This window comes from Ensifer adhaerens (assembly GCF_002940685.1).
Lineage (GTDB): Bacteria > Pseudomonadota > Alphaproteobacteria > Rhizobiales > Rhizobiaceae > Ensifer > Ensifer adhaerens_E.
Genome location: NZ_PNFP01000011.1, coordinates 114,564 through 171,830 on the forward strand (window position 1 = coordinate 114,564; position 57,267 = coordinate 171,830).

48 protein-coding genes (1 of these 48 cut by a window edge) are annotated in these 57,267 nt (G+C 62.5%); 23 read left to right on the top strand and 25 right to left on the bottom strand.

All coding sequences use genetic code 11. The annotated features are described in order from the left end of the window. The 7 genes from C1A35_RS21430 to C1A35_RS21460 form a co-directional block, all read right to left on the bottom strand. On the bottom strand, window positions 1–196 hold the beginning of the coding sequence (locus tag C1A35_RS21430) for a hypothetical protein (protein WP_104666280.1). It extends 536 nt beyond the left edge of the window; only the first 196 of its 732 coding nucleotides appear in the window; it begins with the start codon at window positions 194–196; the stop codon falls past the left edge of the window. An 11-nt stretch (window positions 197–207) separates the two neighbouring features. Continuing rightward, window positions 208–1,470 (bottom strand): glycosyltransferase family 4 protein, encoded by a 1,263-nt coding sequence (locus C1A35_RS21435; RefSeq protein ID WP_104666281.1) that lies wholly within the window; start codon window positions 1,468–1,470, stop codon window positions 208–210. Next, a complete protein-coding gene (locus tag C1A35_RS21440; RefSeq protein ID WP_104666282.1) occupies window positions 1,467–2,312 on the bottom strand; it encodes a class I SAM-dependent methyltransferase in 846 nt (281 codons plus the stop codon). The genes C1A35_RS21435 and C1A35_RS21440 overlap by 4 nt, the downstream gene beginning before the upstream one ends. Next, complete coding sequence (locus C1A35_RS21445; protein WP_104666283.1) at window positions 2,309–4,564, bottom strand: glycosyltransferase family 2 protein; 2,256 nt, start codon at window positions 4,562–4,564, stop codon at window positions 2,309–2,311. The genes C1A35_RS21440 and C1A35_RS21445 overlap by 4 nt, the downstream gene beginning before the upstream one ends. A 65-nt stretch (window positions 4,565–4,629) precedes the next feature. Continuing rightward, window positions 4,630–5,289 (bottom strand): calcium-binding protein, encoded by a 660-nt coding sequence (locus C1A35_RS21450; RefSeq protein WP_104666284.1) that lies wholly within the window; start codon window positions 5,287–5,289, stop codon window positions 4,630–4,632. 313 nt (window positions 5,290–5,602) lie between these two features. Next, window positions 5,603–7,021 (bottom strand): HlyD family type I secretion periplasmic adaptor subunit, encoded by a 1,419-nt coding sequence (locus C1A35_RS21455; protein ID WP_104666285.1) that lies wholly within the window; start codon window positions 7,019–7,021, stop codon window positions 5,603–5,605. Beyond that, window positions 7,018–8,763 carry a type I secretion system permease/ATPase gene (locus tag C1A35_RS21460; protein WP_104666286.1) on the bottom strand — a complete coding sequence of 582 codons (1,746 nt, stop codon included), beginning with the start codon at window positions 8,761–8,763 and terminating at the stop codon, window positions 7,018–7,020. Before C1A35_RS21460 ends, C1A35_RS21455 begins: the two co-directional genes overlap by 4 nt. A gap of 232 nt (window positions 8,764–8,995) precedes the next feature. On the opposite strand from C1A35_RS21460, the gene C1A35_RS21465 reads away from it, so the two are divergent. The 7 genes from C1A35_RS21465 (at window position 8,996) to C1A35_RS21495 (ending at window position 18,833) form a co-directional block, all read left to right on the top strand. Beyond that, complete coding sequence (locus tag C1A35_RS21465; protein ID WP_060521069.1) at window positions 8,996–9,568, top strand: MarR family transcriptional regulator; 573 nt, start codon at window positions 8,996–8,998, stop codon at window positions 9,566–9,568. 46 nt (window positions 9,569–9,614) lie between these two features. Further along, the gene (locus C1A35_RS21470) at window positions 9,615–10,868 is read left to right on the top strand and encodes a glycosyltransferase family 4 protein (protein ID WP_104666287.1); all 1,254 of its coding nucleotides are present in this window, start codon (window positions 9,615–9,617) and stop codon (window positions 10,866–10,868) included. A 174-nt stretch (window positions 10,869–11,042) separates the two neighbouring features. Beyond that, window positions 11,043–12,515: a DUF6212 domain-containing protein gene (locus C1A35_RS21475; protein ID WP_199772991.1), complete on the top strand. Its 1,473-nt coding sequence runs from the start codon at window positions 11,043–11,045 to the stop codon at window positions 12,513–12,515. Next, complete coding sequence (locus tag C1A35_RS21480) at window positions 12,502–15,183, top strand: glycosyltransferase (RefSeq protein WP_104666289.1); 2,682 nt, start codon at window positions 12,502–12,504, stop codon at window positions 15,181–15,183. Before C1A35_RS21475 ends, C1A35_RS21480 begins: the two co-directional genes overlap by 14 nt. A 38-nt stretch (window positions 15,184–15,221) precedes the next feature. Then, window positions 15,222–16,400, top strand: coding sequence for a polysaccharide pyruvyl transferase family protein (locus C1A35_RS21485; RefSeq protein ID WP_104666290.1), 1,179 nt, complete (start codon window positions 15,222–15,224; stop codon window positions 16,398–16,400). A gap of 140 nt (window positions 16,401–16,540) precedes the next feature. After that, window positions 16,541–17,713: a polysaccharide pyruvyl transferase family protein gene (locus C1A35_RS21490; RefSeq protein WP_104666291.1), complete on the top strand. Its 1,173-nt coding sequence runs from the start codon at window positions 16,541–16,543 to the stop codon at window positions 17,711–17,713. Between the two features lie 31 nt (window positions 17,714–17,744). After that, window positions 17,745–18,833: a glycoside hydrolase gene (locus C1A35_RS21495; protein ID WP_104666443.1), complete on the top strand. Its 1,089-nt coding sequence runs from the start codon at window positions 17,745–17,747 to the stop codon at window positions 18,831–18,833. 46 nt (window positions 18,834–18,879) lie between these two features. Here C1A35_RS21495 and C1A35_RS21500 read toward each other — a convergent pair whose 3' ends face one another. After that, window positions 18,880–19,122 carry a hypothetical protein gene (locus tag C1A35_RS21500; protein ID WP_104666292.1) on the bottom strand — a complete coding sequence of 81 codons (243 nt, stop codon included), beginning with the start codon at window positions 19,120–19,122 and terminating at the stop codon, window positions 18,880–18,882. Between the two features lie 352 nt (window positions 19,123–19,474). Here C1A35_RS21500 and C1A35_RS21505 point away from each other — a divergent pair, with 352 nt between their 5' ends. Beyond that, window positions 19,475–20,929: a TrkH family potassium uptake protein gene (locus C1A35_RS21505; protein WP_104666293.1), complete on the top strand. Its 1,455-nt coding sequence runs from the start codon at window positions 19,475–19,477 to the stop codon at window positions 20,927–20,929. Between the two features lie 29 nt (window positions 20,930–20,958). Here C1A35_RS21505 and C1A35_RS21510 read toward each other — a convergent pair whose 3' ends face one another. The 9 genes from C1A35_RS21510 to C1A35_RS21550 all read right to left on the bottom strand — a co-directional run bounded on the left by C1A35_RS21510 (window position 20,959) and on the right by C1A35_RS21550 (window position 32,329). Next, the gene (locus tag C1A35_RS21510) at window positions 20,959–23,319 is read right to left on the bottom strand and encodes a polysaccharide biosynthesis tyrosine autokinase (RefSeq protein WP_104666294.1); all 2,361 of its coding nucleotides are present in this window, start codon (window positions 23,317–23,319) and stop codon (window positions 20,959–20,961) included. A gap of 72 nt (window positions 23,320–23,391) precedes the next feature. Continuing rightward, window positions 23,392–24,297 (bottom strand): UTP--glucose-1-phosphate uridylyltransferase, encoded by a 906-nt coding sequence (locus C1A35_RS21515; RefSeq protein WP_104666295.1) that lies wholly within the window; start codon window positions 24,295–24,297, stop codon window positions 23,392–23,394. A 4-nt stretch (window positions 24,298–24,301) separates the two neighbouring features. Next, on the bottom strand, window positions 24,302–25,315 hold the full coding sequence (locus tag C1A35_RS21520) for a glycosyltransferase family 2 protein (RefSeq protein WP_104666296.1): 1,014 nt from the start codon (window positions 25,313–25,315) through the stop codon (window positions 24,302–24,304). Further along, window positions 25,315–26,241, bottom strand: coding sequence for a glycosyltransferase (locus C1A35_RS21525; protein ID WP_104666297.1), 927 nt, complete (start codon window positions 26,239–26,241; stop codon window positions 25,315–25,317). The genes C1A35_RS21520 and C1A35_RS21525 overlap by 1 nt, the downstream gene beginning before the upstream one ends. Next, window positions 26,238–27,218, bottom strand: a complete 981-nt coding sequence (locus C1A35_RS21530; protein WP_104666298.1) for a glycosyltransferase family 2 protein — start codon at window positions 27,216–27,218, stop codon at window positions 26,238–26,240. The genes C1A35_RS21525 and C1A35_RS21530 overlap by 4 nt, the downstream gene beginning before the upstream one ends. Beyond that, complete coding sequence (locus C1A35_RS21535; protein WP_104666444.1) at window positions 27,215–28,438, bottom strand: glycosyltransferase; 1,224 nt, start codon at window positions 28,436–28,438, stop codon at window positions 27,215–27,217. The genes C1A35_RS21530 and C1A35_RS21535 overlap by 4 nt, the downstream gene beginning before the upstream one ends. A 98-nt stretch (window positions 28,439–28,536) precedes the next feature. Next, complete coding sequence (locus tag C1A35_RS21540; RefSeq protein ID WP_104666299.1) at window positions 28,537–29,319, bottom strand: glycoside hydrolase family 16 protein; 783 nt, start codon at window positions 29,317–29,319, stop codon at window positions 28,537–28,539. Window positions 29,320–29,321: 2 nt separating this feature from the next. Further along, entirely contained in the window at window positions 29,322–30,404 is a 1,083-nt protein-coding gene (locus C1A35_RS21545) for an acyltransferase family protein (protein ID WP_272939264.1), read from the bottom strand. 440 nt (window positions 30,405–30,844) lie between these two features. After that, window positions 30,845–32,329 (bottom strand): lipopolysaccharide biosynthesis protein, encoded by a 1,485-nt coding sequence (locus C1A35_RS21550; RefSeq protein WP_104666446.1) that lies wholly within the window; start codon window positions 32,327–32,329, stop codon window positions 30,845–30,847. Between the two features lie 122 nt (window positions 32,330–32,451). Between C1A35_RS21550 and C1A35_RS21555 the strand changes: the two genes are divergently transcribed. Next, entirely contained in the window at window positions 32,452–33,417 is a 966-nt protein-coding gene (locus C1A35_RS21555) for a glycosyltransferase family 2 protein (protein ID WP_104666300.1), read from the top strand. An 88-nt stretch (window positions 33,418–33,505) separates the two neighbouring features. After that, a complete protein-coding gene (locus C1A35_RS21560) occupies window positions 33,506–34,453 on the top strand; it encodes a polysaccharide pyruvyl transferase family protein (RefSeq protein WP_104666301.1) in 948 nt (315 codons plus the stop codon). Window positions 34,454–34,541: 88 nt separating this feature from the next. Here C1A35_RS21560 and C1A35_RS21565 read toward each other — a convergent pair whose 3' ends face one another. Together C1A35_RS21565 and C1A35_RS21570 are read right to left on the bottom strand one after the other, a co-directional pair. Then, a complete protein-coding gene (locus C1A35_RS21565; protein ID WP_104666447.1) occupies window positions 34,542–35,558 on the bottom strand; it encodes a glycosyltransferase family 2 protein in 1,017 nt (338 codons plus the stop codon). A gap of 234 nt (window positions 35,559–35,792) precedes the next feature. Then, window positions 35,793–36,071: an exopolysaccharide production repressor protein gene (locus C1A35_RS21570; RefSeq protein WP_104666302.1), complete on the bottom strand. Its 279-nt coding sequence runs from the start codon at window positions 36,069–36,071 to the stop codon at window positions 35,793–35,795. A 750-nt stretch (window positions 36,072–36,821) separates the two neighbouring features. Here C1A35_RS21570 and C1A35_RS21575 point away from each other — a divergent pair. The 4 genes from C1A35_RS21575 (at window position 36,822) to C1A35_RS21590 (ending at window position 41,142) form a co-directional block, all read left to right on the top strand. Beyond that, a complete protein-coding gene (locus C1A35_RS21575; protein ID WP_104666303.1) occupies window positions 36,822–37,502 on the top strand; it encodes a sugar transferase in 681 nt (226 codons plus the stop codon). 66 nt (window positions 37,503–37,568) lie between these two features. Further along, complete coding sequence (locus C1A35_RS21580) at window positions 37,569–38,840, top strand: polysaccharide biosynthesis/export family protein (RefSeq protein ID WP_104666304.1); 1,272 nt, start codon at window positions 37,569–37,571, stop codon at window positions 38,838–38,840. 8 nt (window positions 38,841–38,848) lie between these two features. Then, a complete protein-coding gene (locus tag C1A35_RS21585; protein ID WP_104666305.1) occupies window positions 38,849–40,132 on the top strand; it encodes an O-antigen ligase family protein in 1,284 nt (427 codons plus the stop codon). Beyond that, on the top strand, window positions 40,129–41,142 hold the full coding sequence (locus C1A35_RS21590) for an acyltransferase family protein (RefSeq protein WP_104666306.1): 1,014 nt from the start codon (window positions 40,129–40,131) through the stop codon (window positions 41,140–41,142). Before C1A35_RS21585 ends, C1A35_RS21590 begins: the two co-directional genes overlap by 4 nt. A 55-nt stretch (window positions 41,143–41,197) precedes the next feature. On the opposite strand, the gene galE is transcribed toward C1A35_RS21590, so the two are convergent. Continuing rightward, window positions 41,198–42,184 carry a UDP-glucose 4-epimerase GalE gene (galE, locus tag C1A35_RS21595; RefSeq protein ID WP_104666307.1) on the bottom strand — a complete coding sequence of 329 codons (987 nt, stop codon included), beginning with the start codon at window positions 42,182–42,184 and terminating at the stop codon, window positions 41,198–41,200. A gap of 333 nt (window positions 42,185–42,517) precedes the next feature. On the opposite strand from galE, the gene C1A35_RS21600 reads away from it, so the two are divergent. From C1A35_RS21600 to C1A35_RS21630, 7 genes are all read left to right on the top strand, one after another. Then, window positions 42,518–44,155, top strand: coding sequence for a TIGR04028 family ABC transporter substrate-binding protein (locus C1A35_RS21600; RefSeq protein WP_104666308.1), 1,638 nt, complete (start codon window positions 42,518–42,520; stop codon window positions 44,153–44,155). A gap of 69 nt (window positions 44,156–44,224) precedes the next feature. Then, window positions 44,225–45,169 (top strand): ABC transporter permease, encoded by a 945-nt coding sequence (locus C1A35_RS21605; RefSeq protein ID WP_104666448.1) that lies wholly within the window; start codon window positions 44,225–44,227, stop codon window positions 45,167–45,169. Further along, window positions 45,166–46,047, top strand: coding sequence for an ABC transporter permease (locus C1A35_RS21610; RefSeq protein WP_104666309.1), 882 nt, complete (start codon window positions 45,166–45,168; stop codon window positions 46,045–46,047). The genes C1A35_RS21605 and C1A35_RS21610 overlap by 4 nt, the downstream gene beginning before the upstream one ends. Beyond that, entirely contained in the window at window positions 46,044–47,684 is a 1,641-nt protein-coding gene (locus tag C1A35_RS21615) for a dipeptide ABC transporter ATP-binding protein (protein WP_104666310.1), read from the top strand. The genes C1A35_RS21610 and C1A35_RS21615 overlap by 4 nt, the downstream gene beginning before the upstream one ends. 27 nt (window positions 47,685–47,711) lie before the next feature. Then, window positions 47,712–48,758, top strand: coding sequence for a putative FMN-dependent luciferase-like monooxygenase (locus C1A35_RS21620; RefSeq protein WP_104666311.1), 1,047 nt, complete (start codon window positions 47,712–47,714; stop codon window positions 48,756–48,758). A gap of 44 nt (window positions 48,759–48,802) precedes the next feature. Then, the gene (locus C1A35_RS21625) at window positions 48,803–49,420 is read left to right on the top strand and encodes a CMD domain protein (protein ID WP_104666312.1); all 618 of its coding nucleotides are present in this window, start codon (window positions 48,803–48,805) and stop codon (window positions 49,418–49,420) included. A gap of 20 nt (window positions 49,421–49,440) precedes the next feature. Next, on the top strand, window positions 49,441–50,043 hold the full coding sequence (locus tag C1A35_RS21630; protein ID WP_104666313.1) for an alkylhydroperoxidase domain protein: 603 nt from the start codon (window positions 49,441–49,443) through the stop codon (window positions 50,041–50,043). A gap of 102 nt (window positions 50,044–50,145) precedes the next feature. On the opposite strand, the gene C1A35_RS21635 is transcribed toward C1A35_RS21630, so the two are convergent. From C1A35_RS21635 to C1A35_RS21650, 4 genes are all read right to left on the bottom strand, one after another. Then, a complete protein-coding gene (locus tag C1A35_RS21635) occupies window positions 50,146–51,174 on the bottom strand; it encodes a porin (protein WP_104666314.1) in 1,029 nt (342 codons plus the stop codon). A gap of 505 nt (window positions 51,175–51,679) precedes the next feature. Further along, complete coding sequence (locus C1A35_RS21640; protein WP_104666315.1) at window positions 51,680–52,090, bottom strand: DUF983 domain-containing protein; 411 nt, start codon at window positions 52,088–52,090, stop codon at window positions 51,680–51,682. Window positions 52,091–52,265: 175 nt separating this feature from the next. Next, entirely contained in the window at window positions 52,266–53,663 is a 1,398-nt protein-coding gene (locus C1A35_RS21645; protein WP_199772992.1) for an aminotransferase-like domain-containing protein, read from the bottom strand. 103 nt (window positions 53,664–53,766) lie between these two features. After that, window positions 53,767–54,384 carry a LysE family transporter gene (locus C1A35_RS21650; RefSeq protein WP_104666317.1) on the bottom strand — a complete coding sequence of 206 codons (618 nt, stop codon included), beginning with the start codon at window positions 54,382–54,384 and terminating at the stop codon, window positions 53,767–53,769. 64 nt (window positions 54,385–54,448) lie between these two features. On the opposite strand from C1A35_RS21650, the gene C1A35_RS21655 reads away from it, so the two are divergent. Both C1A35_RS21655 and C1A35_RS21660 read left to right on the top strand, forming a co-directional pair. Then, window positions 54,449–55,378: a LysR substrate-binding domain-containing protein gene (locus tag C1A35_RS21655; RefSeq protein WP_104666318.1), complete on the top strand. Its 930-nt coding sequence runs from the start codon at window positions 54,449–54,451 to the stop codon at window positions 55,376–55,378. Between the two features lie 235 nt (window positions 55,379–55,613). Further along, window positions 55,614–56,321 carry a pentapeptide repeat-containing protein gene (locus tag C1A35_RS21660; protein ID WP_104666449.1) on the top strand — a complete coding sequence of 236 codons (708 nt, stop codon included), beginning with the start codon at window positions 55,614–55,616 and terminating at the stop codon, window positions 56,319–56,321. A gap of 33 nt (window positions 56,322–56,354) precedes the next feature. Here C1A35_RS21660 and C1A35_RS21665 read toward each other — a convergent pair whose 3' ends face one another. Further along, window positions 56,355–56,930 (bottom strand): nucleoside 2-deoxyribosyltransferase, encoded by a 576-nt coding sequence (locus C1A35_RS21665; protein WP_104666319.1) that lies wholly within the window; start codon window positions 56,928–56,930, stop codon window positions 56,355–56,357. Between the last annotated feature and the right edge of the window lie 337 nt (window positions 56,931–57,267).

Here is a 57,267-nt window from a genome sequence, read left to right on the forward strand (position 1 = left end):
GGTTGCGGTCGGCGAGCGCCTCGGCGATCACCTTGCCGTCGAGAAGCACGCGGATGGCGAGCCGCTTTTCCGGTGTCTCCGGATCGAACGCCCAGCCGAAGACACGGCCCTGGTCGATCGCGTCCACGCGGCCCTTCAGTGGTTTTGAATTGTTTTGTTCCGGTGCGACGTCCGGTTTGTCGGCTGCTACAGACATGGGTCTTCCCTCTAGGCCGCGGCGGTTTCTCTGGGCACGATCGCGTCGATGAGCGCGAGATAGCGCCGGGCCGTGGTGTCGATATCGTTGGGCTTGCGGGCGTTTGCCGAAAGGCGGCGGCGAAGGTCCGGATTTTCCGCCATGCGACGCATGGCGGCGGCAAGCGCGCGCGCATCGTTGGGCGAGACGGTGATGCCGTTGACGCCGTCCTGGACCATTTCGGCCATGCCGCCGATATTGCTGGTGATAACGGGCTTTCGCTGGGACTGTGCTTCGCCGATGACCAGCGGTGCGTTCTCCCACCAGATCGAAGGCACGATGGTGCAGTCCACAGCGGCGATGAAATCGGCGATGTCTTCGCGCCGGTAGGCGCCACGCTGCTGGACGGAGGGGGCGGTCTTCTTGAAGAGCCGGGCGATCTCGTCCTTGAAGCTGTCGGCCTGGAACGGCGCGCCACCGTGCACCCGAAGTTCGAAGCGCAGGCCTTCGTCGATCAGCTGTCGTGCGGCCTCCAGAAGGACGGAGGTGCCCTTCCACGGATTGAGGTTGCCGAAATAGCCGAAGACCGGCCGATCGTTTTCCGGCTGGCCCTTGCGCGATGGCGCGTCCCGCGGCGGCAGCCCGTTGGCAATCACGTCGATCTGCTCGCCGTTAAGACCCCAGTCGATGAAACGTTGCCTCAAGAACTGGCTCGGCGAGATGAAGCGATCGACGGTCCTGAGCAATGCCTTCAGATGCTGTTCGCGCAGCACGAAACGGTCGAGCGGAATGTCCTTGAAACAGCTGTGGCAACGGTCGGGGCTCGACTTGTGACAAAGCTCCTTGCCGCTGGTGCGCACCATCAACCCGTCGTGGTGGCAAAGCGGGTAGTAGTCGTGCAGCGTCATCACGATCCGGCAGTCGGGCAGGGTGCGGCGGACGATGTGCGGAAACTCGGCGCCGAGCAGCAGCAGATGGTGGATATGAACCACATCCGGCCGGAAGTCGCGCAAGAGCTCGGTGAGGTCGGGCACGACGCCATAAAGGTCGATCTGGCTCATGAAGAAGCGATCGAAATGGCCGGACCACAACAACACCTCGTCGCCCTCGGGGCCAATTGCCTGAAAGCTGGTACCGGGCCGCACCTGGCGGTGGGTCTGGTTGGTGGCGCCAAGGAACAGCGCCTCGTGACCGGCGCGCTGATAGGCACGAAAGAGGTCGTGCGCGAAGATTTCGGTGCCCCCCGGATGGAGTGCGGGGTGATTGTGCGCGGCAACCAGGATGCGCTTCGTCATCCGTTCACGCTCCGCCGTTCGGCGACGAAGACATCCTGGTAGTGACCGGCACTTTGGCCTCGCCAGTGACCGAGCGATTTCAGAACCGTCGCGAAACCGGCTCGCTCCAATGCCCTGTCGAGGAAGCCGTCGTCGAAGCCGACGGCTGCAAGCGGCGGCAGGCCGGGCACGAACCAGCAGGGACCGTCGCCGCTGCGGTTAAACGCTAGACGAGGATCCCGCCGGCCGTGTTCGTCCTTGGCGGCGATGCTGTCGACCACGAAGGCGGTGACGAAGAGCCGTCCGCCGGGCTTCAGCATCCGGTTGACCTCGCTGAAATAGACGAGCACCTCGTCCGGCGGCAGATGGGTGACGATCGACGTCATGATCGCGAAGTCGAACTGGCGATCCGGGTAAGGCAGCTTCAGCGCCTTGCCGTTGATCCTGCCCGTGGGATTGTAGAGTTCGTTGGCGATGTCCACATGCTGGAAGGTGAAGTTCGGATAGACCGGCGTGATGGATTGGCGACACCAGGCGACGCCGCCTTCCACCGGATCGATGCCGACATAGCGGCCTTGATCGCTATCGAGATATTGGGTGAGCGGAACCGCCATGCGGCCGATACCGCTGCCGATATCGAGCACGCTGCTTGCCGGCTGCAAACCACCCATGCGGATGAAATGACCGAGGAATTCCGCGCCGACAGCCCGGTAATTGCCATCTCCGACGAAGACGCTGTCCTTGTCCGGCTGCGGCAGGAAACGATTGGCAAGCACCGTCTGAAGCATGCCTTCGATACGGTCGTCGTTTGGTTGCCAGGCCGGTTGCAGGTTGTCTGCGTGGCGAAGTGCGGGCTGGTTCATGCGGTGCTCCTGGCGGCAGGCTTGCGGGTGCTCGGCGCTGCCGCCTCTTCGGCGCCGAGGTAGGATGGCATCAGGGCTGCAATGTCCTGGTTCCAGCGCTCGGTGTGCAGCCAGGCATTGTACTGGCTGGCGACGCCGCGCGTGTAATCCTGGCTGCGGCTGATCGACCGCCGCTCGAGGTGATAAAGACAGGCCGCCGGCTCATAGATGACGTCGAAACCGGCCCGGCGGATCTTGAGGCAGAGATCGCTATCCTCGTAGTCGCCGATCACGAAGTCCTCGGCGTAACCACCGACGAGGTCCCAGACCTCCCGGCGCATCACCTGGCAGGCGCCTGTCACGCCGGGCACGCTGCGCCTTTCCTGCGCCGGCGCATAGGCGCCGGGCATGCCCTTGTAGAAATGGTGATTGAGCCAGATGTCCTGCTTGCTGCGGCCGAAGTATAGGCCTGCATGCTGCAGCGAGCCGTCCTCGAAAAGCAGCTTCGGCCCGATGGCGCCGATCGACTTGTCCTTGAGCACCGGCAGCGCGAGCTTTTCCAGCCAGCCTGCCCCGCAGGGGACGACATCCGAGTTGAGCATGACGATGACGGAACCGCGGGCATACCGTGCGCCGGCATTGCAGGCGCGGGCATAGCCGCCATTGCGGTTCATCACCACGAGTTTCATCGAGAGACCGTGAAGCAGATGGAAGCCGCCGAGCAGGTGCTCCGTCTCGTCGTGGATCTCGGGGGAATCGAGCACGTAGATGATTTCGGCATTGGCCGCGACAAAGGGATCGGTCGCAAGCCCCGACAGCTGGAACCGCAGGAAGTCGAGCACGCGGTAGAGCGGAACGACGATCGAGACCAGGGGTGCTGCGATCATCGGGCCGAAGTCCTTGGTCTGGTCGACCCTGATCGTCTTGCCCAGCCTCTGCTCCACGTCCCGGAGCGCCGGCGCAAGGATCGTGCGGAACGCCTGATCGTTGGCGTGCTGCGGCGGGACGGCGCGCAGGATGCGATTGCGTTGCGTTGCCGGATCGAAGGGCTGCGGTTTCGGTACCAGCGGCTTGACCGCACCCGAAGCAAGCCGCATCTGGAAGCGCGGCTGGAGAAGCGGTCCAAGCGGGTCGCGCATCGGCAGCCAGCCGACAAAACCGGTTACGTCGGTCTTGGAGCCCTCTTCGGCGCCGCGGGCCCAGCCCGGAAATTCATACCAGTTGCCGTCGAGCGGCAGGGCCGTGCCGTCTTCCTGCAGATAGTCGATCCCGGCAAGCACGCCGCTTGCGTCCCGTGTCCAGCCACCGACGAGCAGGCCTTCCGACATCGCAAGCGCAAGATCGATCTCGGCGCCGGGATGGAGCGGGGACTTGCCCGCCTGTTTTGCCGGCAGGGCGGAGCGAAGCTGCAGGTCGATCGCAAGGGCCGTGCCGCTTTCGGGTAGCTCGTTCAGGGACCGCACGACGAATTCGCGCAGACCCGGAGCTGCGCCATGCTCGGGCCACCATTGCTGGAGACTGGGATATCGGGCGCCGCGCGGCGACAGCTCGCGCACGGCAATCCCGCGTTTTCCCATGATGATGAGCGAGAGGGCCTGCGGCGCGCGCGGCGTCTCGAGAATGAAGTTGCAGCGGCGCTGGCCGCGCTCCGCACGGCCGGTTACGGCAAATTGCTGCGGCAGCGGCAGAACCGCCTCGGCGCTGAGGGCGTAGATCGCGCTGATTTCGCCGAGTTCGGCATTGACGGTCGTTTCCGCCAGATAGCGTCCGTGCGCGAGCCGGCAGGTGACGGTCGCCGGACGCTGCCCGAGGTTCAGGGCATGGATCACGTCATCGACAAGGCCGATAAAGAACTCGTCGCGAGACAGACGAAACGCGCTTCGCCAAACCGTCAGCAGGTTGTTGAGAAACTTGAGGCGACCTTCGGGCTGAAGATCGGAAAGTTGGGCCGCGAGATCGAGAAAGGGGAGCCTGGCCGTCGGCTCCAGAACCACGGTCTGCAGCACTTCGCCGTCCGCGGCGATTTCGGCGAGCTCGCGCTCATTTCCGGGGCGCATCGCCCAGAAGATCCGTTGGCCGCCGCCCTGGCTGCGCGGAAGCGCCATGCTGACGAGCGGCACGAGCGACCGCGACGCGGCAAGCGCGTATTTGGTCTTTGACGAGAGTTCGGACGGGGCGTCCCAGATCAGCACAGCAACGTCGAAGCCGAGCCTGAATGCCGCGGCGCTTGTGAAGTCGAGGCCGAAGCTCCTGATACGGTCGTCTGCCGTCACGCGCTACTCCTGAAAGACAGAAGGGAGGGCGCCCCACGGGAGGAAGTGGGGCGCGCCAGTCAATCTCAATGGATCGTGAAGTAGTGGTTCGGGTTCGCCTGGATATCGTCGGCGTCCGCATTGACGAGCGTCAGCGTATCGCCATGGCCGAAGTCGATGACCACATTGCCACCAACCTGGGTGACGCGCGATGCCAGATCTTCCGGCGACGAAATATCGAGGCCGTTGATGTCCTTCGAAATCTGCAGCAGGTCTTCGCCGGGCGTGAAGTCGAGGATGACGTCGTTGCCGCCACCACCGTCAAACACAAACACGTCGCTGCCCTGGCCGCCGGTCAGGATGTCGTCGCCCTGTCCGCCGTTGATGATGTCGTTACCGGCACCACCGAACAGGATGTCGCTGCCGCGGCCGCCCATCAGCAGGTCGCTGCCGTCGCCGCCAATGAGAATGTCGTTCCCGTTGTCGCCGTAGAGCAGGTCGTTGCCCTGGCCGCCGAGCAGTACATCGTTCCCGTTGTCGCCGTGGAGAACATCGTCACCCCAGCCGCCGAACAGGGTATCGCTTCCGTTACCGCCGAACAGCATGTCATCACCTTCGTCGCCGAAAATGGTGTCGTCGCCATTGCCTCCGTTCACGAAGTCATCGCCACCGCGGGCATGGATGAAGTCGTCGAAGCGTGAGCCAAAAAGGGCGTCATCATACGCGCCGCCTTCCAACGTGGCCATATGCTACTCCTCTTAGTTGTTGCTTACGTCATCTTGGTTGTTGCTTGCGCTCATCCCCGGTCTCAAACCGGTGGCGAGCGCGGCGACATTGCACTGCAAAAAAACATATGGCAACAGCAAAAAAGAAATAAAATCAGATGCACTGTATTATTATCTGCTACCTACGATGTATATCTTGTATCAATTTGATGATTATCCCCGAGATCTAAGGGGATATTGAATTTGGTATTACTTGGAAATAAATTCAAAATTAGAAACAAATTGCCGGCGAAATTGAATTTCGCCGGCGCGGATGGTCTTTAGGCCTTCTCGATCAGTCTTCCCGGAAGGCCCGGTTCAGGCTCTCGGCGATTGGCGAAACCATGTAGTCGATCGCCGAACGCGGCTTGTGGACGATCAGCACTTCCGCCGGCATGCCGGGATAGAGGCGAATATCCGGGTTGGCGGTGAGCGACGCCGGCGCAATGCGGGCGCGCGCCACGTAGTAGGAGACGTTGGACTTGTCATCGACCGATTGATCGGCTGCGACGTAGCTGATCTCGCCGTCGAGCGGCAGGTGCGAGCGCTGGTTGTAGGCGGTCAGCCGGATCTGCGTCTTCGAGCCGATGCCGATGCTGTCGATGTCTCGGGTGCCGACGTGCATCTCGACGAGAAGCGGCTCGTCCTCAGGGACGATGTCGAGCAATGGCTGGCCGGTAGAGACGGCGCTGCCCGGGGTCCGCAGCTGGATGTTGGTGACGATGCCGCTTTGCGGCGAACGGATTTCGAGGCGGCTCAAGACGTCCTTGGCTGCGACGAGCCGCTGTCCCACATCGGCAAGTTCGAGACGGGCCGTCGTGATTTCGCCGGCGATCTCCGACTGGAAATCATTCTCGATGCCGGTCAGCCCGAGTTCGGCTCCGGCTTCGGCCTTTTCGGCCTGGGCCTTGTTGCCGGCGAGCTCGCCGCGCGATGCAGCAAGCTCGCTGAGCTTGGCGTCGATCTCGATCAGTTTCGAGCGCTGGGCAAACTCCTTGGCCACCAGCGTTGCGATCGCGGTGCGTTGCTCGGTGATCAGTTCGATCTGGCGGTCGGTCGCCCTTATCTGTTCGGCGAGCGACTTGGCCTTCTCCGAAAACTCTTCGATGGTCTTGCGCTGAACCTCGAGGCGGCCGGCTTTCGCCTCGCGCCGTCGCTCGAAGAAGTTTGTCTCCGCTTTTACGGCGTCGTCGGCGGCAGCTTCCGACGTGCCCTTGAGCTCGTCGGGAAAAGCAATCTGCTCCGATTCCGTCTGCTCCGCCCTGAGGCGGGCAAGCTTTGCGATCAGGCCGAGGCGGCGGCTTTCCAGTGCCTGGAGGTCGGATCGGGCGCGGGTATCGGCAAGCTTGACCAGCGGCTGGCCGAGCGTGACCCGGTCGCCTTCCTGGACCAGGAGGCGGTCGAGGATGCCGCCTTCGAAGTGGCTCACGGTCTTGCGCTTCGAATCGACCACGACCGTACCGGTCGCGACCGAGGCACTGCTGAGTTCGGTCGAAAAGGCCCAGCCGAAAAAGCCGCCGAAGGCAACGAGGATCGTCGTCAGGCCCGCAAGGACCACGCCGCGCAGCGGCGCCGTGGCGCTGCCTTCGGCATCTGCGTCCAGCCCATGCAGCGGGTGGGGCCGCTCGGGGATTGCGGGCAAGTTCGCACGGTCGTCCTTTGCCACGAGCGAGCGCGCCTCGCGTGAGGCTGGCAAATTCTCCTTGTTCGTCATGCGGATACGCCTTCCCGTCTCGGTTCGCCGGGTGTCATGGAAGCAACCACGTCGGTGCGCGGGCCAAACTGGGTGATGCGCCCGTTCTCGAGAACGAGCAGCTTGTCGGCGGCCTGCATGATTGTCGGCCGGTGGGCGATCATGATGACGATCGCGCCGTCATTGCGCGCCCGTTCGATGGCGCGGATCAATGCGCGCTCGCCGATCGCATCGAGGTTGGCGTTCGGCTCGTCGAGAACGATCAGGCGAGGGCGATCGTAGAGGCAACGGGCAAGGGCTATGCGCTGGCGCTGTCCCCCCGAAAGCGTCAGGTGGCCGTCGCCGACCGGGGTGTCGTAGCCGAGCGGCAGGCGCCCGATCATGTCGTGCACATCGGCAAGGCGGGCGGCTTCGAGCACCTTGTGCGGCTCGCCTTCCTCCATGCGCGAGATGTTGTCACGGATGGTTCCTTCGAGGAGCGAGACGGACTGCGGCAGATAGCCGGTCATGTGGCCGAAGGATGAGCGTTCCCAAAGATAGACATTGTTGCCGTCGAGGAAGACGCCGCCGGTGGTCGGCTTCTGGATCCCGACGAGGAGCCGCGCAAGGGTCGACTTGCCGGCCGCCGAGGGGCCGACGATGCCGAGCACTTCGCCCGGAGAGAGCGAGAAGGAGATGCCCTTGATGATCGGTACGTCGAGGCCAGGGGCCGCGTAGACCAGCTTATCCACAACAAGATCGCCCTGGGTGCGCGGCTGCGGCATCGTCTGGCGAACGGCCAGATCTTCCTTCAGGGCCGCCTCGATTCGGCGCCAGCTGGCGATGGCGAGCACCCATTGGCGCCAGTTCTCGATCATCGAATCAAACGGGGCAAGCAGGCGGCCGACAAGAATGGTCGTCGCCATCATCGCTCCGGGCGAAATCTCCTGTTTCATCACGAGGATAGAGCCCGTTGCCAGCGCTGCGGCCTGGATCATGAACCGCAGCGAACGGGTGATGGAGGCCATGGCCTTGCTGCGGCTGCCGCTGGTTTCCAAAGCGTCGAGCGCATGCAGTTGTGCGGCGCGCCAGCGGCGGGCGAGTGCCGGCAGCATGCCCATCGCTTCGATCGCTTCGGCATGGCGCAAGCTCGCACCAATTTTCGAGACGGCCTCGATATTGGCTTGATTGGCCTCTTTCATCAGTCGGCGAGTCAGCAAGTCAGTCAGCAATCCACAGCATACAAGCAAGGCAATGGAAATGGCGCCAAGAAGGCCGAACATCGGGTGCAACGCAAAGAGCACCCCGAGAAAGATCGGCGACCAGGCGGCGTCAAGCGGTGCGCTGACAGCGGAGGTCGTAAGGAAGCTGCGCAGTTCGGCCAGGTCCCGCAGCGACTGGGTCGCCCGGGTCAGCCCTTGACCGGCGGCCGCCTCCACGGCGGCGGTCAGCACCGGCAAGTTCAGCCAGCGCACGACCGCACTGCCCATCGCCTGGAATGTCAGCGCCCTGATATATTCGAGCACGCCGTAGATCACGAGCGCGCCGATGACCAGAATCGTCAGCATGGTCAGCGTGTCCATGCTCTGGCTGTTCAACACGCGGTCATGAACTTGCATCATGTAGAGTGGTGTCGAGAGCTGCAGGATACCGATGCAAGCACTCAGCACGGCTGCATAAATAAGTGCCAAAACGAACACGCGGCGTGCTTTCAAAATAAGCAGCCGTGGATCGTTTGCTCCATTTTGCGCCGTCTTTGGCCCAATTTGGTTCTTGCTAATCATATTGCCTCGTTTGCTGTCACGCGTGGCGATTTTCTGGATAAGTTCGTTGGGGTCTTGAGGAAGCTATTTTGTTTGTTATCACTTAAATCACAGTGTTGCCGTGATAAGTGTGACACAATAATGGTGGAATGCTCAAGATAGTCGTATTCGGGGGGAGTAAAGGGGGCCAGAAATTGCTTCAAAATTTGAAGTAATTTTTGAATATCGTAGTAATGCTCAGTTGGAGAGAGGGATGAATCAAAGGATTCTCTATCCGTTCGCAGATTTTGGCGGCGCTGTTGCCATCCGCCCCGGGGATGACGCAGTTGGAAGTGCCCCTGAACATGACAATATTGACCAGGAGAGCGAAGCGTCCGTGGTCACCTATTTCGAGTTGGCGCGGATGATGGAACGGGCCAGCAGACGCTTTACCGGCCTGTTGCGCGCCGAGCTGACGAAGCTTGGTGTGGATGACATCGGCCCGGCCCAGGCGATGGTTCTTCTGGCGATCGGCGATGCCGAGGTGTCGGTGGCGGAGCTTTTGGACCGTGGCCACTATGTCGGCTCCAATGTTTCCTACTACCTGAAGCAGTTGGGCGACGGGGAGTACATCGACCGGGCCGCGTCCCAGCGCGACCGGCGTTCGGCGCGCATCAAGCTTTCGGAGAAGGGCAAGCAGCTCTGCGATGCCTTGCGCAAGGCGGCCGGCGCCTATGAGCGTGTCCTCAGCCACGGCGAGCAGGACCGGCGCAATCTCGAAACCGCATTTCAAACGCTGCACCGGCTCGAGCTGGTTTGGGGGAATGCAACGCGCTACGGCATCTGAGATGCTCGCGCACAGGCTGTCCTTTCAACGGCTATAGGCAGGGAATATGCACGTAGCATTTGTACACCGGCGCGGCTTCTGCCAGTTCGCCGCTCTCGCGTCCCATCTGGCGCAGACGGGAAACGAAGTGACACTCGTGACGGAAACCGTGGATCAGCGGATTCCGAACACGCGGGTCATTCGCCACCGCGCAGAACCGGGCCCGCAGGCCAATTCGCAGATGGCAAGGCACCTCGGTGTGCCGGACCATCACGTTCGCATCGGCCACCGGGTCGCCGAAACCTTTGATGCCATGGCCCGCCAGGGGCAGGTGCCCGACGTCATCGTCGGGCACATCGGCTGGGGCGGCATGACCTTCGTCAAGGATGTGCTGCCGAATGTCCCGGCGCTCGGCTATTGCGAGTTTTTCTATCGTGCGGAGGGAGCCGATATCGGCTTTGCCCCGGACGACAACCCCGATTCGGACACGCGAAAGCGGCTGCGGTTGCGCAATATGGCGCAGCTCCTGACGCTTGAGGCGATGGATGGCGGCATCAGCCCGACCCATTGGCAACGGAGCCTTTATCCGGCGGAGCATCGCACGCGCATTGCCGTCTGCCACGAGGGCATCGACACGCGTGTCTTCCGTCCCGACGCGTCGGCGTCGCTGAAGCTTCCGGACGGGCGCGTGCTCAAGGCGGGAGACCCGCCGATCGTGACCTTCGTCGCGCGTGATCTCGAGCCCTATCGCGGCTTTCCACAGGCGCTGGAGGCGGCGGCAAAGGTGGCACGGCGTCATCCCGAGGCCCTCTTCGTTTTCGTTGGTGGCGACGGCGTCAGTTACGGCGCGCCGCCGCCCGGTGGCGGCTCCTGGAAAGACTACCTGCTTCAGTCCCTGGATATCCCGGCCGACCGGTTCCTGTTTCCAGGCGTGGTGCCGCACGGCGTCCTCAGGCAGCTGTTCCAGATTTCGGCCGCCCATATCTATCTCACCTATCCTTTCGTGCTTTCCTGGTCGGTCCTTGAGGCCATGGCCTGCGGTGCGCTCGTCATCGGATCGGACACGGCGCCGATGCAGGAGGTTGTCAGCTCCGGCCGCAATGGCCTGCTCGTGCCGTTCTTCGATACGGACGCACTCGCGGAGACGATCTCCGGCGCCTTGCAGCAACCGGAGAAGTACTCCGACCTGCGCGCGGCGGCTCGCCGCACCGTCGAGCAAAGGTTCCGGCTGGGTGATTGCGTTGCAAGGCAGATGGCATTGCTGGACAAGGCAATGGGAAGCTCTGGATCCACTCAAATATTACGGGTCTCATCTGCATAATACTTCAAAATCCGAAGTATTATTTCACGAAAAACGCAAATATAACTTATTGTGCAGTGCAAATATCCTTGATATGCTTTCTCTAGATCATTGAATTCGCCGATTTATTTCGGATTGGCGGATTCAACTACAGAGAGAATTCCGTCGTATTGAGGGTGGCGCGTGCAAGGGTTGGTGTCTTCTGGCGTGAGGTATTCGCAGGCGAAGAGAAAGCTGGTGTTGGCCTCGGATCGCGATAGGGAAAGTGTCCAGGGCAGTGGCATCGAGCACCTGGTCCATTTTCTTCCGGCAGGCGATCGGCCTGAAGCGACCCTCGAAAATGTATTCCCGTTGATCGGGCTTGCCTTTTCAAAGGAGGGCGAGGCGGATCTGGCCGACGGGCTCGTGTCGCTGCGTGCGCTCGGCACCGTCCCTGAAATTCCGATCAAGCGCCTGAGTGCCGAGGCCGTCAGCGAAAGCGCCGGACTCATTCAGGCGCTTGTCGATGGCGGCGTGGGTCGGCTCGCGCGGTTCTCGTCGGCGATCACGTCAGAACTTGCGCTGCTGCGCCGCGAGCGGGAAACCCTGCTCGAAAATTATCGCGCGCTCGAAGATGCGTTCCAGGCGCGCAATTGGGAGCCGGTGACGGAAGTTTTTGCGCACGACCCCTATGTCGATCCGAAGGACGAGGGCATCGGCCATCTGATCGCCAACGCCTTCGTCGAGCAGCTTCTGCCGGTTTCCAGCCATGGTGTTGCCGGCGTCGCGCTCCACTTTAATTCGGTCCCGAGGGACGGTGGCGAACTGGTCGTCGTCCTGAGTTATGTCGAGAGCGGCGAGGGGGTCGCCGAATGGGCCGTGCCGTTCTCGCAGCTCGTTCCAAGCTGGAACTTCTTCGCCCTGCCGCGCACATGCGGCGGCGGCGCCAAGACGCTGCGGCTGCGGGTGTCGACGACGGGCGCCGAAGTTATCGGGCTTTCGCTCGGCTATCCGATCGCCAGCGAGCACTACACCGCCCGCTCCGAGACCCGTCACGCCGACCTGGATCTGCGGCCCCTGGCGTTCCGCGTCTACACCGGCCTGCCCGGTGTGAAGCCGACGCGCATGCCCAACATGATCGCGCCGACGTCTTTGCTCGAAGGCCACTTCATCGAGGATTACCGCCTGTCGGTTGATCTGCTCAGCCAGATCGCCGACGTATCGGTGACACCCGTCGTGCCGGAGTTTCAGACGGTGCGCTTCCTCGAGCACGAACACGCCGTCGTCTGCCATCCGCTTCCAAACGGCGTTTCGGCGGGAGCGGTCGGCCGTGCGATCGAGCCCGGCACCATATCCCTGTCCGCCAGTGCGATCGTCGACCATCCGAAAGGTGCCCCGGCTGCGGTCAGCTTCCTGCTCGCGCCCGCCAACTCCAACGCGCGTTCGGAAGTGGCCGAACTGGCGCGCAAGGGATCGGTCAAGCCATCGGTCTTCTTCAGCGGCTGGCGCGAGGTCACCAACGAGCAGCCGATCAACATCAATTTCCAGCTGGACGAACCGGTGCGCCAGCCCATGGATCTGATGATTCTCAGCCGCGCCGTGACGGACTCGGTCGATTTCTCCTGGCTCAAGGTGTCGGGCTTCCGGATGGTCAAGCAGTCGGGTGGTGCGTCTCATGTCCAGCAATAGCGATCCACGGGACCTCGTTGCGATTGCCATGCCGCTCTACGGCCACGCGGCGCTGGCGCTCGAGGCGCTCGAATCGGCACTTGCCTCGGATCTCAAGGCCTGCCGTATCGCCATCGTCGTCTCGGTCGACGGCGATCCGCGGCAGGAGACCTTCGACCAGTTGCTGCTCTATTCCGCGGCTCATCCCGATATCCATGTGGTTTTCGGGCGCAACGCCGGACCGGGCGGGGCGCGCAACCGCGCGATCGACTATGTGCTCGACAATCTGCCCGACGCGAAGGCCGTCTATTTTCTCGATGCGGACAACCGCGTTCTGCCGGGCACGATCGAGACGCTCTACCGACGCCTGCACGAAAGCGGCGCGGGCTGGGTCTACACCAACATCGACACGTTCTCGGTGAGCTGGCGGGCGCATTACGGCAATCACTATTCGCGGCTCGTCCACTGCATCACGGACAACATCTGCGACACCGGTTCGATGATCTCCATCGATGTTTTCCGGGAAGGCGTGCGCTTCAACGACGACCGGCAGAACGGTTTTGAGGATTGGGAATTCTGGCTGTCCTGCGTCGAGCAGGGCTTCGTCGGAACGCCTTGCCACGACACGACGTTCGAATACCGATTGCGCGCCGAAAGCCGCTTCAAGGAAGCCAACCGCGACCGCGCGACATCCGTGAGCTTTCTCAGAAAGCGCCACAAGGCCCTGTTCCAGCGGCCGATGCTCGTCGATTTCGAGCATGAGGAGTGCCCGCGCTATCTGTTCGCACGGACCGAAGACGCGGCGATCTCGTTCTTCACCGATCCGACGAAGCAACCGAAACGGTTGCGCCTCGACGACATCATCCCGGCGTTTTGGGCAAGCACCGGCGAGCCGGACAACGTGCACTTTCCGCCCTTTGTCATGGCCGGCAGCGGTGCGACGATCGATCTGCTTCTGCGCTCGCGCATGCTGCCCAACGTGCTTTGCCACCTGGAACGGCTGAGCGAGAAGGCCAACGTCGTCTTCGTGCATCTCGGCAACGACGCGACGCAGCGCAAGATCGAGCCGACCTTCCTCGACGCTGGCGCCCAGCATCTCGGCCAGCCGGACCTCATCTTCATTTCGACGACGCTCCTGCGCGACGTCATCCGCAACAATGCGCTCGACTGGTTTGCCTCGATCGGCAGCCAGCAGGTCTGGCCGACCTCGGCAGTTCTCAACGTGCGCTTCCCGTTCCCGCGGGCGCTTCCGCGCCGGACGCTGATCACGCCGCAACAGGTCATGATCAACTGCGTCAATGCGATTGCGACAAGCCCGCTGCGCCGCACGGCGGGCCGCCGCTGGACCTGGCGCCCGGCGCGCCTCATGCCCTATTCCGACCTGCACAAGGCCCTGCGCACGGAAATCGGCGGTTCGCCGGTGCTGCCGCTCGGACATAGCGAGGCCGGCAAGAAGACCGCAGCACTTCTGGTGCCGAATGCCTCCTTCGGTGGTGCCGAGAAGGTCATCTATGCCGCCTCGCGCGAACTGAAGGCCGCAGGGTACGAGACCCATCTGTTCGTGCTCGGCACCAGCAGAATGGACGTCATCGACGAGTTCGATTCGAGCTTCGACTACGTTCATTTCTGGGATCAGGGCATTCCGGCCTGGGGCGGCTCCGGCTCGTTCCTCGGGCAGGATTTCATCGCCGACCATCATGAGGTCGACTGGGGCGCGCTGAAGGGCCAGCTCTCGGGCTTCGATCTCGTCATCAACAACCATGTGATGGCGATGCATCCGCTGATCGCCCGGTTGCGCTCCGAGGGCACGCGCACGGCCTGCTATCTGCATGTCGTCGACAACACGCCGTTCAAACGGCCGGCCGGCCAGCCCTTTGCGGCCATCGCCCATGAGCATTGCTACGACGCGTTTCTCACCTGCTCGGAGCAACTGAAGTTCTATCTGCACAGCTTCGGCGTGCCGCTTGAAAAGATCTTCGCCGTTGCCAACGGCGCGAGTTTCTCCGTGCCGCCGAAGGTGCTTGCAGATGTGCTGCAGGTGCGGCGGATCGAGCGCAAGGACGACCGGCTGCGGCTCCTCTACATGGGCCGCCTCGACCAGCAGAAGGGCATCGACCGGCTGGCCGCGACCATTGCGGAACTGCGTGCGGCGCACGTGTCGTTCGACGCACGGGCGATCGGCGGCGAAATCCTGGCCGACGCCTCGTTCTCCTGGACGGACCGGCTCAAGGAACTCGGTGTCGATGTGCGTCCTCCGGTCTTTGCCAGCCGCGACCTGATCAAGGCGCTTGGCTGGGCCGATGTCCTGGTCATGCCTTCCCGCTGGGAAGGGGCGCCCTTGATGATCGCCGAAGCGCAACAGCTCGGTTGCGTGCCGATCGCGACGGCGGTGGGGGCCGTCGATGAACTGATCGTCGATCGCGAGGACGGCATCCTGATCGATGCTTCTTCCGATCCGCAGGTGGTGCGCGACATGGTGAAGGCGATCGCCGAGGTTTCCCGTGACCGCAACCTGCTTGCGCCGATCATGGAAGGCTGCCTCAGAACGGCGGCGCGCCGCGGCTGGGCGAACTCCTTTGCGGAGTTCCTCGGCTGGTGCGACGGCGCCGTGAACAATTCCTCGCTTTCGCGCGCCAAGGTCATCCGGGCGCGTGAGACATCCAATACCGGCGTCGCAGCCGCAGGCTGATCTACCCGGGCGACTTTTCAAATAGAAGGGACTTACGCATGCGTCCAAGAATCCTCCTTACGGGCATTCCTGGTCATTACACGCGCCTCTCCAACGGCGCGAATGGCCTGTCGGTTTCCTATTCGGAACGGCAGAAACAGCCCGAATCCAAGGACGAGTTTCTTCAGGAGCTTCGCAACATCAGCAACACCGGCAACTATCTGATCGGTGAGGGGGCGCTGCGTGCCATCGCGCCGCATGCCAAGCAGATCCCGTTCTGGCATCTCTACAATGCCCACAAGAACGGCACCGGCTTCGATGAGTTCAACAACAACTTCGACATCTGCGTCTTCACCTGCGCAAACCTCCTGCGCAAGGGGCTTTCTGCGGATGCCGAAGCCGATGTTCTGAGCAAGCTCAAGATGCCGATCGTCATGCTCGGCATCGGCCACCAGAACCGCAAGGATCTGGAGACCGGTCTGCCCGAGGGAACGAAGCGGCTGCTCGACGTCCTGAAGGACCGTGAGCACTACTTCCTTACCCGTGGCTATGAGACGGCCGGCTACCTGAAGGACCAGGGCTTCAAGTACGTTCGACCGACCGGTTGCCCCTCGGTCTACTTCGCGCCGAACAACATGCGCTCCTCGATGAAGAAGCTGCCTGAGGTCAAGATCGGCCAGGCCAAGACGATCTTTTCGGGCTACCTCGGCGCCAACCACGATTGCATCGTCGATGCCATTGCACTGAACCCCGAGGGAGCGAAGCCGCAATATGTCATCCAGGACGAGTTCCTGCACTTCGACATGAAGGTCGAGCCCGATGCCGACGGCAGGGTTTTCGATTCCTGCTCGGGCAAGATGCTCGGCGAACTCGCCTTTCCGGGCGCCGAGCGCCAGAAGGTGCCGTTCGACGTGCGCACCTTCTTCGATACGAACCAGTGGCGCGCCTGGGCCTCGCACATGGACTTCAACTTCGGCCGCCGTTTCCACGGCTCGATCATCGCCATGCAGGCCGGCGTGCCGAGCCTGATGGTGGCCGTCGACGACCGCATGCGCGAAATGCTGGGCTTTACCGGCCTGCCTTCGGTCGACGTCCAGGAGCTCGAAAAGGCGGAAAACCGCGCGGAATTCGTCGCCAGCCATCTGGCCGGCCTGAATGCGTCGGAACTGGTCGATCGCTACTCCGACCGCGAGCGCAATTTCCGTACGGTGCTGCGCGAAATCGGTATCGGTCTCTAAACGCTTACGTCTCGGGCACGTTCGGCCCGAGGCGATCCATTTCATAATGTTCGGGCGGCACGGCCGGGATCGCAAACCCGCTTCCACCTGCCGCCCCCGTTCTCGTCAACTGTCGGCCAGTCCATAAACCAGGTGTATCGATGCGTATCCTGCTCACCGGAATCCCCTCCTATCTCCAGCGTACCGTCTCGCGCGTTTCCGGTGCGACGGTTCATCACAAGCCCTACTTCGATGATATCCGAAGCAAGAAGGATCTGGTCGATCAGATCAAGAAGATCGCCAACACCGGCAATTACCTGATCGGTGAAGGGGCCGCCTACGCCTTGCGCGGGCATGACGTGACCTATGTGCCCTTCTGGCACCTGGTCAACAGCCGCGGCGCCAACGACGTCTACGAGGTCCTGAACAAGGAGTTCGACATGTGCGTGTTCGCCTCGGCGAACCTGTTGCGTCCGGGCTATTCGGCGGATCTGGAAGCCGACGTCTTCGAGAAGCTGAAGATGCCGGTGCTGGTGATGGGCATCGGTATCCAGAAGCGTGAAGGGCTCAAGGACAACCTGCCGGCCGGCACGTTGCGGTTCCTCGAAGTGTTGAAGCAGAAGGAAAGCTTCTTCCTGACCCGCGGCTACTTCACCGCCGAGTTCCTGCGTGCGGAGGGCATGAAGTTCGTCAAGCCGACCGGCTGCCCCTCGCTCTTCTTCGCGCCGAACGAGATGCGCCGGTCGCTCACGTCCCTTGCCAATGCCGATCTGGCTTCGGCCCAGAAGCTCGCGCTCGGCGGCTATCTGGGCAGCGTTGCCGATACCATCGTTGATGCCCACGCGCTTCTGAAGCCGGAAAGCGTTGCCAGCTACGTGATCCAAGACGAGATCGTTCACTACAACCTGACGCTGCCGGTGGATGACAACGAGCCGGTCTATGATCGCGCCAGCGGGCGCATTACCGGCAAGACCGAGTACAAGCACCAGGAAAAGTGGCAGCGCCAGAACGAACTGGTGGTGTTTTTCGATACCAACCAGTGGCGCGCTTGGTCATCGGGGCGGGACCTGTGCATCGGCAGGCGGTTCCATGGCTGCGTCATCGGCATGCAGGCGGGTACGCCCTCGCTGATGATTGCCGTCGACGACCGCATGCGCGAGATGCTCGAATTCATCGGTTTCCCCTATATCGAAGCGGGTGTGTGGAACCGCGAGGCAAACAAGAAGGCGCATCTCGCGAACTTCCTGTCGAAGATCGACGCCCAGGCGGTTGTCGACCGGTATTCGGCCTGCGAGGCGAACTTCCAAAGTGCGCTCAAACAGGTTGGCATTTAATCCCGGCACGAGACGGGCAGCGCCCTGGGCGCTGCTTGTTGCCGCCCTGGTCTGTTGGGCTGCGCTTTCGCATGGCGGTTCGGCGCTCGCGAGTGAGGCTGCGGTTGCGCGTTTCGGCATCAACCGCCTCAATCTCGCCTGGCTGAAGCCTGCCGAACAGGAGCGCATCCTTCAGGAAATTGCCGACAGCGGCGCCACGCATGTGCGGCTCTCGCTGTCGCGTCCCGTCGACAAGAGCATCGACGCGCTGGAGATCGCCAACCGGCTGGGGCTGCGGATCCTTCTCGAAATCCAGTTGTCGAACAAGAGCTATTATGCCGACACTGTCCGGCCGAGAACCGGCTTCGGGCGCATCTGGGATATCAACCGCCTGTCGGACCTCGACCTTGACCGCTACCGTGCCGGCCTCAAGGCGGCGCTGAAGCGCATGGACGCGCTCGGCATCCGGCTGGATGCGGTGGAACCCGGAAACGAGATCAACCTCGCGGGCTATAACGGCGACCTCGCCGTCTACGAGAAACCCGGCCAGCCAACGCCACGCAGCGTCACCGATCTCAGGGATCGTGCCGCATTCGAAAAGGGGCTCGATAAGTATGTCGAGGCGCTCAGGGTCACGCGTGAAGAAATGCAGCAAAGCGAGAGCCGTGATGCGGTCATCGTCTCCGCCGGGCTCGCCGACATGGGCGCCAGGCAGGCGGACCGGGAGGGCATGGAGCGTCTGGACCCGGCCGAGGTGATTGCGCTTCTGAAGACGAAGGGCATGGACAGGTTCGTCGACGCCTATGGCATCCACATCTATCCTGCCCGCAAGGATCCAAAGGCGATCCGGTCCGTGGCAACCAAGCTGCTCGACTTCTGCGAGCCCGCCGATCAGGGGCGGCCCTGCTGGGTGACGGAGTGGGGGATCGGCAACAGGGCGCAGAGCTGCCCCGTCGACGATCGTGAACGCGAAGGCGCGATGACCGCCATGCGGACCGTCTTCGAGCAGTTTTCAAAAGAGAAGCGGCTGGACGCGGCCTACTATTACGACTGGGACACCGAGAAAAATTACCGGCTGTGGCGCTGCGGCAAGCTCAGCCCGGCCGGCGCGCTTGCAATCGAACCAGCCAACGACGACTGACGCCACGCCGGCTGCGGCGTCGCAACGGTCGGGCGTTCCTGCCGGATCAGCGCCGCGCCGCGCGGCTTGTCGCGGGTTCCAAACCCTTGCCGCGGTACGTGACGGGAATGCCAAGTTCCTCGTGGGTTCGGGTCAGCTTCTCGAGCCAGGTCGCCAGTTCTTCCGGAACCTCTTCTTCACCCGTCTCCATCGCCTCGATCCATGCCAGGTTGCAATGCAGCGCGCTCGCCAGATTGATCGGCGTCCAACGAAGAACGAGAAGGCATTGGGTGAAACGGGCGGGGGTCATCGGTGGTGCTCTAGGTTGCATGTGGAACGGATGAAGCAGGCTTTACACGTGCAAATAAGTCAAGGTGATGACTTGACGCGCCCAAAAGCTGTGATCTTTTCGTGAGTTAGATTTGAAAGGGCAAAATGCCGCAGTGCAGCATGCGATTGACGCGTCTTGCCCGGTGTGTGCCGGAGGCGCCTGTAGCCTCTTTGGGTTCCCGACGGACAAATCGGCGAAAACACGGGGACTGATCGCCGCCTGCCGAACGGTTCTCACCCCCAAGCCGGTGCAAATCGCGCGCCTTTGAGGTTGAATGGCGCAAATTCCGATGACCGATTCGGTCCTGGACAAGCGCTGAGGCGATCGACCGTTGCATGCACCCCTTTACCAGACCGCGATCAACATCGCCGCGAAGGCCGCGTTCTATCTGTCGCTGGCGATGCTGCTCCCGGCCGCCGTCGACCTGTTCTATGACCATCCCAACTGGAAAGTTTTCGCCGGTTCGGCCTTCGTGACCGGAGGGCTGTCGCTCCTGGCGATCGCTGCCACGCAGGGCGGTGCGCCGCTGTTCAACCGCAAGATGGGCTTCCTCGTCGTAAACCTTCTCTGGATCGTCATCTCTCTCGTCGGCGCCATGCCCTTCTGGCTGTCGTCGCTGAAGCTCGATTTCGCCAAGGCGTTCTTCGAATCGGTTTCCGGCATCACGACGACGGGGTCGACCGTCATCAGCGGCCTCGACCACGCGCCGCCGGGCATTCTGCTCTGGCGTTCGGTTCTGCACTGGCTCGGCGGCATCGGGATCGTGGCGCTCGGGCTCTTCGTCATGCCCTATCTTCGGGTCGGCGGCATGTCCTTCTTCAAGATGGAATCCTCGGACACCACCGAGAAGCCCTTCGCTCGCATCGTCACCTTCACCCGCGCCTTCGTCCTCATCTACGTCGTGATGACGGTGACGTGCACGATCATCTATTCCTACCTCGGGATGAGCCGGTTCGACGCCATCAATCATGCGATGTCAACGGTCGCAACCGGTGGCTTCTCCACCCATGATGCCTCGCTGGGCTACTTCAAGAGCCTGCCGATCCTCTGGGTCGCGACCTTCTTCATGACGCTGAGCAGCCTGCCATTTTCAGTGCTCATCCTCTTCATCGTTCGTGGCCGGCTCGACACGCTGAAGGATCCGCAGATCATCGTCTTTCTGTCCTATCTGACGATACTTGCGCTCGCGGCAAGCCTCTATCAGCGGCTGGTCAACGGCGTCGCCGCCAACGAGGCGTTGGCGCATGCCTTCTTCACCGTCTCATCCATCCTGTCGACAACCGGCTTTGCCAGCGACGACTACATGCTCTGGGGGGAGTTCATCGTCGCGCTTGCCTTTGCCGCCACCTTCATGGGCGGCTGCTCCGGCTCCACGGCCGGCGGCATGAAGGCCTACCGTTTCATCATCATCTTCAATTCGATCCGCGCGGGTCTCTTCAAGCTGATCTACCCCAATGCGGTCCACACCGTGCGGTATGGCAAGACCCTCGTCGATATCGACGTGCAGCGCACCGTGTTCATGTTTTTCACGGCCTACATGTTCATCTGGGCTTTCGGCAGCCTGGCGATGGGGGCCATGGGCTACGATCTCGTCACTGCTGTGTCGGCAGTCGCAACGGCGCTTTCCAACGTTGGCGCCGGTCTCGGCCCGATCATCGGGCCGGCCGGCAATTTCTCGACGCTGACCGACCCGGCGCTCTATCTCCTGTCACTGATGATGCTGCTCGGCCGTCTGGAAATCCTCACCGTTCTGGTCATCCTGACGCCGCTCTTCTGGAAGAACTGAGCGGTGGATCACGGCGAGGCGCGCCCGCATCAGGCGGCCTCGGTTTTGCGGCGCGTGCCGGCGCTTTCGATGTAGTACTTCTCATACCGGTGGCGATAATGCTCGGCACCGCCAAAGTCGCTGTACTTTGCCAGTTCCTGCATGTCGGTCTTGTTGAGGATCACACCGAGGATCTTGGAATTGATCTGCGGTTCTGAATGCAACAGCTCCCGCACCAGCCGCGACGGGGTCCGTCCCCATTCCGCGACGAAGAGGAAGCCATCCGCGAGCGGTGTAAAGGCCTTGGCATCGACGACCGGGGCGAGTGCCGCGAGGTCGACGACCACATAGTCGAACGACTTGCGGGCATTGTCGATGAGCTCGGCCATGGCCGGAGACGCAAGCAGGTCATGGCTGTCATACGGGCCGTTTCCTGCTACCGCTTCACCGCCGACCGGGAGGATCGCAAGCTTCGTCTGCTGATCGATCTTGATGCCGGCCGGCCAGGAGGCCTGTCCGGTCAGTGCTTCCACCAGGCCCGACTTCGGCGGCGGATTGATCATCTTGCTGAGGCCCGGTTTGCGGATGTCGGCATCGATCAGCAGGGTCTTCTTGCCGCTTGCGGCGAGCAGGGCCGCGAAATTTGCCGCAATGATCGATTTGCCCTCATCGGGCACCGCCGAAGCGATGCCGATGACGCGTGAACCGTTGCCGGTCAGCATCCGGTCGCAGGCGAGTTTGGCGTTGCGGAAGGTTTCCGTGAAGGACGAGCGGGGTGCGTCGAGCACGATACGGCTGAGACGCTCGAACGAGGGAGCCCCTTGCGTTACCGGCAGCGGCGTCTTGTTTTTCATCAGCTTGGCACGAACGAGATCCGTGGTTCCGGGCTGACGCGGGCCGACCAATGGAATGTAGCCGAAGGAACGGTGGCCGAGGATGGAGCGCACGTCGCCTTCCAGCCGGAAAGTCCGCTCGCGAAACTCCTGGAAGGCGGCAAACGCGCCCCCTGCCATCAGGCCGAGCACCGCCGAAAGGGCCAGCACCATCGTCTTCTTCGGGCTCGAAGGCGAGGCCGGGACGCCGGCGCTGGAAATCACGCGCGCCTTTGCGATCGGGAAGGAGCGCTGCTGCGAGGCCTGCTCGTAGCGGTTCAGATAGGTCTCGTAGAGCGTCTTCAGTGCCGCCGCCCGTTGTTCCAGCTCGCGCAGGTGCACGAGCGAGAGGTTTGCGTTGGCGTTGCGGCCGGTGGTGCCCTCGATGTTTTCCCGCAGCGACGCCTCGCGTGAGCGTGCCACCTCGTACTCGTTGCGGTAGCTCGCCGTCAGCTGCTGCAGTTCCTGGAAGATCTGGCGGCCGACATCGGTTTTCTCCTTGCGGAGCGACACGGCCTGCGGATGGTCGGCGCCGAAGCTCTGGCTCACCTCCTGTTCGCGCTTGCTGACCGCAAGGTAGCGGGTGCGCAGTTCGCGGATGACCGAGTTGTCGCCTTCCTTGGCGGAAATCGTTGCGTTCTTGACGGCTGTTTCCGGTCCCTGGTCGACGATCGCCTGGAATTGCTTGTAGCGCGCAGAGGCGCTTGCGCTGTCGGCCTGGGCAATGATGAGCTGGCTGTTGAGATCGGCCAGCTGCTGTTCCGACATGAGCTCGCCGCGGGCGAGTGTCAGGCCGTTTTCGCTGCGGTACTTTTCCACCTCGAGCGACGCGGCCTGCGTGCGCTGCCTAAGGTCCGCGAGACGCTCCTGAAGCCACACCGAGGCGCGTTCCGTCGCCTCGAAATTGGCATTGAGCTGGTCATTGAGATAGGCGTCGGCGTAGGTCCGGACGATCCCGGCCGCCAGTTGCGGATCACTGGAGCGATAGGCGAGCGAGACGACGGAGCTTCGCGTCACGCGTTCGACCGCCAGTCCCTGCTGCAGCAGTGCCGCCGCCTTCTGCCTCCGGCCGTTGCGGGCCATATCCTCGGAAATCTCCGGCCCGCTCGAAAAGATGCTCGTGACGGACTTCAGCCCGTCCTTGACGACGTCGGATGGCGAACGGGGCGGATTGAGAACCGTGTCGTTGTCGGCAAGGTTCATCTTGTCGACAACACGCAGGGCAAGCTCGCCGGATTTCAGGATTTCCACGGCGCTCGCAATCTGGGTGTCGAGCAGGGCGCTGTTTTGCGGCGGCGCCTGTTCTTCGGCAAACTTCGACAGGTTCTCGTCGAGCAGGATCTGCGTCATCGACGTATAGAACGGCGTTGCGAAAATCAGATAGGCGACACCGAGCGCGATGAAGAGCGCCACGAACAGGCCGACAGTTCTGGCGCGACGGACGACGACCGAAAACAGTCGGTCGAGGTCGATGAAGCCGTCGGGCTCCTCCACGTTGCGCGGTACGACACTGTTGAAGGGGAGACTTCTTTGGTTCATTGGGTCGCTCTGTCCGTTTCCCTTTGGTCCGAAGGCCGGCGCCTCTTCCTTTGAAAGAGGCGCCAGAGCCGGTTATGCGGCGCGGATGCGGCCTTCGTGAGACAGGACCATGTCCTTGACCGAAGCATAGACCGCGTCGCCGAGATCGGAGCGCGCCAGCGCGAAGGCGACATTGGCCGCAATGAAACCTTCCTTGGAGCCGCAGTCGAACGTGCGCCCGTCATAGGGATGGGCGTGAAACGCTTGATTTTGCGACAGTTTCAGCATGCCGTCGGTCAACTGGATCTCGTTTCCCGCACCGCGCGGCTGGTGGGCGAGTATGTCGAAGATCTGCGGCTGCAGGATGTAACGGCCGTTCAGATAAAAATTCGAAGGGGCTTCGCCCATACGCGGCTTTTCGACCATTTGGGTGACTTCGAAGCCGTAGGGGACGGCCGCGCCCTTGCCGACGATGCCATATTTCGAGGCATCTTCCGGTACGCACTGCTCGACGCCGACAACGTTGCCGCCGGTCTGGCGGTAAAGGTCGACAAGGCCGGCCATGCAGCCGCGCCCGCCGTGGCACAGCATGTCCGGCAGGAGCAGGGCGAAGGGCTCGTCGCCGATGAGATCGCGGGCGCACCAGACGGCATGGCCGAGGCCGAGCGGCGCCTGCTGCCGGGTAAAGCTGACGGAACCGGCGCGGGGAAGCATCTCCTCGAGTTCGGAAATCTGGGCATTCTTGCCGGAACGGGAGAGCGACGAGATCAGCTCCGGCGTGTCGTCGAAGTGGTCTTCGATCGCCTGCTTGTTGCGGCTGGTTACGAATACGATGTGCTCGATGCCCGCTTCGCGGGCTTCATCGACCGCATATTGCACGACCGGACGATCGACGATCGTCAACATCTCCTTCGGTATCGCCTTCGTCGCGGGAAGAAACCGCGTTCCATTGCCGGCGACCGGGATCACAGCTTTCCTGACGGTCCTGATACGGTCCATGCTTTTATCCTTTACTTACGTGTGGGCTTTCGCCCGAGGTGGGTCGTTTGGCCGCCACCGCGGTGGCAGGCTTCATGCGTGCGATTGGCGCAAGCAGCCGGCGCAATCGCACGGCGATCGGCATTCTGAGGTGCCGAAGCGCTCTGGGGTTGGTCAGAGCCACCCGGGTGGCTCCGGCCAACGATCTGGATTTCAGGTGCTCGACGAGGCGAAGGAAGGCATGTGCCTCGACGAGGCTTTTCTCGCGCCGGCGCTGCATTGCCTGAGCCTCGGCATCGAGGCTGTGCCTGGCAAGGAATTCCCGGTCGGCCGTCATCATCGCTTCGATGTGGCGAAGTTCGAGCACGCGCGAGATCGAGCCTTCGCGGATGTGGTAGCAATAGCCGGCGGAGGGATCGATGGCGCAGCGCCCGCCATGGGCAAGCGCCGAGGCGAGCAGGATGTAGTCCTCGCCGATCCGGATCGTTTCCTCGAAGCGCAGGCGATGCGCATTCAGGAACCGACGCTCGAAGATCGGCTTCATGTAGCCGAAATTGTAGGTCGAACGGAACAGCACATTGGAGCCGATGAAGGCGGCAAGCGTCAGCGTCCGACGACGCGCAAGCTCGGCTTCGGGAAACATGCGCTCAAGTCTGCCGTCGAGGTTCAGCACGTCGATGTTGTCGACAACGATCCGGGCATCGGTCCTCGATGCAAGACCGATCATGCGCGACAGCCGCCCGGGGCTGACGGTGTCGTCCGCGTCGAGAATGGCGATCCAGTTGCCACGCGCCGCTTCGAGACCGGCATTGCGCGCGCCGCCCGGCCCGCGGTTCTCGGCAAGCCGCAGCAGCCGCACGCGCGGATCGGCGACCTCTTCGACGACCACACAGGTATCGTCCTTCGAGCAGTCGTCGACGACGATCACCTCGACGTCGACGTCTGACTGTTCAAGCGCGCTGTCGATGGCGCGGCGGATCGTGTCGGCGGCGTTGTAGGCCGCGATAACGAAGCTGACGTCGGGAGCGCGTTGCGTCATCAGGCGGTCGCCGCTCCGTACTGCCGAAGCTCGCGCACGCCGATGAGGCCGCTGACGACGCCCGCATGCATGATTGCGCGCAGCGCGTAGCGTGAACGGGCGACCGGCGATCCGAACAGCAGCAGGCTTGCGAGGCCGCAATAGGCGGATTTCGCCGTCGCGCGGGCGATTTCGGCAATTTGCCTGCCGGGTTGGCCCGGCACACTCAAGAGCCGGCCATGGGTCTGGCCGGAGCGGAAGCGACGTTTCGCGAGCCAGGCAAGCCGTGCGCGTTTCTCCGGCACCGGTTCGAAGACCAGGGCGTCCGGCGCATAGGCGAGACGCCCGCCGTCCGCATGCATGTGACGGAAGAACTCCGTATCCTCGCCGCCCGTCTGGCCGAGTGCCAGATTGAACCGCCTGTTGAAAAGGACCGGGCGGGTGAGATCGATGAGGACATTGCAGGTGTAGCCGGTGCGGATCTCGCCATCGACCCAGACCGGCCGGGTCGAATGAAAATCGCCGCGGCGCATCCAGTTCGGAGCCGACAGCGTATACTCGGCGCGAACCGGACCCAGCACGACATCGGCGCCGGTCGCATGCGCGGTATCGAGCAGTTGAACGAGCCAGGTCCTCGACACCGTTTCGTCATCGTCGACGAAGGCGAGATAGTGACCGGTGCTGTTGTCGAGACAGGCATTGCGGGCAATCGAGATGTTGGAAGCCGGGCAATGCACGTAGAGGATCTCGCAAGGCATGGTCGGGCGCATCTGGTTGACCAGCGCCTCGGCACTCGGCGTCACATCATTGTCGGCGACGATGATACGGATCTCCACGTCGGCGGGCACCGTGATGAGCGCGAGGGAATGCAGCGTTTCTGCAAGCTCCGGCCGGCGAAACGTGCACACTGCAATGTCGATCTGTGTCCGGGCCGTGGTGTTCGTCATGGCGCGATCCTCCGGTTGCGCAGAGTGAGCAATTCCCGCCAGAAGCCGGCCGACCAGGCAAAATGCATGACCATTGCCGAGATGGCCGCGAGCGGGCCGTAGGGGTTCCTCTGACCGAGCGCCATCCACATGCCGTAGCCGATGCAGGCCGCGGCCCAGAGCACGACCGGAACGACGGCAAGCCAGCTGACGACCGCGAGCAGCGCGCCGGCCGCGACCGGAGCGACGGCAAGCGGCAGCAACTGCCGGAGGCTCGGCCAGGCATGATGCTTGAGCACATTGCGCGCGCGTCCGCGGCCATAGGCGAAATACTGGCGGAAGAGCGGCCCAACCTTGGCGCGGGGGTAATAGATCATACTGGTGCGGTCGGTCATCCAGATGCGATAGCCCGCCTGGCGGAAGCGATAGTCGAACTCCGCGTCTTCGTTGTGGCTGAAGATCTCGTCGTAACCGCCGATCGCCTGGAAGGCGGAAATGCGCATCAGCGCATGGTGCCCGTGGTCGGCCCAGTGGCTCGTCGCGCCGAGCCGGTGCTTGGCGCCGCCATTGCCGAGCTTGGAGTTCTGGGCGTAGGCCGTCGCCTTCTGGAACGGCGTGAAGCCGACCGTCTGCATGGCGACGACGACCGAGTCCGCGCCGGTCAGAAGAGCCTCCTCGACGAGACGTTCGCAATAGTCGTCCGGATAGGTGCCGTGCGCGTCGATGCGGATCATATAGTCGAACGCCGCGCCATGGCGTTCGACCGCAAGATTGATCGCAGCGCTCTGGATGCGTTTCGGATTGTCGAGGACGAGTACCGCCGGGTCTGCTTCGGCGAGACGCGCTGCGATCTCACGGGTGCCGTCGCTGCTGCCGCCGTCGGCGATCAGGATGGTGCCGTTGAGACGCCGCGCCGCGGGCAGCAGGGCTTCGACGAGGCCTTGCAGATGTTCCGCCTCGTTGAGGCAGGGAATGACGATGAGGACACGTATGCTCATGACAATCCACCTTCGTTCTGGGGCGTTGACGCATTTTGCTGTGCTTGCGGGAAATCCAGCGCGACGCGGGGCGGGGCGGCCGCAGTGACGGCCGAGAGACGGCGCACGAGGCCCTCGCAATCGCTGCGATTGAAGATCCAGGTTTCCGGCGCGCAAGCCGCGATCCGCCGGGATGCGTCGTGGTAGATATCGGAGGTCATCGACCCCATGAGCGCGGCAAGCGCCTCGGCATCAGCCTCTTCGAGCAGCGCGCCAAGGCCGCGTATGGCGAGAAACCGCGCGGTCTCGGTGCCGCGCAGCGCGATCGGCACCCGCCCGAAGCGGCAGCCTTCATAGAGCCGGTTCGGCAGCAGCCACTTGGAGTTCTGGCCTTCCTCGAAGAAGTCGATCGCCCAGGTGAAGTGCACGTCGGAGTAGATCGCGCCAAGTTCTTCCGGGCTGCGATACGGGCCGTGGAACTGCATGAAGGGTTCGTTGCGGATGAAGCCGTCGAAATCGTCGAATTCGCGATAGGCCGGCCGGCCGCGCAGCACGATTTCGAAGCGGCCCTCCATCCGGCGCGAAAAGGCTGCCAGCAGCGCCAGCGATTTGCGGCAGCGCAGGGCACCGAACCAACCGATCCGCCACGGGCCATCTGTGGGCGGCGCTGCCGCGGTCACCAATGGTCGCATATCGGTTTGGTCGAGCTCGAGCACCTTGTTCTCAAGCATCACGGTCGGCGCCGAGATGCCCGATAGCGGGCGGAAATAGTGCTCGACGAAGGCGGGAGAACTGGTGATCAGGAGGCGCGCGTCGCGCCCGAGAAGGCGTTCGCTCGCCCGGAGCGTCTTGCCGGCGATGCCCGGGCGCAAGAGCAGGCGGTGAATGTCGAGGCATTCGTAGACGATCGGCACGTCGCCGCCAAAAAGACCGACGGCCTTCCTGGCGATGGCGAGCATGTCGAGATTGCGGGCAATGATCAGATCGGGACGTTCGACGCCGCGCAGCGCCTGTTTCAGCGAGAGGCAGCTCCTGGCGATCGCACCGACCCGCTGGACGAAGCGGCCGTCATGGGTGGTGCCGAGCTCGACAGGCACGATGCCTTCGATCGTCGCAAGCGGATTTGCGTCGCGCCTGAACCCGGCAAGCGTCACCCTTGCGCCGCCGGCAAGCAGCATCAGCACGCGCCGGCGAACGGCGGGGTCGGCAAGATCCTGGGCGAAGTAAAGTATCTGCAGCATGAACATCCGGTTTTCTGTCCGGCCGCGCCGGACATGGTTCAAATTTGAGCCTTGCGGAGCAGGAAGCCGCGCCCACCGGCGCGGCTTCCCGTCGCCGGCTAGTTCGTCTTGCAGGCAATCGACTCGGCGAACTGGCACTCGTCGCCCGGCGCGGTGAAAGCGACCCGGTCGACCTGCATCGTCGAGGGGCCCTTGTAGGCAAAGGCGCCCATCCAGTCCGTCAGGGTGTCCGTTCCCCAAAGGCTGAAGAAGATTTTCTGCGGGTTGGTCGGGATCTTCGCGGGGTCGGTGACTTCGTGGACCAGCTCGCCATTCACGTAATAGCGGATGCGTTCCTTCTCCCAGACGAAGGCGTAATCATTGAAGCCCTGGTTTGCGCCTCCGGGCACGTCGGCCAGCTTCTCGTTGCCGCCCTTGGCGGAGACGTATTGATTGATCTGAACCTTTGCCGGGTTCTTGCCGAGCACCTCGAAATCGATCTCGTCGTGCGGTTTCTTGTCGGCCGGACCGATATAGGTGAAGAAGGCGGAGTTGAGCCCAGAGCCGTCGGCCGTCTTGATCCGCGCCTCATAGGTGCCGTAGCCGAAGCGCTTGCGGGTCTGGATTTCGCCGCAGGCGTAATTGCGTTCGCCGAGTTTTCCTTCGGTAAACGTCAGCTCGGCGATGCCGTTGGCGACCTTCGCCTGCTTCTTCGACCAGGTGCAGTTCTGATGCCCGCCATTGTTCCAGCCGTCCGAGACGTACCAGACGGCGGTGTCGAGCGTATCGAAATCGTCGATGAAAGACGCACCCGTCGCGGCTTTTTCGGCCAAGGCCGGGCCGGTGAGGCCGGCGGCGACGAGGGTGAGCAGGGCGAGGCGGTGAGGTCGGTTCGATCTCATGGTCAGGTCCTTTGCTGGGGGGAGGGGCCGGCGCGAACAGCCCCAGTCCGCGCACGCGTGTTGCGGGCGGAGCCAGTCCGGCTGCCGGTGAGAATGGCGGTGAGGACCGGCAGCCATCGCTCGGAGAGCGTATAGGCGCCGGTGAGCATGGCGATCGTGGCAAGTGGGGCCAGGCCGTAAAACGCCGGGTAGTAGCCGATGTCCATGCGATTCCAGATCATCCAGAAGAGCACGAGCAGCGGAAAATGGGTGCAGAAGATCCAGAAGCTCAGGCCGCTGCCGCGCGCCAGCGCGGCGCCGATGCTCGTTCGGACGAGAAGCGCGGAAACGGCCCAGGAACCCACGATGCCGGAAATCGCAATCAGGCTGCGCAGGGTCTCGAGCCACACGGGGAAGTTCGGACCATATTCAAAGAGCAGGGTGGACAAGAGCGCCGCTGCGCTGAAGAAAGCGATGGCAATCGGCCAGGAAAATCGATCGAGGCGGTGGATGTCGATGCGATGCAGGCTCATGCAGATGCCGGCGCTGAATCCGAAGAGGATCGACTTCTTCAGAAAGATGCCGTTCGGCACGGGAAGCACCACGTAGGCAAGAAGGACGGCGAGCGTCTGTGCCGGGTAGCGCTTGATCAGCCAGCCGAGCGCCGGCGAAAGCACGATGCAAAGCAGGAGGTCGCGCAGGAAATAGAGGGGCAGGTTGATCGGCATGTCCTCCAGCGCGAAGGCGAGGCTCAGCCACTCCCTCAGGCTGGCTCCGACGACTTCGGGCAGGTAACCCGAGCTGACATCCTTGCTCTGTGCGACGAAAACCAGTGCGAGAAACGCCAGGTTCCACAGGAGGAACGGCAACAGAACGGTTCGAGCCTTGGTCTTCAGTGTCTTGCCATAATCGAAATTGTCGAAGCCGCGACGGAACAACAGATAACCGGAGATCGCGCTGAGGCACGGGACGCCGACACGGAAAAGGCTCTCGCCCAGGAACACGCGCAGCCAGTCGAGCCCGCCGTATGTGCCGGCATAAGGACTGGTCGCCGGATCATAGGGCACGTGCACGAAGACGATGCCTGAGATCAGTACGATGCGCATCAGATTGATCCGCGACGAGATATTCGCGTTCACATCAACGATGTCCGTCACCCCCATCTGGCAGCACGTTTTGAAGCGGCCGTTTCAACAGAGCAGACCAGAGCCCGCACCCAGGAGAGTAGGCTCGGGCGCGGATCAAAATATGGCGCCGCAGCAAACGAATCGGTCTTGATTTGTTGCGCTGCAGCACGAAGAGCTGTCGAGGAACTAGGAAAATAGGCCTATCCGTTCCTGCGGCGCCGGAAAAAACGACGACGTGGCCGACAGTTGCGGAATATTACAGATGCCTGATTTTCCAACGCTTTTGCTTGCGGCTTGGCGCCAAATGCAACGAAAAATTGTGCACTTTTTCTTCTGTATTTCGGCGCGAACCGTGAGATGCGCCGCGTTCTCCGCCGAAATACGGCGAGGGTGAGGCAGTCCCGGCCCCGTTTCGATGGTTACTCGGCCGCCGCGGGCACCGAGTTCGAATCCCCGCGAGAGCGAAGCATGCCCGCCAGTTTCGCCAGCAGCGGCCGTTCGGTGACGAGGGCCAGCGTCAGGTAGATCAGGCCACCGATCGTTGCGCCGGCAAGAACCTGGAGCATAGCGCTTGGAAGCAGCGCTCCGTAGTGTTCCAGCAACAGCCTTACCACGACGGCCATGACGAAAGCCGAGGCGAGCGGCCTCACCGAAATCAGGAAGCCGCGCAGGAAGGGCAGCCGGTCGGCGCGAAAGACCACCCAGGAATAGCCGACAAGCGTCGCGACGTTCACGAGGCAGAGCGCGATCATCGCTTCGACCAGTGATCCGCCGATCGCACCATAGGCGACGGCGGCGGTGGTGGCGATCGCGCGGATCACCGCCCACCAGAAGAGGGTCGTGCCCTGGCCGATGCCCTTTAGATAGGGAATGTAGGTGCTGCAGGGGGTCAGCAGACCTTTTGAGAGCGCGAGCAACCCGAGCACCGGCCAGGCCGCGGCCCATTGCTGGCCGAAGAGTACGACCATCGCCGGTTCGGCGAGCGCCCAGAGGCCGAACATCATTGGCGCAAGCAGCACGGTGGTAACCTGGGTGCTGAGCATCAGCGCTTGCGACCGACGTTGTCGGTCCTCGCCCATATGGCTGAAGGCAGGGAAGAGAACGCCCATGACCGCCGAAAGTACGATCTGGTTGGGGATGCTGGAAAAGCGGTTCGCGGCCGAATAGGCGCCGGCATCCGAAAGACCGAGATAGCGGCTGATGACGACCATCGGCGATTGGAAGGTGACGAAGTTGGCGATCTCGGAGCCCATCATGCCGAAGCTGAAGCGGCAAAGCGAAAGAACGCGACGCGCCGAAAACACGAAGCGGGGAACATAGCCGGATACGGCGTAGAGGCCGGCCAGGCGGATGAATGCGGAAACGAAGAGCTGCGCAAGCAGCGACCACACGCCGAAGCCGAGAAGCGCCGCGCCGACGGCAACGAGCGCCCCGAGGATTTCGGACAGCATGGTCCAGACCGCGTCCTTGCTGAAATTCATTCGCCGCGCAAGCAGCGCGTAGGCGACGTCGCCTGCAAGCTGCAACGGAATGAGCAGGCTCATGATCTCAAGCAGATGGCTTGCCTCCGGCGCGCCGAGCAGGCTGGCGAGCGGGTCGGCGAAGACGAAAAGGCCGAGCGCCATCATAAGCGAAACCGCCAGATTGGCCCAGAACGCAGAGTGAATGAGCTCCATGTCCTCGTCGCGCTGGATGACCAGAGCGGAGGCAAGACCGGCGCCGCCGATCATCGCCAGAAACTGGACGACGGTGAGCGCGACGGCGACCGTTCCGAACTCCTCCGGCGTCAGGATACGCGCCAGAATCGGCACGGTGACAAATTTCAGCCCGAATGTGCCTGTCTTTGAAAGGACGCTCCAGCCGACGTTCCGAGTCACAGACTTGGCGTTTACGTTTGAAGGCATGGTGAGCATCCCGTGATGCCTTTGAAGGATTTCCGACAAAGGGCAAGCGCTAGATTTGAGGTCGCGACCCGGTGGGAGGAGACCACGCAATACTCTTTTAGAGAAACCGCAGGGGCGAAAAGATGGCGAAGCTGACTGTTATTATTCCCTACTACCAGAAGGAGCCGGGTATTCTTCGGCGCGCGCTCGCGTCCGTCTTTGTCCAGAGCTTCCAAGACTTCCATGTCCTGGTGATAGACGATCAATCTCCCTACTCGATCGACGAGGAGCTGCTACCGCTTGCCGACGCGGAGCGGTCGCGCGTGACGGTGATCCGGCAGGAAAACAAGGGCCCCGGCGGCGCGCGCAACACCGGGCTCGACCACGTTCCCGCCGACTCCGAGTTCGCCGCCTTTCTTGATTCCGACGACATCTGGGCCGTCGATCATCTGAAGAATGCCGTCGACAGCATGGGCCGTTTTGGCGCCGACTGCTACTGGGCGTCGATCACCGGCAGCGAAGCCTTCTACTACCATTTCGGCGTCGCCGATCTCGACGAGAGCGATACGGTCGTGCGATTGCAGGAAAGCCCGCTCGTCGTCGAGATTCCCGATCTTTCCAACGTCATGCTGCGGAACTGGAGCTTCCTGCATCTCTCCTGCATGGTGATCGGTCGCAGGCTGTTCGAGACGGTGCGCTTTGATGCGGAACTGCGTCTTGCGGCCGAGGACGTGCTGTTCTTCTGCGACTGCATTCTCGCAGCAACCCGTGTCGTGCTTTGCGATGCGGCCGGTGCCGAGCGCGGGGAAGGCATCAACATCTTCCACTCGATCGACAACGATTCACCGCAGTTCCTGCAGCAGCAATTTAATACTTTCGTTGCCCTGGAGACGCTGGAACACCGGCTCTCGCGCAAGCCATCGGCTGTCGCGTCGATCCAATCCTACCAGCATACGGCCCGTCGTCAGGCGCTCTGGAGCCAGGCACGCCGGCTGAAGCGACGCAAGTCGCCGCAGTTCCGTCTGCTTGCTCGCTGGGTCTTGCGAGACCCCAAGCTGTTGCAAAGCGCATTCGAACTTGCCGTCGGCAAGTTTTCCCGTTCACGCTGATCCGGACAGAAACTCCTTTTCGGAGGAAGAACAAGGCCGCCAGGCGCGGCATCGAACCTATCTCGCATTCTGAAAGAAGGGACCGCCCATGAAGCCCTATTACTGGGAATCTCAGCACGGCAATTTCGGCGACGACCTCAACCTCTGGCTCTGGGATTTCCTGCTGCCGGGTTTTCGCGATGTCCATGACGACATCCTCCTCGTCGGCGTCGGCACGGTGCTCAACCGCGCGCTTCTGCCCGACGGCGTCCGCAAGCTCGTGATCGGCAGCGGTTTCGGCTACGGCACCTTGCCGGACATGCGGGATGCTGCCGAATGGGACCTTCGCTGCGTGCGCGGGCCGTTGACGGCCGAGAAAATCGGCCTTGCGCCGGAGCGCGGCATCGTCGATCCCGCCGTCATGGTCGCCGACATGCCCGAATTCCAGAACCTGCCCAAGCTATACAAGCGCAGTTTCATTCCCCATTGGGAAAGTGCGATCGCCGGCATGTGGCCGGTCACTTGCGGCACCGTCGGGCTGCACTACATCGATCCGCGCGGTGAGGCCAAGAGCGTGATCCGCGAGATCGCGCAATCGGAGTTGATCGTCGCCGAATCGATGCACGGAGCGATTCTTGCCGATGCTTTCCGCGTTCCCTGGGTGGCGGTGACGACATCGGACAGCATCAACAGCTTCAAGTGGAACGATTGGGCAAAAACGGTCGGTGTCGAGTACCGTCCCCGCCATGTGCCGGTCTCCAGCCGCACCGAAGCCATGATCAAGGGGGCTCGTTTCTGGGGCATGGGCTTCGAGGCGCAGACCGTGCCGGAGGCCGCGAATCTTAGGCCCGCCTACGACGAGGTGATGGTTGCCGCGAGAGAGCCGCGTCAGACGTTCCTGCGAAGTGCTGCCAAGCAGGTTCTTGCGGCGCCGTCGACGCTTGCGCTTTGGCAGGCGACCCGGGCAGCGCCGCAATTAAGCAGCGACAGCCGGCTCGCAGAGCGCAAGGAGCGCTTCCAGCATGCCTTGGCCGCCGTGCGGCGCGCCTATTTCTAGAACGCTGTGCAACGGCGCCGGGGGATGATTCCGGAGCGCCTTGCGCTTACTACGATACGATGTGACGGGCGCGCCGTCACGTCTGCAGCTAGCGAGCGCGTTCCGCGCCGACGGGCAGAAGATAGCGCACTGCCGTCGCTCGACCCGTCGTCGTCGTATCGTTGCGAGGCCTGAAGCGTTCCGTCTTGTCGGCAAGGATGCCGGCGGTGACGGCTGGCGCGGCCCCTGGGCGCCGCATGAGGTAACCGATTGCGGCGATCGCGCCGCGTTCCTTCTTCAGGTCGAGAAAGCGGCGGTGCTGGTAGCGGCCACGGACATGGCGCTCATGGCGACGTACGGCAGCCGCCGCTTCACTGTCGAGGTCGTTTGCCGACAGGATGACACGATCGGCCTCGTAGAGACGCTTGAGATCCTCGGTCCGGTGGCTGCCGCTCAGCGAATTGCCGCGCACGATCGCCGCATAGCCGCAGCTTTGAATGACCTTGTAACGCGCGCCCTTCGCCAGCGCACGGAGGTAGAGGTCGTAATCCTCGCCCAGACGAAGGGCTTCCTGGTAGCGAATGCCATGCTCGTCCAGGAAGCGGCGCCGCATCAGCGGCTTCAGAAAGCCGATCTCGCCGCGTTTCATCCCCCGTTGTGAAATATTGCCTTCGACGAAATCAACGAGCCCTAGAAGGCGTGGCTGCGGCGGGAAGTCGTCGACCCTTGGCTCCGCACCCGTCGCTGCGGCCTCGCCCACGAAGGCGATGTTGTCGGCGATGAAATCCCAGTCTTCTTCTGCGAGCAGCCGGCCGAGCCGACCCGGCAGAAAGAAATCGTCTGCGTCGAGGATCGCCAGGATCGGGGAGCGGCTGATGGCAATGGCGTGGTTGCGCGCCGCCGAAGGGCCGCGATTGCTTTCAAAGCGCGCGATCGTCAGCCGTCCGCTGTGATCGTCGGCTGACCGCGCGGCAGCGACCGTCTGGTCGGTCGAGCCGTCGTCGACCACGACCACCTCAGCCGCCTCACGTTCGGCCAGGGCCGAAGCGACTGCGCGGGCGATGGTCGCCTCGGCATTCTTTGCAGCAATGATGACGCAGACGTCTGTCCGGGTGACTGTGGTCATGAGGGCCTCCAGCATCGGGTCTCGCGGGCAGAACGGCGCTTGCGGCCAAGGGAACTGCACCAGTTCTAGGTCGCTGCATGACGAACACGGATCATTGCCGATCCGGCAGATCATGCAGGGCCGGCATGGAATCTTGCCGGTAACGGGCGCACCATGCCGGCCGATCGTGTCGCAACCGCGTCAACGCAGACTTTTTTTGGGAGAACAGGGCGGCAGGCAGATCCAGCCGCGCGGTCAACGGTTGAAGTGACCGGGGCGGTTCAGGTGGCGGGTGTTGCTGCCCGGCTTGTCGTCATTGGCCGATTGCAAAACCTCGGCTGTCTTTTTTCCGCGCTCGCGCGCCTTCCTCCAGATCAGGAAGACGACGGCCAGGAAGTAGCCGATCTGGATCAGGATTGCGCAGATCGCCGTCTGGATCAGCGTGGATGTGAGCGAGCCGTTCAGGAAATAGGTGACGACAGCAAAAACCGTTAGGGCGCCGATCATGCTCACGAAGACGCGTGGTGCATACATGGCACTAGCTCGCAATCGGTTCTATCGTTGCAGACGTCATCGCAAATTGGCCTTTCCTCTGCAGATCTTAATATATTGGCGACGGACATCAGCTGCAACCGGCTATAGCCGCCGCTTCGTTCCATCCAAGCAGGCAAATCTTTATGTCGCGTTTCGATCAGTGACGAACGAATCAAATTCAGTTGATCGTGCGGAAGGGTGGGGGTGAGCAGTCTGGGCCGGGCGACCGATTTTCCACTTTCCGTCGGGGCTACGATCCACGCGTCGCCCGATGGTTGCCGCGGCATGCGCGGCCCGATCAACTTTTGTTACAAGTTCGAGCGATGGGCGGACGCTTTGTGTGCGGCGCAAAGACTTGGTGCGTCGCAACAAAATTTGCGGAATATGAACCGCCGATAACTTTGGCGAGCGGAAAATCTGGTGCCGGAAGCTCAAGGAAAACATCGTCCTGCAAAGATATCGTCATCTACCCGGAAATGTAATTTCAATCATTGGGAACAATACAGGAATGCGTGCGAGGTGATACTTTTTCTCTCAACAATATAACGGCATTCGGTGCGGGAAATATTTCATATTCGAAAGTGGTGATATACGCATTTTGGCCACCGCGGGGATACCCGCCTTTATTTCGCCTTCAAAAAGCAAATCCTTACCAGACGTTCATTATTCACGATGAGCGCGCCCCCGTGTGGGCTGTGGGCCCCTTCTGGGGAGACCGACCAATCGCCAAACGTAAATGGAGTCAGCTCTATGAAGTCTGCGACCAGATCGGCCAATTCGCCGTTTTTCAGTGCCGCAGTGTCTGCGGCCGTTCCGCCTGTGGGCGGTGTTTCGAAGCGTGGCTTCGATGTGCTTGCCGCTTCCCTTGCTCTGGTGTTCCTGAGCCCCTTGTTCCTGATGCTCATGGCGCTCGTCAAGTTTTCCGACGGCGGCAGCATCTTCTATGGCCATCGCCGCGTCGGCCATAACGGAAAGACGTTCCGCTGCCTCAAGTTCCGCACGATGCGTCCCGACGGAGACCGGATCTTGCAGGACTATCTCAAGGCGAATCCGGCCGCCTACGAGGAATGGCGCGCAACGCGCAAACTGCAGGATGACCCGCGTGTCACGATCGTCGGCAGCGTCCTGCGCAAACTGAGCCTCGACGAGCTGCCGCAGCTCGTCAACATCGTGCGCGGGGAAATGAGCATCGTTGGCCCGCGCCCGGTGGTGGAGGACGAACTGGAACTCTACGACAGCGCCGCCGTCTACTACCTGCAATCTCGTCCCGGTCTCACCGGCCTTTGGCAGATCAGCGGACGCAACGATGTTTCCTACGCGACACGTATCGCGTTCGATACCCAGTACGTCCAGAACTGGTCGCTGCTGAGCGACTTCTCCATCGTCGTCAAGACCATTCCCGCCGTTTGCCTTTCGCGCGGCAGCTACTGACGAAACAGCGCCTGAAAGCCCGCACGACCGGTCGCGGGACGGCGCGCCTTCATTCGGGAAACCCAAATGAAAAAACTCAATCTGTCGGGAAAGTCGCGCGGACAGCGCACGCTACCCCGTTTCCTGCGTCATGCGACGCTCATTGCCGCCGCCCTCGCATTCGCCTTTCCGGCCTGGGCCGACGACTACCAGCTCGGCACCATGGACAGGCTGAGAATTCGCGTGGCCGAATGGCAGACAGCGGAAGGCGCTGTCCGTGACTGGTCTGTTGTGAGCGGCGAGTACACTGTCGGTCCCTCGGGAGCGCTGTCCTTGCCGTTCATCGGCGACCTGCCGGCGGCGGGCAAGACGACCACCGAAGTTGGCGAAGCGATCGGCGAGAAGATGCAGACGCTCTTCGGTCTGCGCGATCGGCCGTCTGCCTCCGTCGAGCTCGCGCAATACCGCCCGGTCTATCTCGCGGGCGAAGTCCAGAAGCCTGGCGAATATCCTTTTGCCCCCAATCTGACGGTACTGAAGGCCGTGAGCCTTGGCGGCGGACTGCGCCGTTCGGAAAGCGGCCAGCGCTTCGCGCGCGACTACATCAATGCGCATGGCGATTCGAGCGTCCAGACGGCCGAGCGCAACAGGCTGCTGATCCGTCGTGCCCGCCTTCAGGCCGAGATTGCCGAAAAGGAGGGGATCGAACTGCCGAAGGACCTTCAGGGCGTTCCCGGTATCGATAAGCTTCTCGCAAACGAGACGGCACTGATGGCTTCGCGCGACCGCAAGCAGAAGCTGCAGCTGGAGTCGCTCGCCGATCTGAAGTCCTTGCTCGAAACCGAGATCCAGTCGCTGGCAAAGAAGACGGAAACCCAGAACCGCCAGCTCGCGCTGGTCGTCGAAGATCGCGAGAAGGTGGAAAGCCTTGCCGAAAAGGGTCTGGCGCTCAGCCAGCGCAAACTGTCCCTGGAGCAGCGCGTTGCCGAACTGCAGGCCGCCCTTCTCGACATCGACACGGCTTCGCTGAAGGCCAAGCAGGATGTCAGCAAGGCGGCGCAGGACGAAACCAATCTTCGCAACGACTGGGATGCGCAACTGGCGCAGGACCTGCAAAACACCGAGTCTGAACTCGACACGCTTTCGATCAAGCTCGGCACCAGCCGCGATCTGATGGCCGAAGCGCTGCTGCAATCGGCGGAAGCCGCGCAGTCGAAGGACAACGCGGCAGAGGCGACGATCGGCTATTCGATCATGCGCGAGCGCGACGGCAAGCCGACGGAGATCGCTGCCGACGAAAACACGCCCGTCCTGCCCGGTGACGTGATCAAGGTCGAAGCCAACCTGGCAACCCAGTAGGACCGGCTGTGAAAATTGCGAAGGCGAGCCTGATTTCTCCCGATCGAAACGGTGTCTATGGCACCGTGGCGATTGCGCTGTCGCTGTTCGTCTTCGCCTATTCCTCGCGCTTCGGGCAGGCGTCGATCCTGCTCTATTACGGCCTGTGGCTGCCATTGGTGCTGATCGACTACCGTCGCGTGCTCGGCAACTATGGCTCTCGCCTCTGGATCCTCGGCTTTGCGATCTTCGCCTGCCTTTCGGTCTTCTGGTCGGCGGCGCCGGGGATGACGGCACGAACCGGAGTGCAGTATCTCTCTCATGTCGTCTGCGCCCTGATTGCCATGCGGGTCGTCAGTGTCAGGACACTCGTGCGTGGCGCGATCGCCGGAACCGGCGTCGTTCTCGTCTACTCGCTGCTTTTCGGGGTCTATCACCTCGATCCGCTCGACGGCACCTATAGTTTCGTCGGCGCCTTCGCCTCGAAGAACCAGCTCGGCTTTTATGCCTCGCTCGGCATCTATTTCGCCTTCATCGCGCCGATGGCCCTTGGCGAACGCGGCCTCTGGTTCGCGGTGTCCGGCCTGGTCGGGCTGCTGGCGGCCTACTCTCTCTTTGCATCGCAATCCGCGACGTCGGTTCTGACCACGGTGGTGATCCTCGGGCTCTGGCTCGGCATGCGGGTCGTCGGGCTGTTGTCGCCCGCGCACCGCAAGGGTCTCTTCCTTGCGGCCGCCGTCTGCGGCGTCATGGTCGCCGTTGCGGCGATCTATGGCGGCGGCGTCGATCTCGTGCTCGGGCTTTTCGGCAAGGATTCCACCCTGACCGGACGGACCTATCTGTGGCAGCAGGGCATAGAAGCGGCCATGTCGTTACCGCTGGTCGGTGTCGGCTACCAGGCCTATTGGGTCCAGGGCTTCTCGGAGCCCGAACGCCTGTGGGAAGAGTTCTATATCGCCACACGCTCCGGCTTCCATTTCCACAACACCTTTATCGAGGCGATGGTGGAGACCGGTGCGATCGGGCTCGTCCTTTTGTCCGGCATCCTGCTGATAACCGTGCTCGGTCATACCAAGAGGTTGTTGACCCAGGACCATGACACCCAATCCTCCGTGCTCTTCGGCATCGCATTGTTGTTGCTGGTCCGCTCCTTCGTCGAGATCGACATCATGAATCCCTATCACATCGGGTCGTTCCTGCTCTATTTCGCCGCCGGAAAGCTGACTTTGCCGGAACGACGCACGCAGCTGAACGTCGAAGATCGCCCGCCGTCGTCCGTGTCGGAGATCCCGCTGCGCCTGAGGTATCGATGACCGGCGCCCGGACGACGATCTACGGCATTCAGTATCTGCGTGCCTTAGCCGCGCTCGGTGTCGTCATCTTTCATGCCGCCGAACGCACCGGACACCATTTCGCGATCGGCGCTGCCGGCGTCGACGTCTTCTTTGTGATCAGCGGCTTCATCATGTGGGTGATCAGCGAGCGGCGACCAGTGTCACCGCTCGCCTTCCTGCGCGATCGTATCCAGAGGATTGCACCGATCTATTGGCTCGCAACCGCGGTGATGGTCGTCGGTGGCCTTGCCGGCCTGTTTCCCAATCTCGTCTTGGGCAACGCGCATGTACTCGCCTCTCTGCTGTTTGTTCCCATGCGCTCGCCAAGTAGCGGCGAGATCTGGCCAGTGCTGGTGCAGGGCTGGACGCTGAACTACGAGATGTTCTTCTATGCCGTCTTCGCCGCGGCGCTTCTGCTGCCACGGTCGAGGCGGTTGTTGGCGATCGCCGGCTGCTTCTCGGCGCTGGTTGCCATCGGTTTCGCCGTCGACAGCGATAGCGCGCTCTTCGTCACTTACACGCGGCCCATCATTCTCGAATTCGTGGCAGGCATGATTGTCGCCGAATGCTGGCTGCGACACCGGATACCCGGCGCACTGTCCAGCCTTGCGCTTGTCGCCATTGCGCTTTCAGGCTTTGTGGCGCTTGCCGTGCTTCGCCTGCCATTCGACGAGTTCATCCTTGGGCCCTTGGCCGTCATGCTTGTCTTGGGAACTCTGGGGCTTGAGGCGCAGGGCTGGTTCCGTCCGCGCAGGCTGCCGATGCTGCTTGGCGATGCGTCCTACTCGATCTACCTCTGGCACACCTTTGCGATTTCGGTCGTGGTCAAGGCTTGTGGAATGATGGGTATCAGGCCGCTTACATCGGCGCTGCTGGCAGCCGTTGCGGGGACCGCGCTCGGCGTTTTCGCCTATCTTCTGATCGAAAAACCGCTGACGAAGCGGCTGCGGTCGGGCTTCTTTTCTAGGCCGGTCGAGCACAGGGCCTGACAACCGTGAGCCAACCGGCGCGGCGATGACAGCCGCGCCGGAGGCGGTTTGGGTCTCAGGCGCCCTGATTGCGACGGGAATGCCAGTTCCAGGCCGTGCGGGTGATGTCGGTGAGATCGTATTTCGGAACCCAGCCGAGAATGTCGCGTGCCTTGTCGTTGTTGGCGACCAGGGTGGTCGAGTCGCCTTCGCGCCGGTCGACGAGGTCGACCTGGAATTCGCGTCCCGAAACGTCGGCGATGGCCGTCAGCAGTTCCTTGACGGTTGTGCCGGTGCCCGTGCCGAGGTTGAGCTCGACGCTTTCTCCACCGGAAAGCAGGTGTTCGACGGCGCGCACATGTGCGTCGGCAAGATCGAGCACGTGGATATAGTCGCGCACGCAGGTGCCGTCGCGCGTATCGTAGTCCGTGCCGAAGATCTTGAAGCTCTGGCGCCGGCCAAGGGCCGCGTCGATGGCGAGCGGGATGGCATGCGTCTCGGGTTCGTGCCACTCGCCGATGCGACCTTCCGGATCGGCGCCGGCGGCGTTGAAGTAGCGCAGGATCACCGAGCGCAGGCCCTTGTACTGGCCATAGTCCTTCAGCGCCTGTTCGCAGACCCATTTCGTGCGGCCGTAGGGGTTGATCGGCGCCTGGCGGTGCTGTTCGTCGATCGGCACGCTTTCGGGCAGGCCGTAGGTGGCGCAGGTCGACGAGAAGACGAAGGCTTCGACGCCCGCGGCAAGCGCGGCCGATAGCAGTGTCAGCGTGCCGATCACATTGTTGTCGTAGAAGGAAACCGGGTCCTTCACCGATTCACCGACCTCGATCATCGCGGCAAAATGCAGGATCGCGCGCGGCTTGTGGCGGGCGAGCACCTCGTCGAGCCGCTTGCGGTCGCGGATGTCACCCTTTTCCAGCACGCCCCATTTGACGAATTCCTCGTGTCCGTTTGAAAGGTTGTCGTAAACGACAGGCTCGAAACCCTTGTTGGCGAGTTCGAGGCACGTATGCGAGCCGATGTAGCCGGCACCGCCGACGACGAGGACTTTGTTGCTTTCCATGATGTTTACGATCCTTGGGAGGTTCAAAGAAAATTGCCAAGATTTTTCAACGGATGACGACATAGTTGTCAATGCCGCTCGCAATCAAGCACGCGTCCATGTCGCGTATGTGGCGGTGGTTGTCAGCGCGTTTCTTTCCACACTTCGATTGGTCCCGCTCCCACCGAATTTGATGGGAAAGAGGCGGGAAGGGACAATTATCTCGCTCATGGCAAGGCGCTAGATGCTTCTTTCCGTTCAGCCGGCACATATAGCATATTAATTTACTAGATTTAATTGATTATGCTGATGGTCGCCGTACCATAGCCTCCTGATTTCTGAAGGAAGGCGATCATGACGACGAAACTGAAACGGTTGGCGCTGACCCTGGCGACGCTTGCAACCACCGGCCTGGCTCTGAGCGGTGCCCAGGCGCAATCGGCCGACCCGGTCAAAGGCGGAACGCTGATCTATCTGGAGCAGCAGGCCCATACGAACCTCTACCCGCCGGCGGGCGGTTTCTATCCGAACGGCGGCATCCTCAACCAGATCACCGACAAACTGACCTACCAGAACCCGAAGACGCTCGAGATCGAGCCCTGGATCGCCGAATCCTGGACGGTCAATGCGGATGCGACGCAGTACACGTTCAAGATCCGTCCGGGCGTGACGTTTTCCGATGGTACGCCGCTGGATGCCGCTGCCGTTGCCAAGAACTACGACGTCTTCGGCCTCGGCAACAAGGCGTTGAAGCAGCCGGTCTCCGAGGTCATCAACAACTACGAGCGCAGCGAAGTGGTCGATCCGCTGACGGTCAAATTCTACTTCAAGAAGCCGTCGCCGGGGTTCCTTCAGGGAACGTCGGTCATCGGTTCCGGCCTGGTGGCCGCAAGCACGCTGGCACTGCCCTTCGAAGAACTCGGCGACGCCACGAAGATCATCGGCTCCGGCCCGTTCGTCGTCGAGAGCGAGACGATCGGCAAGGAACTGAATCTGAAGGCACGCGACGAATACAACTGGGGCCCGGCCAAGCTCGAACACCAGGGCCGCGCCTATCTCGACGGCATCAAATACATCATCACCGGCGAAGACAGCGTGCGCATCGGCGCGCTGCTCGCGGGCCAGGCGGACTTCATCCGGCAGGTCCAGGCCTATGACGAGCGCCAGGTCGAGACCCAGGACTATCAGATCTACGCGCCTTCGACGCGCGGTGTGAACAACAGCGTCGTCTTCCGCCCCGACAACCCCCTGGTGGCTGACGTCAGGGTGCGCCAGGCGCTGCTGCACGCGACCGACACCAGGGAAATCGTCAGCACGCTCTTTTCCGCCAACTACCCGCAGGCGACATCGATCATCGCGTCGTCCGCGCTCGGCTACAAGGATATCTCGGCCAAGCTCGCCTTCGATCCCGAGAAGGCCAAGGCCCTGCTCGATGAAGCCGGCTGGTCGGTTGGCGCCAACGGGCTGCGCCAGAAGGATGGCAAGGAGCTCGTGCTGACGGCTTACGAGTCCCTGCCGCAGCCGCAGAACAAGGAAACGCTGCAACTGGTCGCCCAGCAATGGGGCAAGGTCGGAGTCAAGCTCAGCGTGCTTGCCGGCGACAGCGGCAGCAAGACGGTGGATGACCTCGACCCGCTGAAGACGCCGGTATCGCCAGCCATGGTCGGCCGCGCCGATCCCGATGTGATCAAGAGCCAGTATTATCCGAAGAACCGCGACGTGCTGCGCCAGAAGGGCGGGCTCAGCGACAAGGTCCAGAGCTTCGTCGACACCAAGCTGAACGGCCTGCTCGATGCGCTGGCTTCCGAGCCGGATCGCCAGAAGCGCCTCGCGATTGCCGGCGAAGTCCAGGACTACGTCGTCGACCAGGCCTATGCGATCCCGATCTTCGAGGAGCCGCAGGCCTATGCCGGTGCACCTTACGTTCAGGGCGTTGCCTTCGAGGCTGTTGGACGCCCGAGTTTCTACAGCACCTGGCTTGCCGAACACTGATCGGTTCGACGGCCACCGCAACGCCGGTGGCCGTCGTTTCTGAAAATCCGCATGCGCGAGGAACGGATCATGTCCGGCTATTTGCTCAATCGTGTTGCTCAGGCGTTGTTTGTGCTTTGGGCCGCTTTCACCATCTCTTTCGTCCTTTTGCAGGCGATGCCCGGCGACGCGATCCTCATCAAGTTCCAGAACCCCGATCTCGGTCTGACTGCCCAGCAGGTCGCCGAAATCCGCGCCTCCTACGCCGTCGACAGTTCCGTGCTGGTGCAATACGCCCGGACGATCGGCAAGTTCGTCGCCGGCGACTTTGGCTACTCGGTTCAAGCTGGGGTGCCGGTTGCAAGCCTGCTTGCGGCGCATCTGCCGGCAACGTTGAAGCTCGCAGCGCTCGGCTTCCTGCTTGCGGCGGTTCTTGCGACCGCCATCGCCTTTCTCTCCAGTCTCGCGCCATTCGCCTGGCTGCGTGGCGCTTTGCAGTCGGTTCCCTCGCTTTTCATTTCGATCCCGACCTTCTGGCTCGGCATCATGCTGATACAGCTCTTCTCCTTCCGCCTGAAACTCGTGCCGGTCATCAACCCTGGTCCCTGGCAGGAACTGATCCTGCCTGTCGCGACACTCGCCGTGCCCATTTCCGCACCGCTGGCCCAGGTACTCGTTCGCAATATCGATGAGGTGTTGACCCGCCCCTTCGTCGCCGTCGCCCGGGCGAAGGGTGCCACCCGCCTTTGGGTTCTCTGGAGGCATGTCGCGAAAAACGCGCTTCTGCCGACGCTGACGATTGCCGGTGTGCTCTTTGGCGAGCTGATCGCGGGGGCCGTGGTGACCGAGACCGTCTTCGGGCTGAACGGCATTGGCGGGCTGACCGAACGCGCCGTCGGCAGCCAGGACACAGCCGTGCTTCAGGCGATCGTGGTGCTGTCGGCGCTGGCGTTCGTGATCATCAATCTCACCGTGGACCTGCTCTATCCGGTGCTCGATCCACGTCTCAGGACAAAAACGGGAGCGGTTGCATGACGACCTTCGATACGCTTCACGATGACGGCGTTTCACAAACGACGCGAAAAGGCGAATGGCGCCCCGGCGCGGCATCGCGACTGCGCCGCGTGCCCGTGGGGCTAGGCCTTGCCTGGCTTATCCTCGGCACGGTTCTGCTCTGGGCCATCGCTCCCTCGCTTTTCACCGCATTCAACCCGCTTGAGGGTGTCGGCGGAGAGCAGTTGCGGCGGCCGAGCACCGAGCATCTTCTCGGAACAGACGCGCTCGGACGTGATCTCTACGCCCGCATCGTTCATGGCGCCGTTCATTCGCTGACGGGCGCCTTTGTGGCCGTGGGTCTCGGGCTCGTCGTTGGTACCGCTCTTGGTGTGATTGCCGGCTCGGTGCGGCGGCGCCTCGACGACGCGATCATGCGTGTCGTCGACGTGCTCCTGTCGATCCCTCCGCTGCTGCTTTCGCTGAGCATCATCATCCTGCTCGGCTTTGGAACCGTGAACGCGGCAATCGCTGTTGGCGTCACCTCGGTCGCGGGGTTTGCGCGGCTGGCGAGGGCGGAAGTCGTGCGTGTCCGCCGCAGCGATTACGTCGAGGCGGCCTTCGGCAGTGGCGGAACTTTTGCCTCGGTCCTTTGGCGTCACATCCTGCCGAACTCGCTGACCTCGGTTGTCGCCTTTGCGGCGCTGCAATTCGGGTCGGCTGTACTGCAGATCTCCACCCTCGGTTTCCTTGGTTACGGCGCGCCGCCGCCGACGCCGGAATGGGGGCTGCTGATCGCCGAAGGACGCAATTACATCTCGACCGCCTGGTGGCTGACAACCGCGCCCGGAATCGTGGTCGTGCTCGTCGTGCTGGCGGCCAATCGCGTCAGCCAATCCTTCGGAAGGGCTGCGGCATGACTGTCATACCAGCGCCAATCACTCCTGTTCTCGAGGTTGAGGACCTCTCAATCGCCTATCGTGACGGCAGCGGGGAACGTCGTGCCGTCCACGATGTTTCGTTTCGCATCGATCCGGGCGAGGTTGTCGCCCTTGTCGGTGAATCCGGTTCCGGCAAGACCACGACGGCACAGTCTCTCATCGGTCTGCTCGCTCAGAATGGCCGGGTGGAACGGGGCAGCATCCGGCTCAACGGAACCGACATAGCGCGTTGGACCGACCGGCAGCTCGATACGGTGCGCGGCGCCAGGATCAGCCTCGTGCCGCAGGATCCGGGAAGTTCGCTCAACCCGGTCAAGACGATCGGCTCGCAGCTCGGCGAAATCTTCCGCATCCACACGAAGCTGCGGTCCGACGAGATCGAGGCCCGTGTGCTTTCTCTTCTTGCCCGCGTCGGCTTGAGCGAGCCGGCACTTCGGGCGCGGCAATATCCGCATGAATTGTCGGGCGGCATGCGCCAAAGGGTGTTGATCGCGATCGCGATCGCGCTGAAGCCGCAACTGATCATCGCCGACGAACCGACGAGCGCGCTCGATGTCACGGTACAGAAGCGCATCCTCGATCTCATCGACGAGTTGCGCGCCGAGTACGGCACGGCCGTGCTTCTGGTCACCCACGATCTCGGTGTTGCGGCCGACCGGGCCGATCGGATCGTCGTCCTGAAGGATGGCCGGATCCAGGAGCAGGGCGCGACGGGTGCCATTCTGGCCGCACCGCGCAGCCCGTACACGAAACAGCTGCTTTCAGACGCGCCATCCTTTAGCGCACCACCGCGGTTGGCGGCGGTTCGGCCGCCCGTTGCGCACGTTCCGGACGATATCGTCGTTGTCGACGGACTTGCCCGTGAGTTTGTTCGCGAGGCTGGTGGGCCTCCATTGCGTGCCGTCGACGATCTGAGCTTCCGCGTTCGTCGGGGAACGACCCATGCGATCGTCGGGGAATCCGGGTCCGGCAAGACGACGACGATCCGCAGCATCGTCGGCTTCGACCGGCCGACGGCCGGCCGGATCGAGATCGACGGCACCGACGTCTCGCGGCTGACCGGGGAAGGGCTCCGGCAGTTCCGTCGCAAGGTCCAGCTCGTCTACCAGAACCCCTACGGCTCCCTGGACCCGCGTCAAAACGTGCTGCAGATCGTGACCGAACCCCTGGCGAACTTCCCGGGATTTTCGCGTTCCGATCGCGAAGAAAAGGCAAGGGCGATCCTTGCCCGGGTCGGCTTGCCCGAGGAAGCCTTGGGGCGGCGGCCGCATGCGCTTTCTGGCGGCCAGCGCCAGCGCGTTGCCATTGCGCGGGCGCTGGTGCTCGATCCGCAACTGGTCGTGCTCGACGAGGCGGTTTCCGCGCTGGATGTCAGCGTGCAGGCGCGCATTCTCGACCTTTTGGACGAACTGCAGAGCGAGCTCGGCCTCACCTACCTCTTCGTTTCCCACGACCTCGCGGTGGTGCGCCAGATCTCGGACACCGTTTCGGTTCTCAAGGACGGACGGCTGGTCGACGGCGGAACGGTTTCCGAGGTCTTTGAAAACCCGCGCAGCGATTACACCCGCGAACTCATCAATGCCATTCCCGGACGCAAGCGCCGGGCCGCAGCCTGAGGCAGCGGATGACAGACAGGACCGACCATGATTGAGACGACGCCACGCAAGCGCCTTGGCTTTTTCACCCGACTGCTCGACGACGTTCCAGCCGGCACCCGCTACTACTATGCAAAGGAACAGATCGTGACGGCCGAGCGCTTCGGCTTCGATACGGCCTGGGTCGCGCAGCACCATTTCCACGCCGACGAAGGCGGTCTTCCGGCGCCTCTGGTGTTTCTCGCCCATGTCGCGGCCGAGACGTCGCGCATCCGTCTTGGCACCGGCGTCATTACGCTGCCGCTCGAAAACCCGATCCGCGTGGCAGAGGACGCGGCTGTCTTCGATCTGCTTTCCGGTGGGCGGTTGGAAGTGGGCCTGGGGACTGGCGGAACGCCGTCCTCCTTCACGGCCTTTGGACTGGAGAGCGCCGAGCGCGGTGCGGTCTTCGGTCGGCATCTGCAAACGCTGCTTGATGCGTGGGCGGGGCGCAGTCTTGCGGGCGGCGATCGCCTCTACCCGGCAGCGCCGCAACTGCTCGATCGTATCTGGCAGGCAACCTTCTCCGTCGCAGGCGGCGAGCGTGCGGGCCGGGCCGGCGACGGCCTGATGTTGTCGCGCACACAGCCGCGGCCCGACGACAAGCCGCATGCCTCGCTGGCGGACTTGCAGGATCCGATCATCGACGCGTATCTGCACGCGCTTCCGTCCGGCCGCGCGCCGCGCATCCTCGGCTCTCGTAGCCTGTTTATCGCCGACAGCCGTGCCGAAGCGCTGCGGCTTGCGGAGGTCGGGTTGAGACGGGGCGCGGAGCGGCTGATCGCGAGCGGCCACAAGGTTTCCGGCAATTCGCTTGCCGACCTGATTGCCGCATTCGACGTGCACGTCGGCTCCGTCGACGATGTCATCGCCAGCCTCAGCGCCGACGAGACGCTCGAACGTGTCACCGACCTGGTGTTCCAGGTCCATTCCGTCGACCCACCACACCCGTTGATCCTGCGCTCCATCGAACTCATCGCGACCAAGGTCGCGCCGGCGCTCGGCTGGTCGCCGCAGGAAAAATTCCACACCCGGCGCTTCGGCGCCGTCGGTTGAAGCGGGCCGGACCGCCGGTTCCATTTGCAAGAGGAGACGAAGTCATGACCATTGCGTCACCGGATATCATCGATCTATTGGCCGGCATCACCGCCGGATCGGCACTCGACCGCATTCGCACCCAGCGGCCAGAAACCCGCGAGCAGGCACAGAAAAGTTATCTCGCGCTCTTTCAGCCGACGGACTTCGGCGATGTGTCCGCGGCAGAACGGCATGCCGTCGCCAGTTTCGTCGCTGGCCTGCATCGCCAGCCCGACATCTTCGAATTCTACATCAGCCCGTTTGAAGAAAGCGGCTCCGATCGCTGGTTGATCGAAGTCATCAAGGCCGAGATCGGGGCAGGGAGGGCCAAGGGGCCCTATGGCCAGTATCCCGACGGTCCCTTAAGCGGTGAGAACGAAACCGGTCCGCTCTATCAGCTGTCGCCGGCGAGCCGCGAGGCGCTCGGCCCCAAGTTGTCCGCTGCGCTGGAGCACGCGCACCTGCTCGTCTTCCACCCGCGTGATGCCAGCCCGCGAGCGCTGCAGGCGTTGCTGGATGTGGGCTGGACGACCAATGGCGTCGTGACCCTGTCGCAGCTCGTTTCCTTCGTCGCGTTTCAGATCCGGGTGATCGCCGGCCTTGCAGTGCTGTCGACTGCTGCCAAGCGCGTCGCCGCGTGAGAATTCAAGAGGATCTGCAAATGACCGAACACCCCATTACCCCACCCGTCGACAACCCGCCTGTCACCTTCACGCAGGCTGAGATCGGCTGGACCCCGTGGCTCCAGCCGCTGGCCGAAGACGACCTGACAGAGCGTCACCTCAAAGGCCTGGTCGAGGCCGCGCGGGCAAAATCGCCGTATTTCCGTCTGCTCGTGCGCGATCCGGAGGTACTTGAAGCGCGCACGAAAACCGACAAGGACATCTTTTACAATAGCCGCTCAGGTCTGCCGCGCGCCGAGCGCGAACTGGCGGCTACGGCGGCATCCAGATACAACGGTTGCATTTTCTGCGCCTCGGTTCACTCACGCTTCGCGTCGCATCACTCCAAGCGTGGCGAGGACGTTCAGAAGCTTCTCGACGAGGGCGTCGAAGCTGATCTTGGCGAACGCTGGAATGCGATCGTTGCCGCATCGGTCGCCCTGACCGCGACCCCGCCTATCTTCGGGGACGAGCACATCTCCCGACTTTCGGCTGCGGGCCTTGACGAGCTGGAGATTGCCGACGTCATCCACGGCGCCGCCTTCTTCAACTGGGCGAACCGGCTGATGCTCTCGCTTGGAGAGCCGACACCGGCCAATTGAAGTCTAATCCTTGTAACGGTCAGCCGTTCTACTTTGGCTCAATTAGAAAAGCCCGCAACTTCTTGCGAAGTTGCGGGCTTCCTTCATCCGAGTTTAATCGGATTAGAAGTTACGCTGCAGACGGACGAAGCCCGAGACGTAGTCGCGGTCGGTCGTAGCCGTCACGTCTTCCTTGTTGTACTGGACCGATACACGGGTCGCGAGACCTTCGGTGATCGCGTAGTCGAGGGTCACGCCAGCGCGCCAACGGTCGAGGTCGCTGTTGAACTTGTAGTCGCCCCAGTACTGAGCGCCGGGGGTGATCTTCAGCTTGTCGGTTGCCTTGAAGGCGTACGACGCGGCAACGGTCCACTCCGAAGCGTTCCAGTAGGCGTTCGGGTCGGAAGCCCAGATACCAGCAACCTGGAACGTGCCCGGGCCGAGGTCAGCTGAGAGCAGAGCACGGATCGCGCCTTCTTCAACTTCGGTGTCGTAGCCGCCGAGCAGGTCGAAGGATACGCCGCCGACCGTGGCCGAAACGATGGCTTCGATGCCAACGCCGTTCGGCTTGGTCGTTGCGCCTTCGAGTTCGTCAACAGCGATACCGGCCTGGAACGAACCGGCGTCGTAGAGGTAGGCGATCGAGTTGAACTCGGTGACGTTGCCGAGCGAGTCGGATTCGCCGTTCAGGCCCTTATCCCACCAGCTGTAGAAGAAGCCGGCCTTCAGGCCGCCGAGCTGGATGTAGGCTTCATCAACGTCGATGCGGCTGTCGCCAGCGTCCGAATCGTTGTCGGCGTTGAATTCAGCGGCGAAGAAGCCGGTGAGCGTGCCGAACTCGGTGTCGCTCTTGGCGTCGAACGAGATGTAAGCGCGCGAGAAGGCATCCCAGTCAGACGTGCCGGCATCGCCCCAGCCCTGACGGTTGTTGACTTCGTTCGGGCCGAAGGAGGTCTGGAAGCGGATGAAGCCGCCGATCTTGAGGCAGGTTTCGGTGCCCGGGATGTAGAAGTAGCCAGTGCCGAAAGCGTCGCAAACGCGAACGTATTCCATGGGCTCCGGCTCGGCTGCGACGATTGCGTCGGCTGCCTGGGCGCCGGAAACTGCTGCGAGAGCAGCAGCGGAGCCGAGAAGAAGGCTTTTGATAGTCATTCGATCGATCTCTCTAATGGTTATCAAGGTCAACAAGGCCCGGCCCTGGTGTCCCCCAGAGATTTATCGGTTACCTCGCTCGCGCTGCTACGAAATGAACCAACCGCGATGACTCGCAGCGGGCAGCGGCGACACCGCTATCACAAAAAACAAGACAGTTATGCAACAAACGCGTTTCGGGCGTTTGTTAAGAACTATTACTATAATCTGTTGCATAACAGCAACTATCATATATTTCTAAAATAAGGTTATCTGAATAACGATAGTAATGAATCCGAATTATATTAAAGCCGAAGTCATTATATGACAAAATGCTCTCATAAAAACTTCACAGTTTGCACATTGACGTCTGAATTTTGTTATTTTACGTAGAGCCGGCCTTTGAGAAGAGAGGCTTCCGGTGACGGCGCCGTCAACTATCAACAGTTGGCGGCGCAATTACTTCTTAGGGTTATTCTTGCGGTTTTTGAGTGCCGCTGATGTGCGGAAAGCGGCTCCTGAAGAACTACTGCGTCGTCGCGACGGGCGGCTCGGTGTTGCGCCTTACGACTTTGCCTTCCTCCGCCTTGTAGAAAAACTGACTTGAGACGAGCCAGCCCTTCAGAGGTCGAAGGGGTGGAATGCAGGTCAGCAGCATGAAGGGGCCGGTGACCAGCAGGTGAACCCAGAGTGGTGCGCTGTACTGGACTTCGAGCCAGACGCCGAGAAAAACGCTCGGTACGCAGGCAAAGCAGATGACGAAGAACGCAGGGCCGTCAGCCGGATCCGCGAACGAGTAGTCCAGGCCGCAAACTTCGCATTCCTTGCGCATTTTCAGGAAGCCGCTGAAGAGGTGGCCCTGGCCGCAGCGCGGGCAGCGACCGCGCAAGCCGGTCTGCATGGGCGGGATTGGCGGCCAGTCACTATCGGAAGACATGTTCGCTCCTTTCAGGCGTTCTGGTTGGCGCCTGGCTTTGGCGCCGAGATTGCCTGGGTGCGCGGCCAACCTAATCTTGGGCCGCCTCAGGCTCATCAGGATTAGGCGCCGAAAAGCATACATTGTCAAATTATTGTATGCATACATACATGCGACAATTTCGCCCGGTGGCCTTCTACACCACGAAGCTGGAGGCGGCCGGGGACTGGCCGATGAGGTCGGTGATGACCAGAAGGCTGCGTCGCAGCTCGGCGTGGCTGGCGGCCGCCCCGAGGCCGAGGCGCACGGCTTCAGGCGGCGCGCCGAGCGCAAAGGCGTCGCTTGCGACGACGCTGATGCCGGCCGCTTGCAAGCGCGCGCTGAGCTCGCCGCGCGTCCAGGGGGGCGGCAGGCGCAGCCAGGCATGAAAGGCGTGCGGATTGGTTTGCGCGACGCCGGCTGGAAGAAGTTCTGCGACGATGCGCTGCCTCGCGGCCGTCTCGCCGCGTATCGCCGAAAGCGCGGCGTCGGCCGTTCCGTCCTCGATCCAGCGTGCCGCGATGGCGGCCGCAAGGGGGGATGCCATGCCGACCGTTGCCCGGATTGCGCCCTCGATGCGGACCGAACTGCGGCTGTCCGGCACGACGAGATAGGCGATGCGCAAGGCGGGAGACAGGCATTTTGCCAGCCCGCCGACATAATAGACGAGGTCGGGCGCCAGTGCCGCGAGTGGACGCGGCGCGGCCGCGGGAAGGGCACCATAGGCATCGTCTTCGATGATCGCCACGCCGTGCCGCCTCGCGATGGCGACGATCGCCTGGCGCCGCTCGAGCGACAGCGTCGCTGTCGTGGGGTTGTGAAGTGTCGGATTGCAATAGAGCGCCTTCGGCGTTTCCTTTGAGCACAGGTCTTCGAAAGCCTCAGGGATGAGGCCTTCGTGGTCCGTGGAGAGACCCTGAAGCCTGATGCCGAGATGGGCTGCGAGTGCGCGGAGGCCGGGATAGGTGATTGCCTCGGCGCAGATCATCTCCCCGGCTTTCGCCAGGCTGCCAATCGTCGCAAGCAGCGCGCCCTGCGCGCCGGCGCAGACAAGCACGCGCTCCGTCGGAACGGCGACCAGCCTGGGTTTCAGCCAGGCCGCGCCTGCCGCGCGGTTGTGCGGGGCGCCGCCGGGAGGCTGGTATCGCATCAGGAGTTCAAGCCCGTGATCGGCCTGCAGCGCGGCCATGTCGTCCCAGAGGCGCGCGGCCAGGATCGGGTCGTCGAACAGCGGCGGCAGGTTCATGCTCATGTCGACGAGGCCACCGGTCGGCGCGCGGCTGGTCCGCAGGCGCCGTGTCTTGACATAGGTGCCCTGACCCACGCGGCCCTCGACGAGGCCGCGGTGTCTTGCCTCGTTGTAGGCGCGGCTGACGGTGGTGAAATCGATGCCGAGCGTCTCGGCAAGGGCGCGTTGCGGCGGAAGCCGCATGCCTTCCAAAAGGCGCCCCTCGCTGATATCGGCGGCAATGGCATCTGCGATGGCGAGATAGAGAGGCCCATCCGATTTGCGGATTGCCGGTTGCCACGTCGTTTCCAGGCGCTCGTCCGTCATTGCAATACCTCTTTCTGAATTGTATGGATATTGCATGGTTTCCGGATCTGGGGCAAGTGTCTGCAGTGGTGAATGAAGGCGGCGATCCGCGACCAAGCGTCGCCTAGCGCGTCACGCTGGCCGCCGCCAGCAAGGCGCCGAAGCCGACGAGAAGGGCGCCGAAGGCCCGATCGATCCAGTGGCGAAACGTGAGAAGGCGAAGTCTGACCGTGGGTGAGGAAAAGAACAGCGCAACGATCGCGAACCAGATCAGATGTGCGGCCGAGATGAAGGCGCCGTACGCCATCTGGACGGATAGAGCCGTGGTCGGCTGAACGACTTGCATGAACAGACTGACGACAAAGATCGTCGTCTTTGGATTGAGCGCATTGGTCAGGAAGCCCATGCGCAGCGCGGCCAGGCCGGAGAGGGCGACACGTTCCGTCGAAGCGGCGGCCTTGGCTGGCTTCGCACGCAGCATGCTGATGCCAAGCCAGATCAGATAGGCGGCACCGACGAGCTTCAGCACGGTAAAAAGCAGCAGAGACTGGCGGATCAACAGGCCCACCCCCAGCAAGGTATAGGCGACATGAACCCAGACGCCAAAGGCGATGCCGATAGCCGTCAGGACGCCCGCCCGCCGCGACAAAAGCAGGCTGTTGCGCGTCACCATCGCAAAGTCCGGCCCCGGACTGATGACGGCGAAGATCGTAATGGTTATCACAGCTAACAGTTCAGTCATTGTCTTTCTCACTCTCCTCTCTCTACTGTGCTTCTGTAGAATGCTCCATGAGAAACGACTAACGATGAGTTCTGACACTTTCGGTGAGTTTCACTCACAGATACATGCGACGCGGCTTCCGCCGCTTGCGGCGCTGCGGTGTTTCGAGGCGGCGGCCAGGCTGGAGAGCTTCAGTCGCGCTGCGGACGTGCTCCATCTGACGCATGGTGCCATCAGCCGTGCGGTCCGGCTTATCGAAGACGACCTCGGTGTGGCGCTCTTCGAGCGCCGAAGCCGCCGCGTCTTCCTGACGGAAGCCGGGCGAAAGCTGGCGGCGGCCGTGCGCGACGGCTTTGGCCTGGTGGAGAATGCCGTCCGGGAGATCAGGGAAGTGTCGCAGATGCCGACGCTGGTGGTTTCCTGCGAGCCGACCCTGCTGATGCGTTGGCTCATTCCGCGCCTTCCGGATTTTCAGGCACGGCATCCGGGAGTGTCCATCCACCTCGTCGCCGGAGGCGGGCCGGTGTCGCTCGGGCGGGGCATCGATCTGGCGATCCGTCGTGATGATTTCCCCTGGCCGGATGGTACCCATGCCGTGCCGCTGTTTCCGGAGCGAGTAGGTCCGGTCTGCCGCGAGGACAAAGCTCTCGCGTTCTTCGATGTAGCCGAGGTTGGCGGTCCGCTCCGATTGCGCAGCGACGCGGTGCTCTTGCATACGCAAACGCGGCCGAATGCATGGGAGACCTGGGCGAAGGCGGCCAATTGTGCGGTGCCCAAGCAGCGCGGCCAAAGCTTCGAACATTTCTACATCAGCCTTCAGGCGGCGATCGCCGGGATCGGCGTGGCGATCGGGCCATGGCAGCTCGTTCGCGACGATATCGCCAATGGCATCCTGAGCGCGCCAGTCGGCTTTGTCGAAGACGATTCGCGCTATCATCTGCTGTCGCCGTCAGCGATCGGCGAACAGGGAGCAAGCGCGGCACTACGCGACTGGCTGCTGGCCGCATCGATTTGAAACGGATCGTTTTCATTTCTGTTATTTGCATAAAGGCCAGCAACGTCATACGTTTAACGAACACGCGCAGCTTTCTGGCGATGCCATTTGCCGGGAAGGCGCGCGGAGCACGTGATATGCAATCGATTCGACCATCGGGTCCTGGAGCGGCGCCATGAACATCCTCAAAATCAATCTCGGCCGGGAGTGCGGCATGTCACGTCGCCCCCTTTCGCTGCGCGCAACGGCATCGAGGATGACGGTTGGCGCGTTGAAGGGACTGGTCGTTCCGGCGGCAGCCGCATGCCTTCTCGCGTTCGCAGCTCCGTCGTTGGCTCAAGCCGCCAGTTGCAAGGATTCGGCAGCGCCGGGAGCCGATTGGACCGACTGCAACAAAAAAGCCCTGATGCTCGGCGGCAGCGATCTTCAGGGCGCCAATCTCGTCAACACCGACTTCACCCTGACGGACCTGCGCGGCGCGAACCTGACGGGAGCCAATCTGGAAAAGGCAACGCTGGTTCGGTCATCCGTCGCGGGCGCGGTGGCGAACGGTGCGAACTTCGCCAAGATCGAAGCCTATCGCTGCAACTTCGCCGGAATCTCGGCGGAGAAGGCGTCGTTCATCAATTCCGAGTTGCAGCGCGCCAATTTCAGTGGTGCCCGATTGACAGGCACGAGCTTTGAAAAGGCCGAACTCGGGCGGGCGAACTTCGACAAGGCGGAACTCACCGGAACCAGGTTTAGCCATGCCAACCTTTCGCGCGCCGATCTCACCAACACGAGTTTCTCCGGCCCGATTGATTTTCAAGGGGCGTTCATGTTCCTGACGCGCGTCGAGGGCGTGGACCTGTCGGAGGCGACCGGGCTTGAGCAGGAGCAGGTCGACATGACCTGCGGCGACAGCTCGACCAAGCTTCCCGCCGGCATGAACACGCCAGGAAGCTGGCCCTGCGCAAGCGACTGATTTCCGTCGCGGAGTGGCGCTCTCAGCCGGTTGTCATGCCCGGTGCCGGCTTGCGGCGATCTTCAGGCATTCCTTGAAGGCTGCAAGATCGGTCAGGCGGTCGGCCTCCGGTACTTCGCGCTGAACGAGCCTGCCCTCCCTTCGAAGGATGCCGCCATCCAGCATGAGGTTGTCGGCCATGTCGAAGTCTTCGATGCTGAGGCCGTCCGGACCCGCCATGCGCCCATCGGGACGCAAGGCAGCGTTGCCGCGGTAGTGGTCGTGCAAGATGCGCTCGTAGTAGCTGCGGGAGGTGTTGGTATAGGCGTAAACGTGCTTGCCGCGGCCGCACATGAAGCCGAGCTCGAACACCGTGCCGACATCGGCACTGATGCCGCGAAACGGCGTCAGGTTGGCGATGATCATGTCGGCGGCAAGCATCATGCCTTCGTCCACGGCGTAGATCGCAAGGCCGCGCTGGTGCTTGGTCGGAGCCGGAGGAATTTCGAGATCGCCCGGCACGAGCGGCGTGAATCCGGCTGCGCGGGCCAGTTCGGCCTTCTCTTTCTGGATCTCGACCGAATTGGACAGAAACACTTCCGGGCCAGCGAGATAGACTTTCACGCGCATTCCTCCTCACAACTTCAAGCGGCCAATCTAGGAGAGCCGCAGCGTCGAGCCTAGCCATCGACAGCGGCTTGCCCACGGGTTTTTCAGTACCTTTGGCCCGATTGCAGCAGGGCGTGCATTTGATCAGCGGAAATGATCTGCGGCCGTTCATGGCTTGCAGTCGTGCACGCTCAAGAGAACTGGAGCAGGACCACCGGGTGATGCCGGGACGGCGAAGGCGCAAAAATGCGGTCGATCCTGGCGCGGACTTGAAGCGGCAACCTATGCCAGCCTTGCGTGCATCGCCAGGCGGAGTCTTCCAAGACCGTTCGAGGCCCGCTCCCTCCGGGTGACTGCG

What these genes read in the sequence shown, in the direction of transcription:
- C1A35_RS21435 (WP_104666281.1), bottom strand. Translation starts at nt 1,470, where the DNA reads ATGACGAAGCGCATCCTGGTTGCCGCGCACAATCACCCCGCACTCCAT.
- C1A35_RS21440 (WP_104666282.1), bottom strand. Translation starts at nt 2,312, where the DNA reads ATGAACCAGCCCGCACTTCGCCACGCAGACAACCTGCAACCGGCCTGG.
- C1A35_RS21450 (WP_104666284.1), bottom strand. Translation starts at nt 5,289, where the DNA reads ATGGCCACGTTGGAAGGCGGCGCGTATGATGACGCCCTTTTTGGCTCA.
- C1A35_RS21455 (WP_104666285.1), bottom strand. Translation starts at nt 7,021, where the DNA reads ATGACGAACAAGGAGAATTTGCCAGCCTCACGCGAGGCGCGCTCGCTC.
- C1A35_RS21460 (WP_104666286.1), bottom strand. Translation starts at nt 8,763, where the DNA reads ATGATTAGCAAGAACCAAATTGGGCCAAAGACGGCGCAAAATGGAGCA.
- C1A35_RS21465 (WP_060521069.1), top strand. Translation starts at nt 8,996, where the DNA reads ATGAATCAAAGGATTCTCTATCCGTTCGCAGATTTTGGCGGCGCTGTT.
- C1A35_RS21470 (WP_104666287.1), top strand. Translation starts at nt 9,615, where the DNA reads ATGCACGTAGCATTTGTACACCGGCGCGGCTTCTGCCAGTTCGCCGCT.
- C1A35_RS21480 (WP_104666289.1), top strand. Translation starts at nt 12,502, where the DNA reads ATGTCCAGCAATAGCGATCCACGGGACCTCGTTGCGATTGCCATGCCG.
- C1A35_RS21485 (WP_104666290.1), top strand. Translation starts at nt 15,222, where the DNA reads ATGCGTCCAAGAATCCTCCTTACGGGCATTCCTGGTCATTACACGCGC.
- C1A35_RS21490 (WP_104666291.1), top strand. Translation starts at nt 16,541, where the DNA reads ATGCGTATCCTGCTCACCGGAATCCCCTCCTATCTCCAGCGTACCGTC.
- C1A35_RS21500 (WP_104666292.1), bottom strand. Translation starts at nt 19,122, where the DNA reads ATGACCCCCGCCCGTTTCACCCAATGCCTTCTCGTTCTTCGTTGGACG.
- C1A35_RS21510 (WP_104666294.1), bottom strand. Translation starts at nt 23,319, where the DNA reads ATGAACCAAAGAAGTCTCCCCTTCAACAGTGTCGTACCGCGCAACGTG.
- C1A35_RS21515 (WP_104666295.1), bottom strand. Translation starts at nt 24,297, where the DNA reads ATGGACCGTATCAGGACCGTCAGGAAAGCTGTGATCCCGGTCGCCGGC.
- C1A35_RS21520 (WP_104666296.1), bottom strand. Translation starts at nt 25,315, where the DNA reads ATGACGCAACGCGCTCCCGACGTCAGCTTCGTTATCGCGGCCTACAAC.
- C1A35_RS21525 (WP_104666297.1), bottom strand. Translation starts at nt 26,241, where the DNA reads ATGACGAACACCACGGCCCGGACACAGATCGACATTGCAGTGTGCACG.
- C1A35_RS21530 (WP_104666298.1), bottom strand. Translation starts at nt 27,218, where the DNA reads ATGAGCATACGTGTCCTCATCGTCATTCCCTGCCTCAACGAGGCGGAA.
- C1A35_RS21535 (WP_104666444.1), bottom strand. Translation starts at nt 28,438, where the DNA reads ATGCTGCAGATACTTTACTTCGCCCAGGATCTTGCCGACCCCGCCGTT.
- C1A35_RS21540 (WP_104666299.1), bottom strand. Translation starts at nt 29,319, where the DNA reads ATGAGATCGAACCGACCTCACCGCCTCGCCCTGCTCACCCTCGTCGCC.
- C1A35_RS21545 (WP_272939264.1), bottom strand. Translation starts at nt 30,404, where the DNA reads ATGCGCATCGTACTGATCTCAGGCATCGTCTTCGTGCACGTGCCCTAT.
- C1A35_RS21550 (WP_104666446.1), bottom strand. Translation starts at nt 32,329, where the DNA reads ATGCCTTCAAACGTAAACGCCAAGTCTGTGACTCGGAACGTCGGCTGG.
- C1A35_RS21555 (WP_104666300.1), top strand. Translation starts at nt 32,452, where the DNA reads ATGGCGAAGCTGACTGTTATTATTCCCTACTACCAGAAGGAGCCGGGT.
- C1A35_RS21560 (WP_104666301.1), top strand. Translation starts at nt 33,506, where the DNA reads ATGAAGCCCTATTACTGGGAATCTCAGCACGGCAATTTCGGCGACGAC.
- C1A35_RS21565 (WP_104666447.1), bottom strand. Translation starts at nt 35,558, where the DNA reads ATGACCACAGTCACCCGGACAGACGTCTGCGTCATCATTGCTGCAAAG.
- C1A35_RS21570 (WP_104666302.1), bottom strand. Translation starts at nt 36,071, where the DNA reads ATGTATGCACCACGCGTCTTCGTGAGCATGATCGGCGCCCTAACGGTT.
- C1A35_RS21575 (WP_104666303.1), top strand. Translation starts at nt 36,822, where the DNA reads ATGAAGTCTGCGACCAGATCGGCCAATTCGCCGTTTTTCAGTGCCGCA.
- C1A35_RS21580 (WP_104666304.1), top strand. Translation starts at nt 37,569, where the DNA reads ATGAAAAAACTCAATCTGTCGGGAAAGTCGCGCGGACAGCGCACGCTA.
- C1A35_RS21590 (WP_104666306.1), top strand. Translation starts at nt 40,129, where the DNA reads ATGACCGGCGCCCGGACGACGATCTACGGCATTCAGTATCTGCGTGCC.
- galE (WP_104666307.1), bottom strand. Translation starts at nt 42,184, where the DNA reads ATGGAAAGCAACAAAGTCCTCGTCGTCGGCGGTGCCGGCTACATCGGC.
- C1A35_RS21600 (WP_104666308.1), top strand. Translation starts at nt 42,518, where the DNA reads ATGACGACGAAACTGAAACGGTTGGCGCTGACCCTGGCGACGCTTGCA.
- C1A35_RS21605 (WP_104666448.1), top strand. Translation starts at nt 44,225, where the DNA reads ATGTCCGGCTATTTGCTCAATCGTGTTGCTCAGGCGTTGTTTGTGCTT.
- C1A35_RS21610 (WP_104666309.1), top strand. Translation starts at nt 45,166, where the DNA reads ATGACGACCTTCGATACGCTTCACGATGACGGCGTTTCACAAACGACG.
- C1A35_RS21615 (WP_104666310.1), top strand. Translation starts at nt 46,044, where the DNA reads ATGACTGTCATACCAGCGCCAATCACTCCTGTTCTCGAGGTTGAGGAC.
- C1A35_RS21620 (WP_104666311.1), top strand. Translation starts at nt 47,712, where the DNA reads ATGATTGAGACGACGCCACGCAAGCGCCTTGGCTTTTTCACCCGACTG.
- C1A35_RS21625 (WP_104666312.1), top strand. Translation starts at nt 48,803, where the DNA reads ATGACCATTGCGTCACCGGATATCATCGATCTATTGGCCGGCATCACC.
- C1A35_RS21630 (WP_104666313.1), top strand. Translation starts at nt 49,441, where the DNA reads ATGACCGAACACCCCATTACCCCACCCGTCGACAACCCGCCTGTCACC.
- C1A35_RS21635 (WP_104666314.1), bottom strand. Translation starts at nt 51,174, where the DNA reads ATGACTATCAAAAGCCTTCTTCTCGGCTCCGCTGCTGCTCTCGCAGCA.
- C1A35_RS21640 (WP_104666315.1), bottom strand. Translation starts at nt 52,090, where the DNA reads ATGTCTTCCGATAGTGACTGGCCGCCAATCCCGCCCATGCAGACCGGC.
- C1A35_RS21645 (WP_199772992.1), bottom strand. Translation starts at nt 53,663, where the DNA reads ATGACGGACGAGCGCCTGGAAACGACGTGGCAACCGGCAATCCGCAAA.
- C1A35_RS21650 (WP_104666317.1), bottom strand. Translation starts at nt 54,384, where the DNA reads ATGACTGAACTGTTAGCTGTGATAACCATTACGATCTTCGCCGTCATC.
- C1A35_RS21655 (WP_104666318.1), top strand. Translation starts at nt 54,449, where the DNA reads ATGAGTTCTGACACTTTCGGTGAGTTTCACTCACAGATACATGCGACG.
- C1A35_RS21660 (WP_104666449.1), top strand. Translation starts at nt 55,614, where the DNA reads ATGACGGTTGGCGCGTTGAAGGGACTGGTCGTTCCGGCGGCAGCCGCA.
- C1A35_RS21665 (WP_104666319.1), bottom strand. Translation starts at nt 56,930, where the DNA reads ATGCGCGTGAAAGTCTATCTCGCTGGCCCGGAAGTGTTTCTGTCCAAT.